The organism is Micromonospora sp. C51, assembly GCF_018070435.1.
In the GTDB taxonomy this organism is placed as follows: Bacteria; Actinomycetota; Actinomycetes; order Mycobacteriales; family Micromonosporaceae; genus Micromonospora; species Micromonospora sediminimaris.
This window is the reverse complement of sequence record NZ_JAGPXQ010000004.1, coordinates 166,653-223,191: the sequence shown is the minus strand read 5'-3', so window position 1 is coordinate 223,191 and position 56,539 is coordinate 166,653. Positions and strand designations below refer to the sequence as shown.

At 71.3% G+C, this 56,539-nt stretch carries 54 protein-coding genes and 1 pseudogene (2 of these 55 only partly in view); 31 read left to right on the top strand and 24 right to left on the bottom strand.

The genetic code is table 11. The annotated features are described in order from the left end of the window. A protein-coding gene (locus KBX50_RS07950; RefSeq protein WP_210935906.1) for an alpha/beta hydrolase crosses the window boundary here: on the bottom strand, positions 1-901 show its 5' portion. The gene continues 218 nt to the left of window position 1, outside the view; the window shows 901 of its 1,119 coding nt (coding positions 1-901); its start codon is at positions 899-901; the stop codon falls past the left edge of the window. Between the two features lie 65 nt (positions 902-966). Here KBX50_RS07950 and KBX50_RS07945 point away from each other — a divergent pair, with 65 nt between their 5' ends. From KBX50_RS07945 to KBX50_RS07935, 3 genes are all read left to right on the top strand, one after another. Further along, positions 967-1,557, top strand: a complete 591-nt coding sequence (locus KBX50_RS07945; protein ID WP_210935904.1) for a TetR/AcrR family transcriptional regulator — start codon at positions 967-969, stop codon at positions 1,555-1,557. 7 nt (positions 1,558-1,564) lie between these two features. Beyond that, entirely contained in the window at positions 1,565-2,164 is a 600-nt protein-coding gene (locus KBX50_RS07940) for a dihydrofolate reductase family protein (protein WP_247673298.1), read from the top strand. Between the two features lie 62 nt (positions 2,165-2,226). Then, a complete protein-coding gene (locus KBX50_RS07935; RefSeq protein ID WP_210935902.1) occupies positions 2,227-2,880 on the top strand; it encodes a hypothetical protein in 654 nt (217 codons plus the stop codon). Between the two features lie 236 nt (positions 2,881-3,116). On the opposite strand, the gene KBX50_RS07930 is transcribed toward KBX50_RS07935, so the two are convergent. Beyond that, positions 3,117-3,389, bottom strand: a complete 273-nt coding sequence (locus tag KBX50_RS07930; protein ID WP_093402719.1) for a DUF2795 domain-containing protein — start codon at positions 3,387-3,389, stop codon at positions 3,117-3,119. A gap of 147 nt (positions 3,390-3,536) precedes the next feature. On the opposite strand from KBX50_RS07930, the gene KBX50_RS07925 reads away from it, so the two are divergent. Beyond that, positions 3,537-3,947, top strand: coding sequence for a DUF2267 domain-containing protein (locus KBX50_RS07925; RefSeq protein ID WP_210935900.1), 411 nt, complete (start codon positions 3,537-3,539; stop codon positions 3,945-3,947). 24 nt (positions 3,948-3,971) lie between these two features. On the opposite strand, the gene KBX50_RS07920 is transcribed toward KBX50_RS07925, so the two are convergent. Then, positions 3,972-5,138, bottom strand: coding sequence for a CaiB/BaiF CoA-transferase family protein (locus KBX50_RS07920; protein WP_210935898.1), 1,167 nt, complete (start codon positions 5,136-5,138; stop codon positions 3,972-3,974). A 242-nt stretch (positions 5,139-5,380) separates the two neighbouring features. On the opposite strand from KBX50_RS07920, the gene KBX50_RS07915 reads away from it, so the two are divergent. The 5 genes from KBX50_RS07915 to KBX50_RS07895 all read left to right on the top strand — a co-directional run bounded on the left by KBX50_RS07915 (position 5,381) and on the right by KBX50_RS07895 (position 9,458). Continuing rightward, the gene (locus KBX50_RS07915; RefSeq protein WP_210935897.1) at positions 5,381-6,394 is read left to right on the top strand and encodes a TerC/Alx family metal homeostasis membrane protein; all 1,014 of its coding nucleotides are present in this window, start codon (positions 5,381-5,383) and stop codon (positions 6,392-6,394) included. A gap of 78 nt (positions 6,395-6,472) precedes the next feature. After that, complete coding sequence (locus KBX50_RS07910; RefSeq protein WP_210935896.1) at positions 6,473-7,072, top strand: sulfite oxidase-like oxidoreductase; 600 nt, start codon at positions 6,473-6,475, stop codon at positions 7,070-7,072. Between the two features lie 8 nt (positions 7,073-7,080). Then, positions 7,081-7,803, top strand: coding sequence for a ferredoxin reductase (locus KBX50_RS07905; protein ID WP_210935895.1), 723 nt, complete (start codon positions 7,081-7,083; stop codon positions 7,801-7,803). A 13-nt stretch (positions 7,804-7,816) separates the two neighbouring features. Then, positions 7,817-8,098 carry a DUF6510 family protein gene (locus KBX50_RS07900; RefSeq protein WP_210935894.1) on the top strand — a complete coding sequence of 94 codons (282 nt, stop codon included), beginning with the start codon at positions 7,817-7,819 and terminating at the stop codon, positions 8,096-8,098. A gap of 58 nt (positions 8,099-8,156) precedes the next feature. After that, on the top strand, positions 8,157-9,458 hold the full coding sequence (locus tag KBX50_RS07895; protein WP_210935893.1) for an NAD(P)/FAD-dependent oxidoreductase: 1,302 nt from the start codon (positions 8,157-8,159) through the stop codon (positions 9,456-9,458). Between the two features lie 73 nt (positions 9,459-9,531). On the opposite strand, the gene KBX50_RS07890 is transcribed toward KBX50_RS07895, so the two are convergent. Further along, the gene (locus KBX50_RS07890; protein ID WP_210935891.1) at positions 9,532-10,509 is read right to left on the bottom strand and encodes a DUF2267 domain-containing protein; all 978 of its coding nucleotides are present in this window, start codon (positions 10,507-10,509) and stop codon (positions 9,532-9,534) included. A gap of 213 nt (positions 10,510-10,722) precedes the next feature. On the opposite strand from KBX50_RS07890, the gene KBX50_RS07885 reads away from it, so the two are divergent. Further along, a complete protein-coding gene (locus KBX50_RS07885) occupies positions 10,723-11,019 on the top strand; it encodes a hypothetical protein (protein WP_210935889.1) in 297 nt (98 codons plus the stop codon). Positions 11,020-11,408: 389 nt separating this feature from the next. Here the strand turns inward: KBX50_RS07885 and KBX50_RS33535 are convergent. The 4 genes and pseudogenes from KBX50_RS33535 to KBX50_RS07865 all read right to left on the bottom strand — a co-directional run. Continuing rightward, a pseudogene (locus KBX50_RS33535) lies at positions 11,409-11,756 on the bottom strand (hypothetical protein); the annotation flags it as partial. Positions 11,757-12,181: 425 nt separating this feature from the next. Further along, positions 12,182-13,378, bottom strand: a complete 1,197-nt coding sequence (locus KBX50_RS07875) for a helix-turn-helix transcriptional regulator (RefSeq protein ID WP_210935885.1) — start codon at positions 13,376-13,378, stop codon at positions 12,182-12,184. A gap of 311 nt (positions 13,379-13,689) precedes the next feature. Further along, positions 13,690-14,034, bottom strand: coding sequence for an STAS domain-containing protein (locus KBX50_RS07870; RefSeq protein WP_210935883.1), 345 nt, complete (start codon positions 14,032-14,034; stop codon positions 13,690-13,692). A gap of 67 nt (positions 14,035-14,101) precedes the next feature. After that, positions 14,102-14,410: an STAS domain-containing protein gene (locus KBX50_RS07865; protein WP_307870882.1), complete on the bottom strand. Its 309-nt coding sequence runs from the start codon at positions 14,408-14,410 to the stop codon at positions 14,102-14,104. 286 nt (positions 14,411-14,696) lie between these two features. Between KBX50_RS07865 and KBX50_RS07860 the strand changes: the two genes are divergently transcribed. The 3 genes from KBX50_RS07860 to KBX50_RS07850 all read left to right on the top strand — a co-directional run bounded on the left by KBX50_RS07860 (position 14,697) and on the right by KBX50_RS07850 (position 18,145). Next, the gene (locus tag KBX50_RS07860; protein ID WP_210935881.1) at positions 14,697-16,448 is read left to right on the top strand and encodes a PP2C family protein-serine/threonine phosphatase; all 1,752 of its coding nucleotides are present in this window, start codon (positions 14,697-14,699) and stop codon (positions 16,446-16,448) included. Further along, entirely contained in the window at positions 16,445-17,491 is a 1,047-nt protein-coding gene (locus tag KBX50_RS07855; protein ID WP_210935880.1) for a B12-binding domain-containing protein, read from the top strand. The genes KBX50_RS07860 and KBX50_RS07855 overlap by 4 nt, the downstream gene beginning before the upstream one ends. A 207-nt stretch (positions 17,492-17,698) precedes the next feature. After that, positions 17,699-18,145 carry a response regulator gene (locus KBX50_RS07850; RefSeq protein WP_210935878.1) on the top strand — a complete coding sequence of 149 codons (447 nt, stop codon included), beginning with the start codon at positions 17,699-17,701 and terminating at the stop codon, positions 18,143-18,145. A 43-nt stretch (positions 18,146-18,188) separates the two neighbouring features. On the opposite strand, the gene KBX50_RS07845 is transcribed toward KBX50_RS07850, so the two are convergent. The 3 genes from KBX50_RS07845 to KBX50_RS07835 form a co-directional block, all read right to left on the bottom strand. Next, positions 18,189-19,058: a hypothetical protein gene (locus tag KBX50_RS07845; RefSeq protein WP_210935877.1), complete on the bottom strand. Its 870-nt coding sequence runs from the start codon at positions 19,056-19,058 to the stop codon at positions 18,189-18,191. Between the two features lie 336 nt (positions 19,059-19,394). After that, a complete protein-coding gene (locus tag KBX50_RS07840) occupies positions 19,395-19,817 on the bottom strand; it encodes an OsmC family protein (RefSeq protein WP_093402731.1) in 423 nt (140 codons plus the stop codon). Between the two features lie 59 nt (positions 19,818-19,876). Further along, complete coding sequence (locus KBX50_RS07835) at positions 19,877-20,824, bottom strand: serine/threonine-protein kinase (protein ID WP_210935876.1); 948 nt, start codon at positions 20,822-20,824, stop codon at positions 19,877-19,879. Positions 20,825-20,988: 164 nt separating this feature from the next. Here KBX50_RS07835 and KBX50_RS07830 point away from each other — a divergent pair, with 164 nt between their 5' ends. The 7 genes from KBX50_RS07830 to KBX50_RS07800 all read left to right on the top strand — a co-directional run bounded on the left by KBX50_RS07830 (position 20,989) and on the right by KBX50_RS07800 (position 29,092). Continuing rightward, positions 20,989-21,213 (top strand): hypothetical protein, encoded by a 225-nt coding sequence (locus KBX50_RS07830; protein WP_099846198.1) that lies wholly within the window; start codon positions 20,989-20,991, stop codon positions 21,211-21,213. 91 nt (positions 21,214-21,304) lie between these two features. Next, complete coding sequence (locus tag KBX50_RS07825; RefSeq protein ID WP_210935875.1) at positions 21,305-22,051, top strand: response regulator transcription factor; 747 nt, start codon at positions 21,305-21,307, stop codon at positions 22,049-22,051. Further along, entirely contained in the window at positions 22,048-23,505 is a 1,458-nt protein-coding gene (locus KBX50_RS07820) for a sensor histidine kinase (RefSeq protein ID WP_374224584.1), read from the top strand. The genes KBX50_RS07825 and KBX50_RS07820 overlap by 4 nt, the downstream gene beginning before the upstream one ends. 291 nt (positions 23,506-23,796) lie before the next feature. After that, positions 23,797-23,946, top strand: coding sequence for a hypothetical protein (locus tag KBX50_RS07815; RefSeq protein WP_155220336.1), 150 nt, complete (start codon positions 23,797-23,799; stop codon positions 23,944-23,946). Positions 23,947-23,955: 9 nt separating this feature from the next. Then, complete coding sequence (locus tag KBX50_RS07810; protein ID WP_210935874.1) at positions 23,956-25,431, top strand: class I SAM-dependent methyltransferase; 1,476 nt, start codon at positions 23,956-23,958, stop codon at positions 25,429-25,431. Then, positions 25,428-27,557 carry a sulfatase-like hydrolase/transferase gene (locus KBX50_RS07805; RefSeq protein ID WP_307870881.1) on the top strand — a complete coding sequence of 710 codons (2,130 nt, stop codon included), beginning with the start codon at positions 25,428-25,430 and terminating at the stop codon, positions 27,555-27,557. The genes KBX50_RS07810 and KBX50_RS07805 overlap by 4 nt, the downstream gene beginning before the upstream one ends. Positions 27,558-27,808: 251 nt before the next feature. After that, complete coding sequence (locus tag KBX50_RS07800) at positions 27,809-29,092, top strand: citrate synthase (RefSeq protein ID WP_093402738.1); 1,284 nt, start codon at positions 27,809-27,811, stop codon at positions 29,090-29,092. Between the two features lie 85 nt (positions 29,093-29,177). On the opposite strand, the gene KBX50_RS07795 is transcribed toward KBX50_RS07800, so the two are convergent. From KBX50_RS07795 to KBX50_RS07785, 3 genes are all read right to left on the bottom strand, one after another. Then, positions 29,178-29,822 (bottom strand): fasciclin domain-containing protein, encoded by a 645-nt coding sequence (locus KBX50_RS07795; RefSeq protein WP_210935873.1) that lies wholly within the window; start codon positions 29,820-29,822, stop codon positions 29,178-29,180. A 108-nt stretch (positions 29,823-29,930) separates the two neighbouring features. Then, positions 29,931-32,030 (bottom strand): M14 family zinc carboxypeptidase, encoded by a 2,100-nt coding sequence (locus tag KBX50_RS07790; protein ID WP_247673296.1) that lies wholly within the window; start codon positions 32,028-32,030, stop codon positions 29,931-29,933. A 120-nt stretch (positions 32,031-32,150) separates the two neighbouring features. Next, on the bottom strand, positions 32,151-32,807 hold the full coding sequence (locus KBX50_RS07785) for a response regulator transcription factor (RefSeq protein ID WP_307870880.1): 657 nt from the start codon (positions 32,805-32,807) through the stop codon (positions 32,151-32,153). A 299-nt stretch (positions 32,808-33,106) separates the two neighbouring features. Here KBX50_RS07785 and KBX50_RS07780 point away from each other — a divergent pair, with 299 nt between their 5' ends. Next, on the top strand, positions 33,107-33,592 hold the full coding sequence (locus tag KBX50_RS07780; RefSeq protein WP_210935870.1) for a DinB family protein: 486 nt from the start codon (positions 33,107-33,109) through the stop codon (positions 33,590-33,592). A gap of 114 nt (positions 33,593-33,706) precedes the next feature. Here the strand turns inward: KBX50_RS07780 and KBX50_RS07775 are convergent, their stop codons facing one another. Continuing rightward, positions 33,707-35,110 carry a glycosyltransferase family 4 protein gene (locus tag KBX50_RS07775; RefSeq protein ID WP_210935869.1) on the bottom strand — a complete coding sequence of 468 codons (1,404 nt, stop codon included), beginning with the start codon at positions 35,108-35,110 and terminating at the stop codon, positions 33,707-33,709. 360 nt (positions 35,111-35,470) lie between these two features. On the opposite strand from KBX50_RS07775, the gene glgX reads away from it, so the two are divergent. The 4 genes from glgX (at position 35,471) to KBX50_RS07755 (ending at position 41,932) form a co-directional block, all read left to right on the top strand. Beyond that, the gene (gene glgX, locus KBX50_RS07770; RefSeq protein ID WP_210935868.1) at positions 35,471-37,588 is read left to right on the top strand and encodes a glycogen debranching protein GlgX; all 2,118 of its coding nucleotides are present in this window, start codon (positions 35,471-35,473) and stop codon (positions 37,586-37,588) included. A gap of 1 nt (position 37,589) precedes the next feature. Further along, a complete protein-coding gene (gene treY / locus KBX50_RS07765) occupies positions 37,590-39,875 on the top strand; it encodes a malto-oligosyltrehalose synthase (RefSeq protein ID WP_210935867.1) in 2,286 nt (761 codons plus the stop codon). Positions 39,876-39,891: 16 nt separating this feature from the next. Continuing rightward, positions 39,892-41,616 (top strand): malto-oligosyltrehalose trehalohydrolase, encoded by a 1,725-nt coding sequence (gene treZ / locus KBX50_RS07760; RefSeq protein WP_210935866.1) that lies wholly within the window; start codon positions 39,892-39,894, stop codon positions 41,614-41,616. A gap of 148 nt (positions 41,617-41,764) precedes the next feature. Continuing rightward, positions 41,765-41,932, top strand: coding sequence for a hypothetical protein (locus tag KBX50_RS07755; RefSeq protein WP_247673295.1), 168 nt, complete (start codon positions 41,765-41,767; stop codon positions 41,930-41,932). Positions 41,933-41,953: 21 nt separating this feature from the next. On the opposite strand, the gene KBX50_RS07750 is transcribed toward KBX50_RS07755, so the two are convergent. The 3 genes from KBX50_RS07750 to KBX50_RS07740 all read right to left on the bottom strand — a co-directional run bounded on the left by KBX50_RS07750 (position 41,954) and on the right by KBX50_RS07740 (position 45,277). Beyond that, a complete protein-coding gene (locus KBX50_RS07750) occupies positions 41,954-43,066 on the bottom strand; it encodes a hypothetical protein (RefSeq protein WP_247673294.1) in 1,113 nt (370 codons plus the stop codon). Between the two features lie 116 nt (positions 43,067-43,182). After that, positions 43,183-44,019, bottom strand: a complete 837-nt coding sequence (locus KBX50_RS07745; protein WP_210935865.1) for an inositol monophosphatase family protein — start codon at positions 44,017-44,019, stop codon at positions 43,183-43,185. Between the two features lie 295 nt (positions 44,020-44,314). Beyond that, positions 44,315-45,277 carry a hypothetical protein gene (locus tag KBX50_RS07740; RefSeq protein ID WP_210935864.1) on the bottom strand — a complete coding sequence of 321 codons (963 nt, stop codon included), beginning with the start codon at positions 45,275-45,277 and terminating at the stop codon, positions 44,315-44,317. Between the two features lie 464 nt (positions 45,278-45,741). Between KBX50_RS07740 and KBX50_RS07735 the strand changes: the two genes are divergently transcribed. Next, positions 45,742-47,526 (top strand): cellulose binding domain-containing protein, encoded by a 1,785-nt coding sequence (locus tag KBX50_RS07735; RefSeq protein ID WP_210935862.1) that lies wholly within the window; start codon positions 45,742-45,744, stop codon positions 47,524-47,526. A gap of 76 nt (positions 47,527-47,602) precedes the next feature. Here the strand turns inward: KBX50_RS07735 and KBX50_RS07730 are convergent, their stop codons facing one another. Continuing rightward, positions 47,603-48,574, bottom strand: a complete 972-nt coding sequence (locus tag KBX50_RS07730; protein WP_210935860.1) for a DMT family transporter — start codon at positions 48,572-48,574, stop codon at positions 47,603-47,605. Between the two features lie 81 nt (positions 48,575-48,655). Here KBX50_RS07730 and KBX50_RS07725 point away from each other — a divergent pair, with 81 nt between their 5' ends. Then, entirely contained in the window at positions 48,656-49,567 is a 912-nt protein-coding gene (locus tag KBX50_RS07725; protein ID WP_210935859.1) for a LysR family transcriptional regulator, read from the top strand. Between the two features lie 11 nt (positions 49,568-49,578). Here the strand turns inward: KBX50_RS07725 and KBX50_RS07720 are convergent, their stop codons facing one another. Next, a complete protein-coding gene (locus tag KBX50_RS07720) occupies positions 49,579-50,115 on the bottom strand; it encodes a hypothetical protein (RefSeq protein ID WP_210935858.1) in 537 nt (178 codons plus the stop codon). 50 nt (positions 50,116-50,165) lie between these two features. Then, positions 50,166-50,516 (bottom strand): UBP-type zinc finger domain-containing protein, encoded by a 351-nt coding sequence (locus KBX50_RS07715; protein ID WP_210935857.1) that lies wholly within the window; start codon positions 50,514-50,516, stop codon positions 50,166-50,168. A 204-nt stretch (positions 50,517-50,720) separates the two neighbouring features. On the opposite strand from KBX50_RS07715, the gene KBX50_RS07710 reads away from it, so the two are divergent. Continuing rightward, entirely contained in the window at positions 50,721-51,311 is a 591-nt protein-coding gene (locus tag KBX50_RS07710) for an NADPH-dependent FMN reductase (protein WP_210935856.1), read from the top strand. A gap of 22 nt (positions 51,312-51,333) precedes the next feature. Here KBX50_RS07710 and KBX50_RS07705 read toward each other — a convergent pair whose 3' ends face one another. Together KBX50_RS07705 and KBX50_RS07700 are read right to left on the bottom strand one after the other, a co-directional pair. Then, complete coding sequence (locus tag KBX50_RS07705; RefSeq protein WP_210935855.1) at positions 51,334-51,948, bottom strand: GNAT family N-acetyltransferase; 615 nt, start codon at positions 51,946-51,948, stop codon at positions 51,334-51,336. Positions 51,949-52,077: 129 nt separating this feature from the next. Next, positions 52,078-53,073 (bottom strand): hypothetical protein, encoded by a 996-nt coding sequence (locus KBX50_RS07700; protein WP_210935853.1) that lies wholly within the window; start codon positions 53,071-53,073, stop codon positions 52,078-52,080. Between the two features lie 195 nt (positions 53,074-53,268). Here KBX50_RS07700 and argG point away from each other — a divergent pair, with 195 nt between their 5' ends. The 3 genes from argG to KBX50_RS07685 all read left to right on the top strand — a co-directional run bounded on the left by argG (position 53,269) and on the right by KBX50_RS07685 (position 56,138). Further along, on the top strand, positions 53,269-54,717 hold the full coding sequence (gene argG / locus KBX50_RS07695) for an argininosuccinate synthase (protein ID WP_210935851.1): 1,449 nt from the start codon (positions 53,269-53,271) through the stop codon (positions 54,715-54,717). 130 nt (positions 54,718-54,847) lie between these two features. Further along, complete coding sequence (locus KBX50_RS07690) at positions 54,848-55,174, top strand: hypothetical protein (protein ID WP_210935849.1); 327 nt, start codon at positions 54,848-54,850, stop codon at positions 55,172-55,174. A gap of 235 nt (positions 55,175-55,409) precedes the next feature. Next, positions 55,410-56,138 (top strand): hypothetical protein, encoded by a 729-nt coding sequence (locus KBX50_RS07685; protein WP_210935847.1) that lies wholly within the window; start codon positions 55,410-55,412, stop codon positions 56,136-56,138. Here the strand turns inward: KBX50_RS07685 and KBX50_RS07680 are convergent. Further along, a protein-coding gene (locus tag KBX50_RS07680) for an NAD(P)-dependent alcohol dehydrogenase (protein WP_210935844.1) crosses the window boundary here: on the bottom strand, positions 56,127-56,539 show its 3' end. It continues 580 nt past the right edge of the window; only the last 413 of its 993 coding nucleotides appear in the window; its start codon lies off the right edge, out of view; the stop codon is at positions 56,127-56,129. The genes KBX50_RS07685 and KBX50_RS07680 overlap by 12 nt on opposite strands.

Sequence of the window (56,539 nt, the reverse complement as noted above, 5' to 3'; positions counted from 1 at the left end):
CGTGCGCGATCAGGAAGGCCGGTGCGTCGGTTGCCGGCACGGCGAACGGGGTCGAGGTGACCACCTCGTCGCTGCTGCGGCCGTAGTAACGGCCGTAGTAGCCGTAGAGGCAGACCGCTGCGGCAGGGCGCTCGTCGGGCGTCGCGCGCAGCGCGTAGAGAGAGGTCAGATGAGCGCCTGCGGAGCTACCCGCCATCACCACAGTCGTCGCGTCCGCACCGTACTCTCCTGCGTGCGCGCGCGCCCAGGCCATCGCGGCCTCCGCGTCGGCAAGGTGCTCCTCGAAGCCCGCCCCGGGGCGGAGTCGGTACGTCGCGCTCACGCACACCCAGCCGCGCGCGGCGAGGTGATGCAGCAGGCCACGACCTTCCCAGTTCTTGCTGCCCGAGAAGTAGCCACCGCCGTGGAAGTAGACCAGCACCGGGCCACCCGTGGGCCGGTCGCGGCGTCGCAGCACGTCGAGGCGCTGGCGACGGTGGTCCCCGTAGCGCAGGTTGCGTAGTCGCTGCACGGAACGCGGTCGGATCGGTAGCGGGGTGAGGGCGGTACGCCACCGGCTCTTTCGCGGCGGTGCGCGGTCTATGCCGGCCGCTCGGAGTGCGGCATCAGCGACGGAGCTCGAACGGGCGGCCCGGCGGGTCAACGCGACAAGCATCACCGCGGTCGCGGTCGCGGCCGCCAGCAGGACGCCCGACAACACGTCGCGGCGCAGGTCTCCGCTCCAGATGGCCGCGGCGGTCGAGACCGCGAGCAGCGTCAACACCAGGTGGGGCACCTCGTTGACGACCATCCCGGCCAGGAAGGCGGCCCGCGCCAGTGGCCGTGGTCGCGTGGGTGGGCTGAACGCTGCGGTGGTGGCCAGGCCGAGTACGAGGACGTGCACTACGTAGTCGTTCGGCATGGACTCCTCCTCTACAGGTGTCGAGGAATGCTACTCTACACCTGTAGAGCTGGGAGGGAAGCCCCATGGCGACCGAACGTCGGACGGTGATCGCGGACGCGGCGATCACCACGCTGGCCAGGGCCGGTGGACGTGGACTCACGCACCGAGCCGTCGACAGGGAGGCGGGGCTTCCGCTCGGCTCGACCTCCTACTACTTCCGCACCCGGGCGGACCTGCTCCGGGCGGCCGTCGACCGGCTCGCCGAACTGGACGAGGCGGCCCTCGCTCCCGTAACGGACGGGACACTCGCCGCAGACCTCGCCCGAGTGACCGAACAGCTGCTCAGCGCCGACCGGGAACGGCTCCTCGCCCGCTACGAGCTCGCGCTCGAATCCGTACGGCGCCCCGAGCTGCGCGAGTTCCTGGCGGCCGGCACGCACCGGGTGCGTGGTGCCATCGAGCAGCGGCTGACCGAGCAGGGCGTCGCGGCACCACGCGATGTGGCCACGGCCGCGCTCGCGCTCGTCGACGGCCTGCTCTTCGCCGAACTCACCGCGACCGAGGGACAGCAACGCAGTCGCGCCGAGCTGGAAGCTACCCTGGCGAGGCTCGTGGGCGCCGAGTGGCCCCAGGCCCGGCCGGAGCCCCCCGACGACCACCGATCCGACAGTTGAGCATCCCGTGACGGAGGGCCTCGTGCGCCGACTCACCTACTACGTGGCGACCACCCTCGACGGTTTCATCGCCGGCCCGGACGGCGGTGACCCGAGCGGCCAGAGCTACTTCCCGGTCCCCGCCGACCTGATCGACTACATGGTGACCAACTTCCCGGAGACGTTGCCCGCGCCCGCCCGTGCCGCGCTGGGCGTCGAGGGGCCGGGAAAGGTCTTCGACACCGTGCTCGAGGGCCGGGCGTCCTATCAGCTCGGCCTCGCCGCCGGGCTCGACGACGCCTATCCGCACCTGCGTCACCTGGTGTTCTCCACCACCCTGCCGGCAACGCCGGGCACCGCCGTCGAGCTGGTCCGCACCGACGCCCTCGACCGAGTCCGCAGCCTCAAGCAGGACGGCAGCGAGCTGGACATCTGGCTGGTCGGCGGCGGTACGTTGGCCCACAGCCTGCTGCCCGAGATCGACCGGCTCATCATCAAGCAGCACCCGTCCGTGATCGGCTCGGGCATCCCGATGTTCGCCGGTCCCTTCCAGCCCACCTTGTTCACCCACGTGGACGCCGCCGTGCTGGACTCAGGGGTGCGCGTACTGACGTTGGATCGCAGCTGAGGTTCGTGCCCAGGCGGCCGGGAAACGGGCCTACTCGTGCGGGGCGCGGGTAACAGCCGCTCATGCCCACCACGATCGAGGACAAGAAGCGGCTGGCGCGCCGACTCGCCGGCAGCGGCCGGGGCTTCGCCGAGCAGTACGGATTCCGGGTCACCAACAACCCGTCCAGCCTGTTCCAGGTGCTCTGCCTCGCGGTGCTGCTCGCCCGTCGGGGAGATTTCCGGCGGGCCCTCGACGGCGCGCACGCGCTCTCCGGCGCGGGCTGGGACAGCGCCGCCCGGCTGTCCGGTTCGGCCCACTCCGACCGGGTCAGGGTGCTGCGCGACAGCGGCCAGCGCGGTGACGTTGACGCGCTGGCCGACCTGCTGGGCGAGCTGGCCGGCACGCTCGTCGAACGGTACCGGGGCGACCTGCGACGGCTGCGGTCGGCGGCGCACCGCGACCCGGCCCGTGAACGGGCACTGCTCACCGCGCTGCCGGGGGTCGACGAGCAGGTCGCGGACCTGTTCCTGCGCGAGGCGCAGGCGTTGTGGGGCGAGGTCGCGCCGGTGGCCGACCGGCGGGCGCTGACGGCGGCGCGGCGACTCGGCCTGGGTCGCTCAGCCGAGGATCTCGCCGGGCTGGCCGGTGGTCGCGAGTCGGAGCGGCTCGCCTGGCTGGTCGGTGCGCTCGCCCGGGTCGACCTGGAGGAGCGCTACGCCGAGCTGACAGAGTGAGGCCCTTCGTCGGCACCCACTGTCCGTTCGGCTGATGGCGTGCGCTAAGCTGACCGCAGTAAACCACAGCCACCCGGTGCGGGTGGCTGTCGGCCGCCTGGTGGCCGCGACCCGGTTCGGGCGCGCCGTCCCCAGGCAGGCGGTTACGCAGGGGCGCCCCCGGCAGCGGTTCGCTGCCGGGGCGCCTCCCTGTCCACGGGCCTGGTGTGAGCCGCCCGGTTGCTGGCGGGTTGGGCCTAGATGCCGCGCAGGTGCTGGGATACCCGCTGGTGCCGCTTGTCGCGTCCCTGCGCGCCACGCTGCGCGTCGGTGATCTCGGGGGCCGCGTCGATGCCGGCCGACCGGGCCACCTGGTTGCCGTTGGCGTAATCCACCGGAGGCAGGGCGCGCAGGGCCTGCAGCACGTCCGGCGGTGCCCCTTCCCGCTCGGCCTCGCGCACCACCTCGTCCTTCCCGGCGGGGTAGTCCAGGCTCGACAGGTACTGCAGGACGTCGGCGTAACTCGCCATGATGTCGGCTCCTCCCGGGCGTTCGGTCCGGCCACAACCGGGCGCGGATACCCGACCCGGGGCCGCTCACGCGTCGAGGCCGACGGAAATGCGATCGCCGTTTCCGCACCGGGCGGCTGGGTAAGCGCCGGCCCGAGGGGGTACGCGATGAACTACGACACGTTCGTCGACCAGGTCGCCCAGCGCACCGCCACGTCATCGTCGCGGGCGGTGGAGCTGATTCGGGCGACGCTGGAGACGCTGGCCGAGCGGCTGACCGGCGGCGAGGTGCTGGACCTGGCCGTGCAGCTGCCCGCTCCGCTGCGGCTGCCGATGCGCCCGACACCGGACATCGAGGCGGCGGAGCGCTTCGGCGCCGCCGAGTTCGTCGCCCGGGTCGCGGTCCGCGCCGGGGTGGGGGAGCCGGCCGCCCGGGACGCGGTCCGCGCGGTCTTCACCACCCTCCGGGAGGCGGTGACCGGTGGCGAGTTCGACGAACTGGTGGTCCAGTTGCCCCGCGACTACCGCGACATGGTCGAGCCCGCCCTGGCGCCCGGCGCGACGCTGCGGCGCGGCTGACTGGCTGTCGGTGCGGACACCGCACTAGCCGACGGCCCCGCTGGCGCGCAGCCGGCTGACCCGGTCCCGGTCGAAACCTGCCTCGCCGAGAATCTCGTCGGTGTGTTCGCCCGGCCACGGCGGCGGCCGGCGGATCGCGGCCGGGGTGGCGGAGAACCGGGGTGCCGGTGCCGGCTGGACGACCCCGTCGCGGAGCACGAACGTCTTCCGGGCGGCCAGGTGCGGGTGCTCCGGGGCTTCCCGCCAGTCCAGCACCGGCGCGGCGCAGGCGTCGGAGGCGGCGAGCAGCGCGGCCCACTCGTCGCGGGTACGGGTGCGGAACAGGCGCGCCCAGGCGGCCCGCAACGCCGGCCAGTTCGCCGGGTCGGTTCGGTCGATCGGCTCGTCCGGCGGCAGCGGGAAGCCGGTGAGCCGCACCAACTCGTCGTAGAAGCGCGGCTCCAGCGCGCCGACGGCGAGATACCGCCCGTCGGCGCACTCGTACGTGTCGTAGAAGGGCGCGCCGCCGTCGAGCAGGTTGACCCCGCGCGGGTTTCGCCACATGCCGAGCTGGTGCAGGGCGTGGATCTGGGTGCTGAGCACCGCGACCCCGTCCACGATGGCCGCGTCGACCACCTGGCCGGTGGCGCCCCCGCGCACCGCGTACAGCGCGGATACGACACCCAGGGCGAGCATCATTCCGCCGCCACCGAAGTCGCCGAGCAGGTTCATCGGCGGCACCGGAGGCTCGCCGGCCCGTCCGATGCCGTGTAACGCACCGGTCAGCGCCAGGTAGTCGATGTCGTGCCCGGCGTACGGGGCGTTCGGGCCGTCCTGTCCCCAGCCGGTCATCCGGCCGTAGACCAGCCCCGGGTTGACCGCGTGGCAGTCGGCCGGGCCGATGCCGAGCCGCTCGGTGACACCGGGCCGGAACCCCTCGACGAGGGCGTCCGCCTCGCGAACCAGTGCCAGCACCACCTCGCGTCCGTCGGTGGACTTCACGTCGACAGCGATCGAGCGCCGCCCCCGGTTGAGCAGATCGGGGTGCGGGGTGCCGAAGGCCGTGCTGTCCACCTCGGTGACCCGGTCGATCCGGATCACGTCGGCCCCCAGGTCGGCCAGCATCATGGCGGCGAACGGCCCGGGGCCGATCCCGGCCAGCTCCACCACGCGTACGCCGGCCAGCGGGCCGGTCGCCAGGTCTGCGGTCACCGGGTCACGATAGGCGCTCACCTCGGCCGCGGTCGGCTGCCCGCCGTGAGCGAAGCCACCGGGCCCGACAACGCCCCGCCTGGCGGGCGGAATTCGGCTGTCCTAACCTTGTCAGCACGAGGGGAGTACTTCCCAAAAACCATGCCGGTCAGTACGGCGCGCCCGGAGCGCGCCTCGGGTGGTTGCCCACGAAACGTGGGTGAAGGAGACCTCGAACATGACACGGTGTTCGAGGAGGCCCCATGTCCGATTTGTCTGTCGCGGCTGGTCTGCAGTCCGTAGGCACGCCCTCGCTGTGGGCGATCACCATCCTTGGCGTGCTCGCCCTGCTGACACTGGACTTCCTGGTGACCCGACGCCCGCACGAGGTGTCGCTCAAGGAGGCGCTCGGCTGGACCGCCTTCTACATAGCCCTGCCCCTGGCCTTCGGCGCCTGGGTCTGGCACCGCTACGGCTCCGAACGCGGTTTCGAGTACCTCACCGGATACCTGGTCGAGAAGTCGCTCTCGGTCGACAACCTCTTCGTCTTCATGCTGCTGCTGGCCGCCTTCGCGGTGCCGACCGAGCTCGCCCAGCGGGTGCTGCTGTTCGGCATCACCGGAGCGCTGGTCCTGCGCGGCATCTTCATCGCCCTCGGCGCCGCGGCCCTGCAGACCCTGGACTTCGCCTTTCTGATCTTCGCGTTGATCCTGCTGTTCACCGCCGCCAAGCTGCTCCGCGACGCGTTCACCGGGCACGAGCAGACGGTGGACATCGGCAACATGCGCTCGGTGCGACTGCTGCGCCGGTTCATGCCGGTGGTGCACGAGTACCACGGCACGAAGATGACCGTCCGGGTCGACGGGCGTCGGGCGCTCACCCCGCTCGCGCTGGTGGTGGTGGCGGTGTTCGCCACCGACGTGGTCTTCGCCGTCGACTCGGTGCCGGCGGTGTACGGAATCACCGAGGATCCGTACCTCGTCTTCGCCACCAACGCCTTCGCCCTGCTGGGCCTGCGGGCGCTGTACTTCGTGCTGCACGCGGCGCTGAGCCGGCTGGTCCACCTCACCTACGGCCTGGCGATCATCCTGGCCTTCATCGGCATCAAGCTCGGCCTGCACTGGGCGCACGGTGTCTGGGAGGGCGTCCCGGAGATCCCCACCGTGGCCTCGCTGCTGGTCATCGTCGGCGTGCTGACCGTGGTCACCTTCACCAGCCTGCGGGCGACCCGCAACGTGGTGCCGGGATCCAAGGAAGTCGTCACCGAGCGGAAGTGAGCGTCTCCCGGCCTGAGCGGCGGACCACGGGCCGGTCGAACCCGCCCGCAGCGGTCCTCACCGTGGTAGGACTGAACGGTGGGTATCGTCACACCGGGCTTTCAGGGTCGGCCGCGCGCCGAGGCCCCGGATCTGCCTCCCGGCCAGTACCTGACGCCTGACTTCCCCGTGCTCTCCGCGGGGCCGACCCCACGGGTGCCACGTGACCAGTGGGAGTTCGTGATCAGCACCGAGACCGGCATGGAGTACCGGTGGAGCTGGGACGAGATGATGGCGTTGCCCCAGGAGACGCCGACCGTCGACATCCACTGCGTCACCAGGTGGTCCAAGCTCGGCACCACCTGGCGGGGTGTCTCGCTGGACACCCTGCTTGACGGCGTGGATTCGGCCGCCGACTACGCCCTCGCGCACTCCTACGGCGGCTACACCACCAACCTCCCGCTGGAGGACCTGCGCGACGGGCAGGCCTGGCTGGTGCACACCTACGACGGCGACGACCTGCCGGCCGAGCACGGCGGGCCGGCGCGGCTGCTCGTTCCGCACCTCTACTTCTGGAAGTCCGCCAAGTGGGTGCGGGGCATCCACCTCACCGTCGAGGACACCCCCGGCTTCTGGGAGACCGCCGGCTACCACGACTACGGCGACCCGTGGCGTGAGCAGCGGTACCAGGGCGATTGAGCGGCCGGATGAGCTGGCGGGCGGCCCGGTTGGTGGAGCACCGGGTCGAGACACCCACGGCGCGGACCCTGGTGCTGGAGGTGCCGGGCTGGCCGGCCCACCTGCCCGGCCAGCACGTCGACATCCGGCTGACCGCGCCGGACGGGTACCAGGCCGCCCGGTCGTACTCGCTCGCCGCCCCCGCCGACGGTGACCGGATCGAGGTGTCCGTCCAGCGGGTGTCCGACGGCGAGGTGTCGCCGTTCCTGGTGGACGCCTACCGCGAGGGTGACCCGGTCGAGGTGCGCGGCCCGATCGGCGGCTGGTTCGTCTGGCGGCCGCAGCAGACCGAACCGGTGCTGCTGGTCGCCGGGGGGTCAGGGGTGGTGCCGCTGATGGCCATGATCCGCGGCCGGCGGGCGGCCGGAAACCGGGCACCGTTTCGCCTGATCTACTCCGTCCGCACCCCCGAGGACGCCTTCTACACCGACGAGCTGCGGCGACGGGTACGCGACGACGCCGGCCTGGACGTGGCGTACGTGTACACCCGGCAGGCGCCCGAGGGCTGGCGCGGCGAGCCGCACCGGCTCGGCCTCGCCGATGTCAACACCCATGGCTGGCCGCCGGAGCTGGAGCCGTTGGTGTACGTGTGCGGGCCCACCGCTTTCGTGGAGACCGTCTCCGACCTGCTCGTCGGGCTGGGCCACCCGGCACAGCGGGTACGCACCGAACGTTTCGGCCCGACCGGTTGAGAGGAGACCGCGGATGACCGCGTTGCCCTACGTGGACGGCAACATGCTCGACGGTCCGTTGGGGGAGGTGTTCGCGGTCGACCTGAGCAGCGCCACCGCCCGGTGCGCGAACTGTGGCACCCCCGGTCCGGTGGCCGGGCTGCGGGTCTACTCGCACGCGCCCGGCCTGGTGGGTCGCTGCCCCACCTGCGTCGAGGTGATGCTGCGACTGGTCCGCGCGCCCGACCGCGCCTGGCTAGACCTGCGCGGCGCCACCTTCCTGCAGTTCCCGATGCCACCCGACCAACCACGCTGAGGTCCTCGCAACCGTCGTGGGGACGTTTGCCGGCGCGCACGACGGGAACCGGGCCGAAATGACGAAGCCTCGTGTGGTGATCGTGGGGGCCGGGTTCGCCGGGTACCACGCGGCGAAGACGTTGAGCCGGTTGGCCCGCGACCGAGCCGAGATCGTCCTGCTGAATTCGACAGATTACTTCCTGTACCTGCCGCTGCTGCCGGAGGTGGCGGCGGGGGTGGTGGAGCCGGGCCGGATCGCGGTGCCGCTGGCCGGCACCCTGGACGGCGTACGGGTGGTGATCGGCGAGGCCGACAGCGTCGACCTGCAGAACCGGTGGGTCGGCTTCACCCAGCCGGAGGGCGACCGCAATCGGCTGGCGTACGACCGGTTGGTCCTCTCCGTCGGCAGCGTGAACAAGCTGCTACCCATCCCCGGCGTGACCGAGTACGCCCACGGCTTCCGCGGTCTGCCTGAGGCGCTCTACCTGCACGATCACGTGGTCCGGCAGATCGAGCTGGCCGAGCAGGCGGAAGACCCGGCGGAGCAGCAGGCACGCGCCACGTTCGTGGTGGTGGGTGCCGGATACACAGGTACCGAGGTGGCCGCGCACGGCATCCTGTTCACCGACGAACTGGCCGCCCAGCACCCCCGGCTCAAGATCCGGCCGAGGTGGATGCTGCTGGACGTCGCCCCACGCGTGCTGCCGGAGTTGGACCGGCGGATGTCGGTCACCGCCGACAAGGTGCTGCGCCGGCGCGGGGTCGACGTACGGATGGGTACCTCGGTGGCGGTCGCCACCTCCGACGGGGTCAAGCTCACCGACGGCGAGTACGTGCCCACCTGCTCGCTGGTCTGGTGCGTCGGCGTGCGCCCCGACCCGTTCGTGGCGGAACTGGGCCTGCGGACCGAGAAGGGGCGGTTGGTCGTCGACGAGTATCTCAACGTCCCCGGGTTCCCCGAGGTGTACGCCTGCGGCGACGCCGCCGCGGTGCCCGATCTGACCCGCCCCGGTGAGATCTGCACGATGACCGCCCAGCACGCGCAGCGGCAGGGCAAACTGGCCGCGCACAACATCGCCGCCTCGTACGGGCAGGGACGCCGCCGGCCGTACAAGCACCACGATCTCGGTTGGGTGGTCGACCTGGGCGGCAAGCAGGCCGCGGCGAATCCGTTGAAGGTGCCGCTGTCCGGTCTGCCCGCCAAGGCGGTCACCCGGGGCTACCACCTGCTCGCGATGCCCGGCAACCGGGCCAGGGTGAGCGCGGACTGGTTCCTCGACGCCGCACTCCAGCGGTCGGCGGCACAGCTCGGACTGATCTCCGCCACCGCCGTACCGCTGGAGAGTGCGTCGCCCGAGATGCCGGCGCGGGCCCGCTGACCACGGGCCCGTCGGCACGGAGGGGCGTGCGGTCGTGGGCGTGGATCCCGCGACCGCACAGCTGATCTCCGGCTCAGCCGGCGGCCATTCCGGCCCCCGCCTCGTCGATGGCGTCATCGACCGTGTGTGCCAGGTCGATGTCCATCGCGGTCACCGTTCCGGCGTTACTTGAGGTCACGGTCAGTACGGCGGTCGTCGGGTCGGCACGGCCGATCCGTGGCCCGCGGCCGGTCTGCTGGCGCAGCAGATCGAGCCGGTCCAACACCCGGTCCAGGTTGCCCGGCGGCAATTCCAGGGTCCGGGACAGCGCGGTGCCGTCACCGGACCAGTAGGGCAGGTCGGCCAGGGCCGTACGCAGCTCGGCCGCCGACAACGGCGGCAGCGCGCTGACCGGACCGACCACGCCGCCGCCGGCCGACGGCTGGTCCAGCAACTGCCGCAGCTCATCCGGTACGTGCAGCGACTCGATCAGGTCACCGTCGTGCTCGGCGAGTGCGGCGAGGGTCGCCTCAGCCTGATAGCGCGCCTGCTCCGGGCTTCGACCGCTGATCCGACCCACCTCGGTGAGGAAGCCGCTCAGGTCCTGGTGCCGCTCGATGCCGTCCACCGGGACCACGTCGTGCAGTGAGGCGGGCACCGCCTCCAGCAACCGGCGGCGTTCGCCGGCCTCCAGGGCCCAGGCCAGCACGAGCACCGTCGACTCGACCCCGACCTTGGCGGTGCGGAAGTCGACCCCGGCGCGACGGACGACGTCCTCGACCAGGTCGCGGTAGCCCATGGTGGTGATCCCCGGTGCCTGGACACCTGGCTCCGGCCGGGGCCGAGGGGTCTCCGGGAAACCGGCTGGCGGGGGAGCGGGGCCGCCCCGCGTGGTGTCCGGTTTGCGGCCGCCCGCCGGTGCCGGGCCGGCCCGCTTGTTCTGGTCCAGGTGGGTGAGTTGCTTGGACGCGCTCAGGCTGGCGCCGGTGTCGGCGGCTCGCATGCCGCGTTCCCGGGCCTGGCGGGCCAGTGCCCGACGGCGCTGGTTGTCGCCCTCCATCTGCTTACGCATGGTGCACACCTCGCTTCGGCTGGTGTTCCTGGCTTCGTCGATGGCCTTCCCGGCCGCCGCCGGTGCGAAACGATCGGGCCGGCGTGGGCCGGGTGCCGGTCGCCGACATCGGTGAGGCTTCATCCGGCCGGGGTGAGGGCCGGTCACCCGGGCGGGGCTGACGATCGCGGTGGACCGGAGATCTTCCGAGGCACGGCGGAAGGGAAGGTCGTGATGAAGCGGATAGTCGAGATCGTCCCCGCTCGACCCGGTTGGTACGCCCGGTGGCGGCTGGCACCTGAGCGCACCTGCTGTTACCCGGTGAGCCTGTGGGCGCTGTTGGAAGAGGCCGACGGCGGCGGCCGCGAGGTGATCGGCGTCGACTGCGCCGGCCAGTGGCCCGGGGCGCAGGACGACGGGACAGGTGCGGAGTTCGTCCGCTATCTGTTCAAGACTCCGGATTCGGGTCCGCCGGAGGACGCGGAGCCGACCACCCACCGTACGGGCCGGTATCCGGTCCCGGCCTCCTGAGCCATCCTCCGGCCCCCGACCCCTGGTCCCAGGGTCGGGGGCCACCCCTCCTGTGTGAACCCCGGACAAGCCGGTCGGATCGGGTGTCGTGCGAGGTCATCCGGCCGGGTGGCGCCCGTTCCGGCCTGGTTCGGCCGGCACGTTTGTTGTACTTCGTTGCTGTACTTCCGCCGGCTGCCGGGTCCAGCCGATGAAACGGCGGTGTAGCGCGCCGGCCGGTGCCCAGGGCAGGTCCTCGGCGGCCTGGACGAGATAGCCACCGAGGTAGAGGGCCAGCGATACCGGCGCATCCGCGTACTCCGCGCGTAGCTCCCGCCTGCGCGTGGGGCAGGGCCACGGCAGGTCACAGCCACCGCAGCTCCAGATCGGCAACACCGGCCCATGGGTGCTCACCGCACACCGCCCAGGAACCGGGCGACGCTCGCGTGGGCCTGCCGGCTGGTCGCCCAGTCCACCTGCCAGCAGGGGTACGGGGCCAGCCGCGACCACCACGCGCGGCAGCCGACGCACATACCGTCGAGCCCTCGGACATGCACGGCGAGGATCGTCTGCTCCGGGCCGCCGGTCACTGCTCGCCCTCCTGCGGCCAGTGGCCCCGGTTGATCGGGATACGGTGCCGAGCCCGACACGGCAGGTCGGCTCCGCACCGGCAGACACGCCGCCACAGTTGCCACGACCACGCGGGCCGATGCCGTCGGGCGAACGTCAACGCGGTGGCCGACAGGTACTCGTCGTACGAGACGCGCCGGCCGTCCAGGGCAGAACGACCGGACAAGCCCGCCAAGCGTCGGGTCACCGGAGGCCCTCCGGTCGCCGTGCGCTGCACCGGTCTGCCGATTCGTGGTTGCCCTGGGACCGCCGCAATTGCCTCGCATGGTCGAGTAGACGCTGCTGCGCGGCCGCCTGGTCAACGTCCTGGTAGCGCTGCCCGGTCCCTGGCGGTGGCGGAGGCTGAGGTCGCCGAGACAGCCACCGCGTCAGTGCGCACAGCTCTGGCCAGATCGCCACAGATTCGCCCCCTTCATCAAGCAACAGGAGGCGGCGACGAAGATCTGTCCAGCTCTATCGGGTGTGCAGCAGGCACAGACCCGCCGCCGCCAGTGACGGGAACGCTACGAATGGTCAGCGGCTGTGGCAGGGAGAGTCTGTACCTGAGGGACGGTTACCCGGTTATGCCGATGGCGAGGGCAAGCTCTCGGGCGTCCTCACCAACCGTGCCCGGCCGGTTCGACAGTTCCAGCGCGACGGTGCGGGCGTACGGGTTGTGTCGGACCGTGTCGACGCTCTCCCGCAGTGCCCGGCCGAGCAGATGAACCGCCGCAACCTCCCCTCGGGACAGCAGATGCGCACGAGCGGCCTCGATCAGCGCGGCCGCCCGGCGGGTATGCGAGGGCAACGCCCGATAATCGGTGGTATCGGCCCGCCGCACCGCCTCACCCGGTCGGCACAGGTCCGTCTCGATGGTCACCGCATACGCCGCACACGCCGCCGGCCCGAACATCAGCCACGGATGGGCGTACCCACCACCGAGCCGGCTCGCAGCCGAGTCGGCGGCATCCCACGCCCGCCACGCCCGACCCGCCCGGCCGGCCTTGCTGTGCCCTAGCGCGATACCGAGCTGCACCTGACCCCATTGCGCCAACTGCTCACCACCCGCCGCCGGGTCAACCAGCCCCGCAGCCTCGACCAGCACCTGCTCGGCGGCATCCACCTGGTTCGCGCCCCGATAGACGTGCGCGTAGTACCAGGCCGCCACCGCCATCGCCGCCGGGTCGTCAGCATCCTGCGCAGCCGACATCGCCCGGTCGGCAGCCAGCCACACCAACTCCGGCAACGGCTGATGCGCCAAATACAACTGCACCAGGTGATACACCCGCGCCAACTCCACCAACGCCAGCCGACGGTCCCCGCCATCGAGCATCCGGACGCTCCGCTGCACCTCCGTCAGCAACCCCGGAAGCACCGCCGCCACCGCCGTACGCTCAGCCGTCGACCGATGCCACAACGCCCACACCTGATCAACCAGATCACGCACCACCGCAACCGGCGTCACCACACCCGCCGGCACGGCAGCCCGCTGCATCACCGCAGCCACCTTCCCGACCTCGGCATGCCCAGCCCTGGTCACCGACGCCACCGGCAACGACTGATCACCAGTCAGATCCGCAAGATCGGAAATGTCGAGCACCTCAGCCAGCCGCAGCAACATGGGCAGCCGAGGCGGCAGCAGCCGGCCACTCTCCAGAGCCTTGACCCACTCCGCGCTACGTCCGACCAACCCACCAAGAACGGGCCGGGTCTTCCCCGCACGCTCCCGATACATCCGAAGGCGCGCACCAAAGGTTGTGGGATCGCTCATCATCGTCTCCCAGGTAGCGGTCTGGGCAGCGAACCACCGGCCACTACGCCGGCACATCACCACAGTCGACGGTACCCGCGTCCACCGCCTCAACGCGCTCCACCACGGCGGCAAATGCCGTATCCGTCAGGTGGGAGATTTCAAGCCTTGCCAACCCTGACCGAGAGTCTCCCGACCCTCCGCTTGTAAGTTCTAAGCACTTCATCCGGCAAAGCCCATTCGCGTCCACGACATCCTCTGGCAGGCACCCCGACCTCTCGTGAGTGAAATCCGGGCGCTGGTCCGGAGGCGTCTTCGGCGGCCTGGACGGGTCAGCCGGCCGCCTGCACGTCGTCCTCGGCGGCCAGGGGAAGCTCCAGCAGCTCGGCGAGGCCGGTGCGGTCCAGCAGTTGGCGCAGCGTGGGGTTGACGCCGGTGAGTCGCAGTGGCGCGGAGCCACCCCGATAGGCCACCACGAGTGCGCTCAACCCGGACGAGTCGCACAGCCCGACCCCGCTGAGGTCGATGACGAACTGCTGGTAGCCGTCGCGCCGCAGGGCGGCCACGACGTCGATGAGTTCCGGCGAACTGTCGAAGTCGAGGTCGCCGGTCAGCCGCAACTCGGCCCGCCCCGCGTCGTGCCGGTCGACCTCGATGACCAACAGCTGTGCCGACATGACTCCATGCTCCCAGTACGCCGGCCAGGCGCAAGTCGCGGGGGTGTAGAAGTTTGCCTGACAGCCGCTACGCGGTGACCGGGGATTGATCGTCCGGCTCGGTGCCGGCCGGTTCTCGGGCCAGCAGGCTGGTCACCCCCGTCATGCCGAGGATGGTCTCGAGGAACCGGGGGACCGCCCGCAGCCGCAGTCGGATGGCCCGCTGCTGCCCCTCGCGCCAGGCGTGCACGATGACGCTGAGCCCGGTGCTGTCGATGAATTGCAGGCCGCCGAAGTCGAGCACCAGCGTTCTGGGGTCGGTGCTCATCCACCTGTCGATCTCGGCCCGGAGCGGCGCGGCGGTGGTGTAGGCGAGATCACCGACGACCTTGATCACGGGCGCGTCAGGATCGGACCGGTCGACGGACATGCTGAGCGGCGGCGTCTCGGGTCTGCGACCGTGGGACAGCAACGATCACGCCTTCCGCGGATGGCGGGCGGGTAGGGGCGGTTGGGATCGTAACAACCACTGAGCTGGCCCGCCTGTCGGGCGGCCGTCGGCGAGCGGCGGACCGTCGCACGGGTGGCGGCACCGCCAGACCCGCGTAGGCTGGGTGTCGGGACGTGACCATGCATGCCGCTCGAAGCGGCTGCGGATTCGACAAGGAGCGAGGCTCAAGCTGGTGACAGGTGCCGACGTCAGGGACCTCGACCCCGGCGACGGACGGTCTTCCACGCCGAGCGCCGCCCGGGTCCCCGCCTGGCGTCAGACCACCTCTCGGTCGGTCGCCGGGCTGCCCGCCCTGGAGCCGTCGAGGCAGCTCGCCCTCGACTGGCCGGAGGTCGCCGAGCATCTGCGTGAAGGCGTGGTGGTGTGCGGTCCGGACGGGACCGTACGGCACGTCAGCCCGGTCGCACAGCGTCTGCTGCCCGAGGTGGTCGTCGGCGGGACGCTCGCGGCCGTCGAGCAGTTGGCCTCGCTCGATCCACACCTGCGTCATCACGGCAGGTGGCTGCGGGTACGCCGAGTCCCGCTCTCCGCCGGGCGTAGCTGCTGGTACGTCGAGGATGTCAGCGACCGCGAGAGGCGCTCCGAGGAACTGGCCGCCGAGCGGTCCAGGTCGGCGTTCCTGACGACGGTCGGCGACAAGCTGGGCAACCCGCTACACCCGGACCGGGCCGCCGCGGCGGTGGTCCGCCTGGCCGTGCCCACCCTCGCCGAGGTGGCGGTGCTGGTGCTGGCGCCACGGTCCGGACGGGCCCGCTGGTGGCGGGCCAGCCAGGCCGGAGACGACACACCCACCGTCGATCGCGGGGTGATCGCCGCGACGGAGCTGCCCCCGGCGATCGCCGAGAGCCTGCGGGGCAACCAGCCGCACGCCGTCGACTGGCTGGTCGAGCAGGCCGTCGAGGCGGGCTGGCTGCCCGGTGTCTCCGCCACCGAGGTGGCTGCCCGGCTGGTGTCGTTGCCGGGCCGGGACGCGCCCGCGGGCGTGCTGCTCGTCGCGCGTGGGACGGGCGGCTGGTACGGGGAGGACGACATCGACCTGGTCCGGGCCTTCGCCGCCCGGGCCGGCGCGGCGTTGACCACCGCGCTGCTCTACCGCGAACAGGCGGAGGTGGCCGACATGTTGCAGGCCAGCCTGCTGCCGGTCGAGCCTGCTGCGGCACCGGGAGTGGAGTGGGGTACGGCGTACCGTCCCGCCCAGGCCGGCCTGCGCATCGGCGGCGACTTCTACGGTTCGCACCGGCTGCCCGACGGCGGCTCGGTGTTCTTCCTCGGCGACGTCTCCGGCAAGGGGGTCGAGGCGGCGGTCTTCACCGGGCAGCTGCGACAGTGCCTGCACGCGTTGCACCGGGTCGAGCAGCAACCGGCCAGGCTGCTGCATTTGCTCAACGACGCACTGCTGGAGACGACCCTGGCGCACGGTCAGGGCCGGTTCGCCACCATGGTGCTGGGTGTGGTCCGTCCGCACCGCGACGGTGGCCTGGGGTTGACGCTGGCCGGCGGTGGGCACCTGCCGCCATTGGTGCTGCGTTCCTCCGGCGAGGTGGAGCAGTTGCCGTTGAACGGCATGCTCATCGGCGTGGTGCCGGATCCGCGGATCGGTCAGGTCTCCACGCGGCTCGCCCCCGGCGAAACCTGCCTGCTCTACAGCGACGGAGTCACCGAGGCGCGCGGCGGCCGGCGGGGCGAGGAGCTGCTCGGCACCGATCGTCTGGTGCAGGCGCTCACCGGGTGCCACCGGATGCCGGCACCGGCGCTGGCGGAGCGGATCGAACAGGTGACCTGCGACTGGTTGGCGCAGCGTGACCACGACGACATCGCGGTTCTCGCGCTGCGCGCCACCGGCGTCGCTAACCGCCCCCAACGGCATCTGCACGCGGTGCCGACCGTGACCGGGCCGGACCAGGAGGGGGCGACGACCCGGTGACCGCCGCGACGAGAGACACCTCGCTCGAAGCCGTCTACCCGGACTACCTGCACTGTCTCGCCGAAGCCGACGAGCACGCCGCCGTCGAGGTGGCGCGCGGGGTGCTCGACGTCGGCGTGGCGGCCGAACGCGTGCTGCTGGATCTGGTCGCTCCGGCGCAGGCCGAGGTGGGGGAGCGTTGGGCGCGCAACGAGTGGAGTGTGGCTCAGGAGCACGCGGCGACGCACATCAGCGAGCGGGTGGTGGCGGCCGTCGCCGCGTACGCCGACGTGCGTCCGACCCGCGCCCGGATCGTGGTGGCCTGCATGGACGGCGAGTGGCACGCCCTGCCGGCGCGACTGGTCGCCGAGGTGCTGCGGCTGCGCGGCTGGCAGGTCACCTTCCTGGGCGCCAGCGTCCCCGCCGCGCACCTGGTGTCGTACCTGCACCGGCACGACGCGTACGCGGTGGCGTTGGCCTCCGCGTTGCCGATGCGGCTACCGCACGCGCACCGGATGATCGAGGCGTGCCGGCGCTCGGACGTGCCGGTGTTGGTCGGTGGTCGGGGCTTCGGTGTGGACGGCCGGTGGGCTCGGCGGCTCGGCGTGCCCTGGGCGGCCAACGCGCCCGCCGCCGCCGACCTGCTCGGCGACGAACGGGCCCTGCGTGCGGCGGCGTCGGCCGACCTGGCGCACCTGGCCGACGACGAGTACGCCAGCCTGGTGAACCGGCGCGGTGAGCTGATCGACAGCGCGCTGGCCGACCTGGCACAGCGGTTCCCGGCCATTCGCGACCACAGCCCGGCCCAGCTGGATTCGACGGTCAGCGACCTCGGATACATCCTGGATTTCCTGGCCGCCGCCCTCTATGTCGACGACGGCTCGCTGTTCACCGAATTCGTCGAGTGGCTGGTGACCATCCTGGACAGTCGGAGCGTGCCGGCCGCGACGGTGGACGCGTCGCTGGCCCACTACGGCGGGTTGCTGCACGATTTTCCCCGGGCGGTGGACTGTCTCCGGCGGGGACGCGCGGCACTGCCGGTTGTCGACCGGCAAGCCGCCTGACCGCGAGCTGGTATGCCGCCCGCCAGGGCCCCCTATACTTGTCTCGCAGCAAACATCTGTGCTGACCGTAGCCGGCCAGGCCGGGGGTGCTGGAGGTACGGCCGCGACTTCGCGGACCCGGCGGTCGCCGACCGTCCGGCGATGGGCTAGATTTCCGCCAGCGCGGGGCCGGCAGGTCCCGTCCTGGCCGACCTGAGGCAGGTAGAGATGGGCGCACGCACCCTCGCTCCGGTTCGCATCCTCGTGGTGGACGACGACCCGGGCGACGTGCTCATGATCGAGGAGGCCCTGGCCACCTCGGACGTCGAGAAGGTGATCGACGTGGTCGCCGACGGTCAGGAGGCGATGGAGTTCCTCCGCCGCGAGGGCCGGCACGGCGACGCCCAACGCCCGGACGTGATCCTGCTCGACCTCAACATGCCCCGGATGGACGGGCGTCAGGTGCTGGGCGAGGTGAAGGGCGACGAGGACCTGCGGACGATCCCGATCGTCGTGCTGACCACCTCGAACGCGGACACCGACATCATCAGCAGTTACACGCTCCAAGCCAACGCCTACGTCACCAAGCCGATCGACCTGGACGACTTCAACGACGTGGTGCACCGGATCGACGAGTTCTTCGGTCGGGTGGTCGTGCTGCCCAAGCGGGCCTGACCCGCCGTTACCGGCGGGCCTGGCCCGACGACCTGCGTCCGGCTCAGGTCAGTGCCGCCACCACGGTGGCGGCCCGGTCCTCGTGTTGGGCGTAGGCGTAGGGGAAAGCGGAGATCTGCACGGCCTGGGCGGCCAGGGTCAGGCTCATCTGCTGCCAGCCGGGCACCTGGAGCAGCGCCTCGTAGAACGCGCGGGCCGCGTACGCCGGCCGCATCAGGTCTCGTACGCTGCCCCAACCGCTGCTGGGGCGTTGCTGGAACAGCCCGACGGAGTCGTGGTCCCAGCCGATGGCCTGGTGCGGGTAGTTCTGCGACTCGGGCAGCACGCCGCTGGCGTAGTTGAGCAGAGTGCTCTCCTGCATCGCGGTGGCCACCGCGATCACCAGCCCCTGGCGGGGGATCTTCATGTCGACGCCGACGTCCACGATCGCCTTGGCGTTGTCCATCTGTGCCTGGGTGAGCCCGGCGACGGGTCGGGGGCGCGGTGGCTTGGTGGGGGCCTTCTTCTTCGGCTTCGGCTTGGGGGTGGGCGACGGCTTGGCGCTGGGCGATGCGGTGGGGCTGGCCGGGGTGGGCGTCGGGCTGCGGTCGAAGGACCGGGAGGCGGCCTTCTCCTGAGCGGCGAGCGCGCGGTCGGTGAGCGCGCGGTCGGTGAGCGCCTCGGTCACCGGGGGCGGGGGTACCTCGTCATCGTGCCGGGTGGCCACGACGGCGGTGGCGCCGAGGCAGCAGGTCACGCCGGTGGCCAGGGCCACCCGGACCGGGGTGGAGGCGAGCACCGCACGAACACCGCGGCGCGGTGTCGGCACGGCACGATGCCGCCCCATCATCCTTTCAGATGATGTGTCGTCGGCCGAAAGGCTCGGCGGCTGCCCGGGGGTCAGCTTCTGGTCGAAGTCGTCGTCGGGATGCACCCGCCGAGGCTAGAAAGCCAATCGCCGCCTGCCATCGGCCCGGTTGGTGGCATGCGTCACAATTCGCGGCTATCCGCCGGGTCATTCTCCGTTTACACGTACATAGCTGTCGAGCCGGGCCTATCCGCCGTGGGGTAAATGTCAGACATGAACCTATAAAACAGGGCGCAAACGGGATCTTGTAGACGTCTATCGAGCCCGTCGGTTGCCTCCCCCGAATGGATGAGGCTGGGCTCGACCCAATCGAGCCGTCGCGTGGGGCGGTCGGACCAGGCGGTGCCCTCCGGCGTCGGTACGCGCCGGCAGGAGCCCGGTCCGCTCATCTCACCAGCGGGGTCAGTGTCGGCCGTTCTCCGCCGGACTGACGGTGAGCCGGTGCCGGCCGCCGTCCTCGCTGGAGAACGGCCACAGCCGATCGGCGTGCTCGACCAGTTCGGCGAGCTGCTGTCGACTCAGCCCGACCGACGAGATGGAGGCGTGCACGTCGGCCCGGTACCGGCCGTCGTCGTCCCGTCCCAGCTTCGCCTCCGCGCGTACCTGCACGGTGTGCGCCTCGTCGGTGATACCGCCGGCCGCCTCCACCGCCGCGTGGTGCAGGCAGGACGCGAACGCGGCGGCCAGCAGCTGCGACGGGGTCAGCCCGGTGCAGTGCGGCGCCAGCGGCGAGGCGAGGGCGGTCGACAGCGCCTCGTCGTCAGTGTGGATGTGACCGCCCTCGGCGGTCGCGGCGGCAACCTCGTTCAGCCAGGAACTCGGCATCGCGTTCCTCCCGTCACTCCCCGCCCGGCTACCCGGGGTCGGACGCGTGAAACCGGGGATCAACCGCCGTGCCGACTCCACTGGGCGCCGGCGGCGGCCTCGGTGACCTCGGCCGCCGCCCGCTCCGTCCACGGACTCACCGCCGGTGGCCGTTGCCGGGGCATCAGTGGCTCATGCATCGGCACGTACACCCGGGCGTCGACCGCCTCGGCCAGCAGCAGCGCGGCCACCAGGCTGCTCGGCCGCCGGGTCGGGTCGTCGGCGAGGCAGCGCCGGCACAGATCAGCCACCTCGGCGGGCAGCCCGGGCAACTCGGGCAGCGGTCGTGGTGCCCGGCGTGGCTCCCGCCCGAGCAACTGACTGACGCTGTCCGCCGGGTACGGCAGGCGTCCCGTGAGGCTGTAGTAGAGAAGGACGCCGAGGGCGTAGATGTCGGCCGCCGGCGTCGCCGGGGCCCGGTGCAGCTGCTCCGGCGCCAGGTACGCGGGCGTACCGACCACGACGCCGTCGGGCGCGGTGTCGGCGGCCCCGGCCGGGGTGGCGATGCCGAAGTCCAGCACCTTCACCCCCGAGGGGGTGAGCATCACGTTGGCCGGCTTGATGTCGCGGTGCACGATGCCGTGGGCGTGCGCGGCGGCCAGCGCGGCGCTGACCTCCGCGCAGACCCGCACCGCGATCCGCCAGTCCAGCGGACCGGTGCGCAGGTGGGCGGCGAGGGTCTGGCCCTCGGCCAGCTCCATCACGATGTACGGCAGCTCGTGCCCCAGCCCGGTGTCGCAGGTGCCGAAGTCGTGCACGCTGGCCACGTTCGGGTGGACCAGGCGGGCCGCGGAGCGTGCCTCGGAGCGGATCCGCTCCACCGAAGCCGTCCCGTCGGGCTGACCGGGCGAGACCAGTTTCACCGCGACCGACCGATCCAGCACGGTGTCGTACGCCCGCCACACCTCCGACATCCCGCCGATGCCGATGCGCTGTTCGAGCCGGTAGCGCCCGTCCAGCGTACGCATCGACCGCCCCCTACCCTCGTGGTACTCCGCCGCGCCGTGTGAGGCGGTGGCCCCGGCACGGTACCCCGGCCCCGATCAGGGCAAACCCGCATCCCGCGGCGGCTGGTGCGTTAGCGTGCGAGCCGGGACGCCCGACGCGCCGGGCGGGCTGGAGGCGGAACGTGATGAGTGAGGTGACCGTACGTTTCGTCGGCGGTCCGGCCCACGACCTGGTCCGGTCGCTGCCGGCCGGGCCGGACGGCACCCCGCCGCGGCTGTGGGTGCTGCGCCGGCCGCAGGAGGCGCCCACACCGGCTGCGGACCATCTCTACGTGCGGCAACGCCCCGACGGGTCGGGCACCTGGTCCATGCGCTTCGTCCGGACCGACCCGGTCGGTGTGACCGAGTGACCCCGTGCCGACCCCCTCCGGTGGTGGCCGCACAGCTGGCACACAGCAACCGCACAAGCGGCCCCAAGTGCGCGGCCCCACCATGGCAGCCATGAGGATCGAGGGCGAGGCCACGCCGGGCCGGGTGGAACTGCGTCGACCGGACGGCGAACCGGTCCGGGTGCTGGTCGTCGACGACGAGCCGACGCTGACGGACCTGCTGTCGATGGCGCTGCGGTACGAGGGCTGGCAGGTGCGCACGGCAGCCGACGGCATGGCGGCGGTACGCGCCGCCCGGCAGTTCCAACCCGACGCGGTGGTGCTCGACGTGATGCTGCCCGACCTGGACGGTTTCCAGGTGCTGCGCAAGTTGCGGGCGGACAACGACAGCGTGCCGGTGCTGTTCCTGACCGCCCGGGACGCGGTCGAGGAGCGGGTTGCCGGGCTGACCGTCGGCGGCGACGACTACGTGACCAAGCCGTTCAGCCTGGAAGAGGTCATCGCCCGGCTGCGCGCGCTGCTGCGCCGCTCCGGCTTCGCGGTGGCCGCCCGCCCGGACGCGGTGCTCACCGTGGGCGACCTCACCCTCGACGAGGACAGCCACGAGGTACGCCGGGACGGTCGGCTGATCACCCTCACCGCGACCGAGTTCGAACTGCTGCGGTACCTGATGCGTAACCCCCGCCGGGTGCTGAGCAAGGCGCAGATCCTCGACCGGGTGTGGAACTACGACTTCGGCGGCCAGGCCAACGTGGTCGAGCTGTACATCTCGTACCTGCGGAAGAAGATCGACGCCGGCCGCCAGCCGATGATCCACACGCTGCGCGGGGCCGGGTACCTGCTCAAGCCGGCGGAGTGAGCGGGGTGCGCCGGTGGCTGGCGGGCTGGTCGCTGCGGACCCGCCTGGTGATCACCCTGGTCGCACTGCTCGCCGTGGTCAGCCTGGCCATCGGCGGCCTCACCACCGTGGCACTGCGGCAGTTCCTGATCTCTCGGGTGGACGAGCAGCTGCGCTTCGCCCCCGGCGGGCGGCCCAGCGTCCCGTGGGAACCCGGCCCGGGCGCGGGCCCGTGGGGCGACGTGCGGGTGCCGCGCGGCTTCCCGCCCGGCACGATCAGCGCCCAGCTCGTAGACGGCCGGGTCACCGAGGCGTGGACCCTGGCCGGCCGGCAGGAACAGCCGGTACCGGTCGGCGAGGTGGGCGAGCTGGCCGACGTGCCCACGGACGGCCGGGCGCACAGCCTGAGCCTGGGGGAGCGGGGCGGCTACCGGGTGGTGGCCCGGCAGTCGGCCACCGGGACCGTGCGGGTGCTGGGGGTGCCGCTGGCCGGCGTGCAGGAGACCGTCTGGGCGATGGTGGCGGCGCAGGCCGGGGTCACCGCCATCGGCCTGCTCATCGCCGGCACCGCCGGTGCGCTGATCGTCCGGGCCACGCTGCGCCCGCTGCGCCGGGTCGCCGCCACCGCCGCCCGGGTCAGTGAACTACCGCTGGACCGGGGCGAGGTGGCGCTCTCCGAACGGGTCCCGGCCGCCGACACCGACCCGCGTACCGAGGTCGGGCAGGTCGGCTCCGCGCTCAACCGGATGCTCGGCCACGTCGCCGCCGCGCTCGCCGCCCGGCAGGCCAGCGAGACCCGGGTACGCCAGTTCGTCGCCGACGCCAGCCACGAACTTCGTACGCCCCTCGCGGCGATCCGTGGTTACGCCGAGGTGGCGCGCCGGGGCCGCGACGAGGTGCCGCCCGACGTGGCCCACGCGTTGCGCCGGGTCGAATCGGCGAGCACCCGGATGACCAGCCTCGTCGACGACCTGCTGCTGCTGGCCCGGCTGGACTCCGGCCGACCCCTGGCGGTCGAACCGGTCGACCTCACCGCGCTGGTGGTGGACGCCGTCAGCGACGCGCACGTGGCCGGCCCCGAGCATCGCTGGCAGCTCGACCTGCCCGAGGCGGTCATCCGGGTGCCCGGCGACCCGGCGCGACTGCACCAGGTGCTGGCGAACCTGCTGGCCAACGCCCGGGTGCACACACCGCCAGGCAGCACTGTCACCACCAGCCTGCGCCAGGCCGGCGACGCCGCCGAACTCAGCGTCACCGACGACGGCCCCGGCGTACCTCCCGAGCTGCGGCCCGAGGTGTTCGAACGCTTCGCCCGCGGCGACAGCTCCCGGTCCCGCGCCCACGGCAGCACCGGCCTCGGCCTGGCCATCGTCGCCGCGGTGGTGGAGGCGCACCACGGCACCGTCGCCCTGGACTCCCGGCCGGGCCGCACCGTCTTCACCGTCCGGCTACCCAACTCCACGGCCGACGCATAGGCCACTCCACCCGCCCCTCACCCCACCCCGTTCACCCCGTTGATCATGAGGTTGACGGCAATGTTGAAGATCAAACTCGCCGCTAACCTCATGATCAACAGTCTGGATGGGGGTGGGTGAGGGGGTGGGTGAGGGGGGGGGGTGGGACATGGGGTGGGGAAGTGGGCGGTTGTGCCCGGACGGGGGCGATAAGCGGCGTACGGTGGCATAGGTCCGGCCAGGCCGTCTGAATCCTCAATGTGAGCTTACGGCTGTGGTGTCGGTTGTGACGGCAGAGGGAAGGAGCGCTCGGTGAACCACCTGGCCTACCTGGACGCGGGATCCGGCAGCCTGATCGTGCAGGCGGTGGTCGGCGGGATCGCCGGGGTCGCGGTGGCGGCCAAGCTCTACTGGCGCCGGCTCGTCAGCCGGTTCCGCCGCCAGCCCACCGACCAGAGCTGACCCGACCCGATGGTGATTCCGGACCTTGGCCGGTCGCCGCGACCGGCCCCGCTACACGTCGACCCTCGGCCAGAGCCCGGCTCGTTCCGCGATCCGGCCAACCGGGTGTTCCACGCCGGCGACGACGTGCTGCGCGCGCTCGACCGGACCGCCGCCGCCGACTGGCGTGCCCTCGCCGCCAGCAGCTTCTTTCCGCCGTTGCTCGCCGCCGGCAAGGTCTGCGGCACCGAGGAACTGCCGGCGGAGTCGCCGTTGCGGGAACTGCCGTCGGGTCCGGCGTCGTCGGGCTGGGCGACGGTGCTTCGACACGAGCGCGTTCCGTTCGTCTCGCACCCGTACGAGTGGTCCTTCGCGATGCTGCGCGACGCCGCGCTGCTGCACCTGGAGATCCTCCGGGCCGCCCTGCCGGCGGGCTTCACCACCAAGGACGGCTCGGCGTACAACCTTCAGTGGCGCGGCACCGAGCCGGTCTTCATCGACATCGGGTCCTTCGCTCCGCTGCGCGACGGTGAACCCTGGGCCGGCTACCGACAGTTCTGCCAGACGCTGCTCTACCCGCTGATGCTCAACGCTCACCTGGGGCTGGCCTTCCAGCCGTGGCTGCGGGCCCAGGTCGACGGCATCGAGCCGGAGCAGATGGGACCACTGTTCCGGGGCACCCGTCGGCTGTTGCCCGGGGTGCTCACCCACGTCCACCTGCACGGCTCCGTGCAGCGCCGCAACGCCGCCACCAGCACCGCCGACGTACGCGCCCAGTTGCGGGACGCCGGCTACACCCGTGAGCTGGCCGTGGCCACCGTGCGGGGGCTGGAGAAGCTCGTCCGCCGCCTTGATCATCAGCCGGCTGTCACCCACTGGGTCGATTACCAGCAGACCTGCGGCTACTCCGGCGACGACCGGGCGGGCAAGGAGCGCTTCGTGGTCGCCGCGTTGAGCGCCGCCGGTCGGCGCCGGCTCGTGCTCGACCTGGGCGCCAACGACGGACGGTACGCCCGCCTCGCCGCCCGGCACGCCGACTACGTGGTCGCCGTGGAGCAGGACCCGGCGGTGGTCGACCGGCTGTACCGCACCCTGCGCGGAGAGGGCGAACGGCACGTCCTGCCGCTGGTGATGGACCTGGCCGACCCGTCGCCCGGCGGTGGCTGGCGCGGCACCGAGCGGGCCTCGTTCGCCGCCCGGGCCAAGGCCGACACCGTGCTCGCCCTGGCCCTGGTGCACCACCTGGCGATCGGCCGCAACGTGCCGCTGCCGGAGGTGCTGGCCTGCCTCGCCGATTTCGCCGCGCCCGGCGGCCGGCTGGTGGTCGAGTTCGTCCACCCGGACGACCCGATGGCCGCCCGGCTGCTGGCCAACAAGCCCGACGGCATCTTTCCCGACTACCGGCGGGATGCCTTCGAGGCCCTGCTCGCCGGCCACGGCACCGTCGAGGACCGGCTGGAGCTGCCCTCGGGTACCCGCACGTTGTACCGGGTGGCGCTTCCGTGACCGACCGCCCCACCACCGATGCCGGCGTGAGCGGTCCCGGCAGCGATCCGGTGCCGGGCCCGTCCGCACCGACCGATTCGACCGAGACGGTACGCCGTAGGTGGTGGCGCCCAGCCGCACCGACGGCGAGCACGGCCACGGGTTGGGGCGGCTGGCGGGCCGAGGGCCGGCGGCTGCTGGAGGTCATTGCGCTGGTCGGGCTGGTGATCACCCAGCCGTTGCTGGACATCCTCGGCCGCAGCCCGGACTTCTTCCTGTTCCACCGGGCCGACCGGGGCGAGATCCTGCTGCTGGTGGCCCTGGTCGCGGTGGTGCCGACGGTGGCGCTCGGGCTGCTGGGCCTGCTCGCCGGCCTGGCCGGAGCCGCGGTGCGGACGGTCACCCACAGCCTGCTGCTCGGGCTGCTGGTCGCCGCGCTGGCGGTGCAGGTGGGCCGGCACACCACACCGCTGCGGGGCGTACCGCTGCTGCTGGTGGCGCTGGCGGTCGGCACCGCTGGAGCCGTAGCCCACCGGCGCTGGACGGCCCTCGGTCGGGTGCTGCGCCTGGCGGCCGTCGGACCGCTGATCTTCGTCGGGCTGTTCCTGTTCGCCTCGCCCACCGGGCCGGTGGTGCTGCCGCTCGGCGACGGCGGCGTGGCGGGCACGGCCACCGGCAACCGGCACCCCCCGGTGGTCATGCTGATCCTCGACGAGCTTCCGCTGGTCTCCCTGCTCGACGCCGCCGGTGGCGTCGACGCGGCCCGGTTCCCGCACTTCGCCGAGTTGGCCGCCGCCTCGACCTGGTACCGCAACGCGACCGGGGTCAGCGGCTGGACCCCGTACGCGCTGCCGGCGATGCTTACCGGCCGCTACCCGGCGGAGCCGCACGCCCCGCACTACTCGCACTATCCGGACAACCTCTTCACCGCCTTCGGCGGGTTGTACGACATCCGCGCCGAGGAGAGCATCACCCGGCTCTGCCCGCCGAGCCGCTGCGAGCAGCCGGTCACCCCGGAACAGGGGATCGGCGTGCTGGTGCGCGAGACGGCGGAACTGCTGCATCAGGTGACCGGGCCGCACGACACTCGGATCGATCCGGAGGACTCCTACCGCGAACGCACCGCCGAGGAGGCCGGCATCGACGCCGCCGAGCCGGTGCCGACCGACCCGAAGTTCCGCTGGGACAGCCTCAACGTCAACCAGCCGGCCCGCTTCACCAGTTTCCTCAACGGCCTGACCCCGTCGGCGCGACCGACACTGCACTTCCTGCACCTGCTGATGCCCCACTCGCCGTGGGCGTTCCTGCCCTCCGGGGCGCGGTACGAGGCCCCGGAGGACTTCCCCAACGAGGGTGACGGCTGGGTGGACCTGGCCCGCGCCCGGCACCTCGCCCAACTCGGCTACACCGACCGGCTGATCGGCGAGACGATGCGTACGCTGCGCGCCACCGGCCTGTGGGACGAGGCGCTCGTGGTGGTCACCGCCGACCACGGAGTCAGCTTCACCAAGGGTGTGCAGGGGCGCGGCGAGGACGCGATCCGGGCCGCTGCCGACGAGGTGGCCTGGGTGCCGCTGTTCGTCAAGACCCCCGGCCAGCGCAGCGGGCGGGTCGACGACCGCAACTGGCAACACGTCGACCTGCTGCCGACGGTCGCCGACGAGGCCGCCATCCGCTTGCCCTGGCGGGTCGACGGTCGTTCCGCCCGGCAGGCGCCCCGCGCTGACGCGGGCAAGGTCTTCTACGACCGGCCGTCCCAGCCGATGCCGATCAGTGGCGGGGTGCCGGTCGCGCCGCCACCGGTGGTGCCGCACCGGCTGGTCGGCACCGCCGTGGGGGCGGTGCCGACCGCCGGCAGCGCCCGGGTCGGCGGGCTGGACGCCTTCCGTGCCGTCGATCCCGACGAGGGTGTGCTGCCCGGCATGATCTGGGGCACCGTCGACGACGACGTCACCGACGGCGCCGAGCTGGCGGTGGCCGTCAACGGCACCGTCGCGGCGGTGGTCCCGGTGGTCGCCTCGGACCCCGGCGGCCGACGCTTCGCGGCGCTGCTCGCCGACGACCGGCTGTTCCGGGCCGGCGCCAATCGCCTCGACCTCTACCTGGTCGGCCAGGACGGCCAACTTCGTCAGCTGTCGATCTCCTGACCGGTCCGTCGGGCTCGCCGGGTCGGCCCGCGCGCGCCGGTCTTCGATCCTTTCTCACCTCGCCTGTTTGCACGCTACGTGCGCCTTTCCTGCCTGTCCGTCCCGGTCGTCGGGGTTTCCCGGCGCTTCGGTCGGGAATCGGGTGACGCATGCCTCACCGCCGAACCACGAGCGGCGGTGTTGCCGCAACCGCAATTACGGTAGAAGCGAAGGCAATTCAACGTAGATCTGCCGGCGAAGCGAGGAACCACATGACGGAAGTCAAGCTCGATCACCCCGGCGGGCAGCTGTCGATGCCGGTACATTCCGCGGTCGAGGGCCCCGCCGGGATCGGTGTGGGCAAGCTGCTGAAGGAAACCGGGCTGACGACGTACGACCCGGGGTTCGTCAACACCGCCGCCTGTTCGTCCGCGATCACCTACATCGACGGTGACGCGGGCATCCTGCGTTACCGTGGCTACCCGATCGATCAGCTGGCCGAGAAGAGCTCCTTCCTGGAGGTCTCCTACCTGCTGATCTACGGTGAGCTGCCGACCACCCAGGAGCTGACCGAGTTCACCGAGCGGATCCGCCGGCACTCGTTGCTGCACGAGGAGATGCGGCGTTTCTTCGACGGCTTCCCCCGGGAGGCCCACCCGATGGCGGTGCTCTCCTCGGCCGTCAGCGCCATCTCCACCTTCTACCAGGACAGCCTCGACCCGTTCGACGCCGAGCACGTGGAGATGTCCACGGTCCGGCTGATGGCGAAGGTGCCGACCATCGCCTCGTACGCGTACAAGAAGGCGATCGGGCAGCCGCTGCTGTATCCGGAGAACTCCCTGGGTTACGTGGAGAACTTCCTGCGGATGACGTTCGGTGTGCCGGCGGAGCCGTACGAGGTCGACCCGGTGATCGCCCGGGTGCTGGACATGCTCTTCGTGTTGCACGCAGACCACGAGCAGAACTGCTCCACCTCGACGGTGCGCCTGGTGGGCTCCAGCAACGCCAACCTGTTCGCCTCGGTCTCGGCCGGCGTCAACGCGCTGTTCGGCCCGCTGCACGGCGGCGCGAACCAGGCGGTGCTGGAGATGCTGGAGCGCATCCAGGCCGACGGCGGTGACGTGCAGTCGTTCGTCCGCAAGGTGAAGGACCGCGAGGACGGCGTCAAGCTGATGGGGTTCGGCCACCGGGTCTACAAGAACTACGACCCGCGTGCCGCGATCGTGAAGCAGGCGGCGCAGGACGTGCTCGGCCGGATGGCCAAGCCGGATCCGCTGCTGGACATCGCGATGCAGCTGGAGGAGATCGCCCTCGCCGACGACTTCTTCGTCTCCCGCAAGCTCTACCCGAACGTCGACTTCTACACCGGCCTGATCTACAAGGCCATGGGCTTCCCGACGAAGATGTTCACCGTGCTGTTCGCCCTGGGGCGGCTGCCGGGCTGGATCGCCCAGTGGCGCGAGATGATCAACGACCCGGAGACCAAGATCGGCCGTCCGCGGCAGGTCTACACCGGTGCCGCCGAGCGGAACTACCTCCCCGTCGAGCAGCGCTGACCGCGAGCAACCTGACGCAGCCCGCCCGACGACGGCCGTCGCACCCGGATCACGGGTACGGCGGCCGTCGTCGTGCGGGCTGCGTTCAGTGCGCCGGATGGCCGTCGTCGTCCTGGCCCGCCGTGGTGGGCAGGTCGCCGAGCACCTCGTTGATGACGTGGATGCGGGCGGCGCCGGCCCGGTAGTCGGCGCACACCGTCTCGGCCTGGTCGTCGAGACGGGCGCCCTGCCCGACACCGGTGACGGTGAGGCTGGTGCCGGCGACGGTGGTAACCGTGCCGGTGGCGACCAGCTCGGCCACCGGCAGTGCCCCGGTGACCAGATGATCGCGCAGCAACCCACGAAGCTCGTCGGTGTCGCGCAGCAGCAGGTCGTCGAGGTTGGTCCGGGAGAACTTGCCGGCGAACGCCTCGTCGGTGGGCGCCAGGATCGTCACCTCCCGGGTCAGCTCCTCGGCGAGGCCGGTGGCGCGTACCGCCGCCTCGAAGGTGGTCAGCACGGGAATCCACTGGAGAGCCTGGTCGGCGGGCTGGTCGGCGAGCGAAGCGGGATTGCCCGGCTCGCTGCCGGCCGGCAGCAGGTCGCACAGCGGCCCGGTCACGGTGGTCCCGGCCGGCCCGGCGTCGGCCGCGCCGTCGCCGCCCCTGGCCGTGCTGCCGACCACGACGAGCAGCACAGCGGCCAGGGCCGCACCGGCGATCGGCAAAATCCGGCGCGGTGTGGGCCTCACGGTCGCAGAGTCGGTGTCGGTCACGGTTTCTCCACTCCGGCGTCGGGGTGTACCGGCGGGCCGGGCGCGGGTCCGGCCCGCCGGTACGAAGGGGTCAGACTCGGTGGATCACAGGCGCGAGCACTGGTTGAACCGTGGGCCGCTGACCGCGTTGGCGACCTCGATGTTGACCGGGGCGGCGGCGTTGCCGGTGCAGCCCAGCGGGCCGTTGACGGTGTTGCCGGCCACCAGCGGGGCCACGCCCGCGCTGTTGACCACGTTGACCGGGCCGCTGATCCGGTTGCCGACCAGCAGGACTGGGCCGGTCGTGCCGGTGACGTTCACCGGGCCGTTGACGGTGCTGTCGGTCAGCACGAATCCGGCCGCGCCACTGGCGTCCACCGGGCCGTTGATCGAGCCACCGTTGACGATCAGCGTGGCGCCGGGCCGGACCCGGACCGGGCCCCGGACGGTGGCGTCGGCGAGGCACGCCACGCCGGTGACCGTCAGCGGGCCGTTGCGGGTGCCGGTGAGCGTGGGCGCGATCCGCTCCCCGGCCACCAGGCCCTCGGCGGCCTGCTCGTCGAGGAGCAGCGGCACCAGGCCACGCTCGGGCTGGGACAGCGGTACGAGGTAACCGCCGGTCACCTTGACCACCTTCCAGCCGTGGGCGGCGAGCCGCTGGGCCACGGTGGTCTGCCGCCCGGTCGGACCGTCGGTGCGCGCACCGTGGTACTGCTCCTCGGTGAGCCGGTACGCGCACGGCGGCTGCTCCAGGATCTGGTCCGCATCGGGAGCGTCCAGCGGAGGCGGCGTGTCGCCCGGATGCGGTGCCGGGTACGCCTCGATCGGGCGGGAGCCCCGGAAGACGATCCGGCCGGTGTTGGCCGACTGGAACCTGATCGCCTCGGCGCGGGCGGCGGTGATGTCACCGACGCTCGCCCCGTGGTACGCGAGGAACTGGTGGAACGTCCACAGCGCCGAGTACGTCTTGCGGCGGCGGTTGTTGGCGGTGTTGCCCTCGTCCGGCCGGGTCGGCCCACCCGAGCTGCGCAGCTCCAGCAGGGAGTTGACCACGTTCTTCAGCCCGAGGGTGTTGCGCAGGATGGTCTCCTCGCCCAGGCCGACGTTGGCCCCGGTGCATCCGTACGGGCAGGCCCACCAGCCGTCCCGGGCGCCCTGGGTGTACATGTGGCCCTCGATCATGTGCTGCGACTGGTCGAAGATCCCCGGTGCCACGTTCTGGTGCCGTGGCGGCAGCATCGGCAGGTCACCGGTGTTGGAGTTGCCGTACTCGTGGCCGTCGTAGCTGGCGATCGGCCGGTAGTCGCGGACCATCTCCACGAACGCCTGGGTCTCCGGCTGGCGGATCAGCGAGTAGTCCCGGTTGAGATCCTGGCCTGTGGAGTTTCCCCGGGTGTTGGCGGCCCTACCGTCACCGTTGATCGTCGGCACGATCAGCATGGTGGTCCTCGACAGCAGGCCGAGCGTGGTCGGGTCGTCGGTGAACGCCAACTGCCGGGCCATGATCAGGCATGCCTCCCGGTCGCCGGGCTCGTTGCCGTGCACGTTGCAGTTGACCACCAGGGGGTTCGTCGCGGCCACCGCCTCCGGGGTGGCCAGTGGCGTGGGGTGACCGATGACGAACATGTTGATCGGCCGGTCCTGCACCGTACGGCCGATCTCGACCACCCGTACCCGGTCGCTCAGCTCGTCGATCGCCGTGGTGTAGGCGTACTCGTTGACGTCGCTCGTGTACTGCGCGCCCAGCGTGGTCTCCCACTGCGTACGCAGGCTCTGACCGGGCGTCTCCGGGTCGCCCCAGTGGCCCCGGGTGACATCGCTGACCGGCGCGGAGTAGGGCTGCGCGGTGCCGCCGAGGCGGGCGCGCACCCGCCACTGGAACCGGTTGCCGGGGGCGAAGCCGGCGTCGGCGAAGGTCGGCGCCGAGTTGTTGATCTGACGGTTGGGCCGCCAGACGCCGACGATCGTCGCGGCGCCGGTGACGCTGCCGTCCTCGGCGACCGGGGTGCGCTCGATCTGGTAGTCGGTGGCCCCGTCGACCGGGGTCCAGGCCAGGGTCGCGTACCCGTCGCCCTGCACGACCGTGAGGCTCTGTACCTGGTTCGGCTCAGCCGCCGTGGTCGCCTGGGCGGGTTGTGCGGTCGCCGCGAGGGTGACGGCGAGCAGAGCGGAGAAGACACCGGCCGTTGTCCGTCTGTATCTCAAGGGGATCTCCAAACAGGAGGGATGGCTGGGTACGCACAGCACACCCGCACCCACTCGGCCACGGGGGTACGAGCTGGGATTCTTGAGGATGCTCTGAGGTTTCGGGGACTGATCGGCCAGTCAGATGACGCGCAGCCGGTAGCCGACTCCGCGTACCGTCTCCACCAGACCCGGGTCGTCGAGCTTGCCGCGCAGCGCGGCGACGTGGACGTCGAGGTTGTGCCGGGTGGCCCAGGTGGTCTGCCAGACCTCGAGCTGCAACCGGTCCCGGGGCACCACCGTGCCCGCCTGCCGCGCCAACGCCACCAGCAGGTCGAACTCCTTGCGGGACAGGCCGACCTCGCGGTCGCCCATCCGCACCCGGCGGGCGTCGACATCGATGCGCAGCGCACCGGCCTGCAACGTGGTCGCCGGCCGGACGGTACGGGCGGTGCGCCGCATCACCGCCTCGATCCGGGCCTGCAACTCCACCATCGAGAACGGCTTGACCACGTAGTCGTCGGCGCCGGCCCGCAGCCCGGCCACCCGGTCGTGCTCCTCGGCCCGGGCGGTCACCGCGATGATCGCGACCCCCTCGTCGTGCTGCCGGATCCGGCGACACACCTCCAGGCCGTCACGGTCGGGCAGGTTCATGTCGAGCAGCACCAGATCGACCGGATCGGCCTCGACCGCCTCGGCGGCCGTCACCGCCTGGACCACGTCGTGCCCCCGCCGCCGTAGCGCCGAGGCGAGGCCCGCCGAGACGCGCAGGTCGTCTTCCACCAGGAGCACCCGCACCCGCGCCCTCCTCGGACCGCACCGTCGCCGGATGCCTGCGAGTGTGTCGGATGTGCAGCAGCGCTGACCAGTGTGGATACAAGATCGTAACGGCAGATTGAACTGCCCGAACGGTTCTGGTGGCACCCGGGCGGGCGCGGTCCTGGGAGGCATCGCCCCCTGGACGGCTAGGGGCTGGGGCCGGCGCTCATCAGCGAATGCTGTCGGTCGGGATTGCTATCGTCCGACATTCGCTGGAGCCGATCTCGGCGACGCGTCCCGACCGGGACCACCGGCTGACAGGGGAGGGGATGCACGGCATGGGCGACGAGGAGAAGAGTGCACTGTCGATGTTCCTGGCGGCGCAGCGGGTCAGCGTCCTCGCGATCATCGACGGGCTCGACGTGCCAGCCCTCACCACCGCCGTGCTGCCCTCCGGGTGGACGCCGCTGGGCCTGGTGGAGCACCTCGGCTACGCCGAGCGGCACTGGTTCCAGGAGATCATGTCCGGCTCGGCCGTCCCGCTGGCCTGGCCCGACGACGACCACGCGCCGCTGACCACGCCCCGACCGCCGTCGGTGGTGCTGGACTTCTACCGTGCGCAGTGCGAGCGGTCCGACGCCGTCCTCGCCGCCACGCCGCTGTCCGCGCCGGTACGCGAGCGGCACCCCGGTCCGCTCGGAGAAGAGGTCACCGACCTGCGGCGGGTCGTCCTGCACATGATCGAGGAGACCGCACGTCACGCGGGCCACCTCGACGCGGCTCGCGAGCTGCTCGACGGAAAGACGGGCCTCGGGCCCCGATAGCCGCCACCCCGGTCAGCGCCGCTCGACCTTCGGCCGGATCAGTGCCCCGACCCGGCCGGGGACCGGGTCGGGGCGACTGCGGGCGCGACGGAAGCCCGTCACCGCAGGCAGCGGTCAGCGCAGGCCGGCGGCGGCGAGCAGGTTGCCCTCCGGGATCGCCGGGAGCGCCCGCCCGTGCGCCATCTGCTGCGCCGCGCGCTCGGCGGTGAACGTCGGCGCCTGGGCGATCGCCGAGGCGTACGTCGAGGCGGTGCGGCTGGCGATGGCGGCCCAGCCGTACTGCTCGTGCACCATCACGCGGGCCCGACGGGCCAGCGTCCGGGCGCGTTCGGTGTCAGCGAGCAGGGTGTGCACCGCGTCGGTAAGCGCGTCCGGATCGTGCGGCCGGAAGGTCACGCCGGTGACGCCCGGCTCGACGATCTCGGCCAGCCCACCGGTCTGGGCGACCGCGAGCGGCGCACCGGCGGCGGCGCCCTCCAGGGCGACCATGCCGAACGGCTCGTAGATGCTGGGCACGGCGAAGCAGTCCGAGGCGGCCATCACCGCGGGCAGGTCGGTGCCGCCGAGGAAACCGGGCAGGCTGACCGTGTCGGCGAGGCCGAGCCGGTGCACGTCGGCCTCCAGCTCACCCCGGTACGGCCCGTCGCCGACGATCACCGCGCGCAGCCCCGGGTGCCGCTCACGCAGTCGGGGCAACCCGGCGATCAGGTGCTGCACACCCTTCTCGTAGACCAGTCGGCCGGCGAAGGTGACCAGCGGGCCGTTGCCGGCGAACCGGGCCCGCGCCTTCGCGACGGCGGCGGCGGAGACCCGCCAGCGGTGCGGCTCGACCCCGTTGGGCACCACGTCGACCCGGCCGTTCGGCACGCCGAACAGGCCGGTCACCTCGTCGCGCATGTAGCCGGAGCAGACGATCACCCGGTTCGACTCGCCGCCCAGCCAGTGCTCCACACCGTGGATGGTGCGGTTCATCTCCTCGGGTAGCCAACCCTGGTGCCGGCCGGCTTCGGTGGCGTGGATGGTGGTGACGAGGGGGAGGTCGAGGTGGTCGCGCAGGGTCATCGCGGTGTGCGCGACGAGCCAGTCGTGGGCGTGGATGACGTCGTAGCCGTCGGTGGCGGCGGCGCGTAGGGCGGCGCGGGTGAGGGTGTGGTTGAACGCCATGGTCCAGGCCAGCAGTGATCCGGTGGCCAGCGGGAAGGTGACCGGGTCCTCGGCGGCGCGGACGACGCGTACGCCGTCGACGTATTCCTCCAGGGGAGCGCCGTCGGTGTGGCGGGTGACGACGGTGACCTGGTGACCGGCGGCGGCCAGCGCCACCGACAGCGCGTGCACGTGCCGACCCAGGCCGCCCACGAGTACCGGCGGGTACTCCCACGACAGCATCAGGATGCGGCGGGTCTGTGCTCCGGCGGTAGGGCCGGACGGCGGCGGAACCTGGGGTCGCGAGGTGAGCGTGGGGCGGTGGACGCGGTCCGGAGCGGTGGCGGTACGTCCGCCGACCCGCAGGGTGGTCACATCAGTCTCCGTCCGTGCAGGGAGGAACGCGCCGACGTCGGTGGCGGCGAACGGGCAGGGTTGGGTTTCGGACACGCGTGGACGCGCCCGCGGTGCAAGGATCTGATAGGCGCGCGCACTACGCGCCCGCGAACAAGGAAACGTCATGGCGGCCGATCCCGCATCTCGAAGAGGGCCTCAGTGACCGACGACACCGCAGGGTTCATCTCGGCTCAGTCGGGCGGATACCGGGCATTCATCCGATCGGATGGATTGGCGGTGGACCGTGCGGGGCATTACCGCCGCGCGCATCACCGGGTTGCCCCGGCGGGTGCGCTCATGGTGCGGGCGCGCTCATGACGTGTGGGCCGAAGGAGCGAAATGCAGGTCTGGCCGGGCGAGCGGTACCCCCTCGGGGCCACCTACGACGGGATGGGCACCAACTTCGCGATCTTCTCCGAGGTGGCGGAGAAGATCGAACTCTGCCTCTTCGACGAGTGGGACGTGGGCCACGAGCGCCGGGTCGAGCTGCGGGAGGTCGACGCGTACGTCTGGCACGCGTACATCCCGGGGATCGGGCCGGGGCAGCGGTACGGCTACCGCGTGCACGGCCCGTACGACCCGGCGAACGGGCTGCGCTGCAACCCGGCCAAGCTGCTCATCGACCCGTACGCCAAGGCCATCGACGGTGACGTGCGGTGGGATCCGGCGGTCTACGACTACACCCACGGCGACCCCGATCGGATCAACACCGACGACTCGGCGCCGTACATGCCGAAGTCGGTGGTGGTGAACCCCTACTTCGACTGGGGCAACGACGCGCCGCCGCGCATCCCGTACCACCACTCGGTCATCTACGAGGCCCACGTACGCGGGCTGACCATGCGGCTGCCCGGCATCCCCGAGGAGCTTCGCGGCACGTACGCCGGCATCGCCTCACCGCCGATGATCGAGCACCTGACCCGGCTCGGGATCACCGCCATCGAACTGATGCCGGTGCACCAGTTCGTCAACGACCACCGCCTGACCGACCTGGGGCTGCGCAACTACTGGGGTTACAACACCATCGGCTTCTTCGCCCCGCACCACGCGTACTCGGCGCTGGGCCACCTGGGCCAGCAGGTGCAGGAGTTCCGGGGCATGGTCAAGGCGCTGCACGCCGCCGGTATCGAGGTGATCCTCGACGTGGTCTACAACCACACCGCCGAGGGCAACCACCTGGGCCCCACGCTGAGCTTCAAGGGGGTCGACAACCCCAGCTACTACCGGCTCTCCGAGGAGGATCGGCGTTACTACGTCGACTACACCGGTACCGGCAACAGCCTGAACGTCCGCAGCCCCCACTCGCTGCAACTGATCATGGATTCGTTGCGGTACTGGGTGACCGAGATGCACGTCGACGGCTTCCGCTTCGACCTGGCCGCCACCCTGGCCCGCGAGTTCTACGAGGTGGACCGGCTCTCCACCTTCTTCGAGGTGGTGCAGCAGGACCCGGTGGTCAGCCGGGTGAAGCTGATCGCCGAGCCGTGGGATGTCGGCCCCGGCGGCTACCAGGTCGGCAACTTCCCGCCACAGTGGACCGAGTGGAACGGCAAGTACCGTGACACGGTCCGCGACTTCTGGCGCGGCGAACCGGCCGCCCTCGCCGAGTTCGCCTCCCGCATCTCCGGCTCCGCCGACCTCTACCAGGACGACGGCCGCCGGCCCTTCCACAGCATCAACTTCGTCACCTGCCACGACGGGTTCACCCTGAACGACCTGGTGTCGTACAACGACAAGCACAACGAGGCCAACGGCGAGGACAACCGCGACGGGGAGAGCCACAACCGCTCCTGGAACTGCGGCGTCGAGGGTGACACCGACGACCCGGGCGTGCTCGGCCTGCGCGCCCGCCAGCGCCGCAACTTCATCGCCACCCTGCTGCTGTCGCAGGGCGTACCGATGATCGGCCACGGCGACGAGCTGGGTCGCACCCAGCGGGGCAACAACAACGCCTACTGCCAGGACAGTGAGCTGGCCTGGATCGACTGGGACAACGCCGACACCGAACTGCTCGACTTCACCCGCCGGCTGGTGGAGTTCCGCCGCCAGCACCAGGTGTTCCAGCGTCGCCGGTTCTTCAGCGGCCTGCCGGTGCACGGCCGCGAGGTCGACGAGCCGCTGCCCGACCTGGCCTGGTACACCCCCGACGGTCGGGAGATGACCGGCGAGGACTGGGGTAACGACTTCGGCCGCTCGGTGGCGCTGTTCGTCAACGGTGAGGGCATCCGCGAACGCGGCCAGTACGGCCAACGCCACCACGACGACTCGTTCTGGCTCTGCTTCAACGCCCACGACGCACCGCTGGACTTCGCCCTCCCACCGGCCGAGTTCGGCCACCGCTGGGAGCTGGTGATCAGCACCGCCGAACCGGACCAGGACAAGGGCACCACCGTGGAGGCCGGCGACACGCTCTGCGTACCGGACCGAGCCCTGGTGGTGCTGGAGAGGGTGGCCTGACATGCCTGCGAAGCCCGTCGCCGCCACCTACCGGGTGCAGGTGCGCCCCGGCTTCGACCTGGACACCACCGCCGGCCTCGCCGGCTACCTCGCCGACCTCGGCGTCACCCACCTCTACAGCGCGCCGCTGCTGGCCGCCGCGCCGGGCAGCGCGCACGGCTACGACGTCGTCGACCACCGGCAGGTCAACCCGGAAATCGGCGGCGAGGCCGGCCGGCAGCGGCTGCTGCGGGCGCTGCGGGACGCCGGCCTCGGACTGGTAGTGGACATCGTCCCCAACCACGCCGGTGTGGCCGTGCCCGCGGCCAACCCGGCCTGGTGGGACGTGCTGCGCCGGGGCCGCGAGTCGGCGTACGCCGCCTGGTTCGACATCGACTGGCAGCGGGGCCGGCTGCTGCTGCCGGTGCTCGCCGACACCGCCGACGCCCTCGACGACCTCAAGCTCGCCGACGGGGAGCTGCGCTACCACGAACACCGCTTCCCGATCGCCGACGGCACCGGCGACGGCACCGCCCGCGAGGTGCACGACCGGCAGCACTACGAGCTGGTCTCCTGGCGACGCGGCGACGCCGAGCTGACGTACCGCCGGTTCTTCGCCGTCTCCAGCCTGGCCGGGCTGCGGGTGGAGGATCCGGACGTGTTCGCCGCCACCCACGAGCTGATCCTGGCCTGGGCGGCGGCCGGTGAGGTCGACGGCATCCGGGTCGACCACCCCGACGGGTTGCGCGACCCCGCCGGCTACCTGGCCCGGCTGCGGGAAGCCGCCCCCGACGCCTGGCTGATCGTGGAGAAGATCCTGGAGTACGGCGAGGAACTGCCGGCATGGCCGGTCGACGGCACCACCGGCTACGACGCGCTGGGCGCCGTCGGCGGGCTCTTCGTCGACGGCGACGCCGAAGCCGACTTCACCGCCCTGGACACCCGCCTCGCCGGCCGGGCCACCTCCTGGGCCGACCTGACCCACGACACGAAACTCGGTGCCGCCACCCGACTGCTGGGCGCCGAGTTGACCCGGCTGGCCGCGCTCGCCCCGGACGTCGATCCCGACGCGGCCCGCGCCGCCCTGGCCGAGCTCGCCGCCGCCTTCGCGGTCTACCGAGGCTACCCGCCCGACGGGGCCCGGCATTTGGCCAACGCCCGCGCCGAGGCCGGTCGCCGCCGCACCGACCTGACCGGCGTGCTGGACGAGATCACCCGCCGGCTCCGCGACCCCGACGACGAGCTGGCCCGCCGCTTTCCGCAGTTCACCGGCGCGGTGATGGCCAAGGGCGTCGAGGACACCGCCTACTACCGGTGGAGCCGGTTCATCGCGCTCAACGAGGTCGGCGGCAGCCCCACCCACTTCGGCACCCGGCCCGGCCGGTTCCACCGCTTCGCCGCCGCCCGCCACGAGCGCTGGCCGGCGAGCATGACCACCCTGTCGACCCACGACACGAAGCGTGGTGAGGACGTCCGCGCCCGCCTCGCCGTCCTCGCCGAGCTGCCGCAGCGCTGGGCCGAGGCGGTCACCCGCTGGATGGCGGCGGTGCCGTTGCCCGACGCCGCCCTGGCCCACCTGCTGTGGCAGACCGTCGTCGGTGCCTGGCCCATCGAGCGCGAGCGCCTGCACGCGTACGCGGAGAAGGCCGCCCGGGAGGCGGCGGCCTCGACCAGCTGGACGGACCCCGACCCGGACTTCGAACGGGCCATGCACGCCCTGGTCGACGCCATGTACGACGACCCGGCCGTCAGCTCGGAGCTGGCCGCCTTCGCCGCCGAGATCACTCCACCCGGCTGGTCGAACTCGCTGGGGCAGAAGCTCGTGCAACTGGCCATGCCCGGGGTGCCCGACACCTACCAGGGCACCGAGCTGTGGGACAACTCCCTGGTCGATCCGGACAACCGCCGCCCGGTCGACTTCGGCGTACGCCGGGAACTGCTGGCCCGGCTCGATGCCGGCTGGCAGCCGCCGGTGGACGAGACCGGCGCGGCGAAGCTGCTGGTGGTGTCGCGGACCCTGCGGGCGCGTCGCGACCACCCGGAGCTGTTCGGCGAGTACCAGCCGCTCATCGTGCACGGGCCGGCGGCCCGGCACGCCGTGGCCTTCGACCGGGGCGGCGCGGTCGCCGTGGCCACCCGGCTGCCGCTGCGACTCGCGGCGGCCGGCGGCTGGCGGGAGACCACCCTGTCATTACCCGTTAAAGAGATGTCGTGCCTGTTCACCGGTCGGGTCTACAGTGGCTCTCAGGTCCGCCTCGCGGACCTGTTGACCACCTATCCCGTCGCGCTGCTGGTGCCCACCACCTGACCCGGGAGGCTGCGTCATGACCGAGTTCACCGTCTGGGCGCCCGAGGCGACACGGGTACGGCTGCACCTGCCGGGTGCGGCGGACCACGAGATGCGGGCCGGCCGGAACGGCTGGTGGCGGGTCGAGGTGCCCGACGCCGGCACCGACTACGCGTTCCTGCTCGACGACGACGACCAGCCGCTGCCCGACCCCCGGTCGGCGTGGCAGCCCTCCGGGGTGCACGGGCCCAGCCGGGTCTACGACCACGCGGCCTTCCGCTGGACCGACGGCCCATGGACCGGCCGGCAACTGCCCGGCAGCATCCTGTACGAGCTGCACGTCGGCACCTTCACCCCGGAGGGCACCTTCGACGCGGCGATCGGCAAGCTCGACCACCTGGTCGACCTGGGTGTCGACATGATCGAACTGCTGCCGGTCAACGCGTTCAACGGCGAACACAACTGGGGCTACGACGGCGTCTGCTGGTACGCCCCGCACGAACCCTACGGCGGGCCGGACGGCCTGAAACGTTTCGTGGACGCCGCCCACGCCAAGGGGTTGGGGGTGATCCTCGACGTCGTCTACAACCATTTCGGGCCCTCCGGGGCCTACGCGCCGAAGTTCGCGCCCTATGTGGGGGAGCGGCACACCCCCTGGGGCCAGGCCATCAACCTGGACGGCCCGCACTCCGACGGGGTGCGCCGGTTCATCATCGACAGCGTGCTGATGTGGCTGCGCGACTACCACGTCGACGGGCTGCGCCTGGACGCCGTCCACGCCATGCCCGACACCCGCGCCGTGCACCTGCTCGAAGAGATCACCGTCGAGGTCGAATCGCTGTCGACGCATCTGGGCCGCCCGCTGTCCCTGATCGCCGAGTCCGACCTCAACGACCCCCGGCTGATCACTCCCCGGGAGGCCGGCGGCCACGGCCTGCACGCCCAGTGGAACGACGACGCCCACCACGCCCTGCACACCCTGCTCACCGGCGAACGACAGGGCTACTACGGCGACTTCGGCACCATGGAATGCCTGGTGGAGGTGCTCACCGGGGGCTTCTTCCACACCGGCACCTGGTCCAGCTTCCGCAGCCGCCAGCACGGCCGCCCGGTCGACCAGCGCACCCCCGGCCACCGCTTCGTCGCCTACCTCCAGAACCACGACCAGATCGGCAACCGCGCCGTCGGTGACCGCCTGTCGGCCTCGCTCTCCCCGGCGTTGCTCCGGGTGGGCGCGACCCTGCTGATGACCGCGCCGTTCACCCCGATGCTGTTCATGGGGGAGGAGTGGGCCGCCTCGACGCCCTGGCAGTACTTCACCTCCCATCCGGAGCCGGAACTGGCCACCGCCGTCGTCACCGGCCGCCGTGCGGAGTTCGCCGCCCACGGCTGGCCTCCCGGCGACGTGCCGGACCCGCAGGACCCGCAGACCTTCCTCCGGTCCCGGCTCGACTGGGCCGAGCTGGACAAACCCGAACACCGCGAGATGTACGACTTCCACCGCCGCCTCATCGCGCTCCGGAAGTCCCGCCCGGAGCTGTCGGATCCACACCTGTTCGCGATGGAGGTACGCCACGGTGACCAGTTCCTGGTGATGCGGCGGGGTGGCTGCCTGGTCGCGGCGAACCTGGCCGGCAAACCGCAGCGGATCACCCTGCCCGGGGTGGCCCGCCGCGTCCTGCTGGCCACCGGCAGCGGAGTCACAGTGCAGCGCGACCGCATCGAGCTACCAGCCGAAACAGCAGCCATCGTGGCGCTCTGACGCTCGGGGAAAGGCTGGAATCTTGGACAGTTGTCGTTAGCGCCGAACAGGAACTGTCCAAGATTTTGGGGGAACGCGCGCGGATGTACTCCGGTAGCGGCCGTCACCTATCGCGCGCCTGGTTAGCGAAGCTGGTACCGCGGGATGAGTGACCTGCGGGCTGCGGCCCGTGCGCTGGTCGACGGCCGACGCCATCGCGCCGGCCGAGATCCGCTGCCGGCCGTTGACGCGTACCGTCATCGCCGATCTTGCCCACCGTCACCCGGCCCCGGCCGGCGTCGCTCGTCTGGCCACCCTTGTCGGCCTCACCCGCTGACCGGCCCGGCATCGCGGCGGATCAGCGGCCGGCGCGTTTCCAGGCGCGGTAGAACTCCTTGTAGAGGAAGCGCTGCACCGGCGTGCCGGTGGCGGAGACCTGTTTGCCGAGTGCCCGTGCGCCGATCCACATGCCGGCGACCTTGGGTACACCGGGCACCGACTCGGTCACCGATGCCACCCCGTTGACGAGTTCCTGTTCGACCGGCGAGAGCGCCACCCGGCGCAGACCGAGCCGTTCCAGGAGCTGTCGCTTCGCCCCGTTGATGTCGCGGGCGAGACGGAGGTGGTCCTCGTCGGTTACGCAGCGGGCGACGGCGGCCCGCAGCTCGGCTGCCTTGTCCCGGTAATCGGCGATCCGGGCGACGATCAGTTCTATCCATTCGCGTTCACCGAGCCGCCCGGTCTCGTCCGCCTGCCAGAGACGGCCGCCCAACAGCGGAAGTTCGAGTTCGAGAAGCTGTACGCGGTGCGTGTCGTTGTCGTCCGCCGCCGTCACGAGGGACTCGTGGATCCCCCGGATGGCCTTGATGACGTCGAGCACCACCGTTTCCGTCGCACCCTCGGTGGAGAGGTCGAAGGTCAGCAGGAAGTCGCGCCGGACGGGATGGGCCTGGTAGGACAGGCGAGTGGCGTCCGCCCGAGCCTGATACTTCAGCCCGCGCGCCAATGTCGCCGCGACGTAGACCTCCTCGCCAGGCGGTGCCATCAGTCGCAGCGGGCCACGTAGCACGATCGAGGCCGCTCGTGCCCAGGTGCCGAAAGGGTCGTCCTCGACCCCGTCGGCGGTGGTGATCCGATCCGTGTGATGACCGGCTACCCGTACATTGGCAGCCTGGAAGGCGCACCAGCCGTGGATGCGCTTCGACAGCGAGTTCCGTGAGTCGGGCAGGGCATCGTCGCAGGTGACAGCCTGCCCTATGAACTGCCCGAGGACCTGGTTGCCGCGCCAGCTCTGCAACTCGTGCAGCGCCGTCTCCTCGGCGTCCCGCATCCGGTTGGTCTCGTCGTCGTCGAGTTGCAGCGGGTGCAACAGTCCCACGTCGGCCAACGCCCGGAGGAGATACGGTCTGGCGCCGAAGTCGGCGGCCGAAGGTCGGGCGAGTACCGGATGCGCCACCCACACCCGGTCCATGAAGATCAGAGATTGGATCAGTTCGACAAACGCTTGGCGGGCGAACGGGTCGTCGGGCCGAGTCCCGCGGTTCTGCGCAACGACGAAATCTTCCGCGCTGATGATCGAGGTGACGTCTACGAGGACTTCGGTGTTCCGATGGGGGAGTCCCGGGCTAGCTCCACGAACCACTTGACGGCCTCCGGGCGACCCATCACGGTGCTGGCGAAAGTCGGCTCAGGTTGGGCGAGCGTTTCCATGGGCACCGGCAAATGCCGTTTCCCATTCACGTCTGTGGACATTAGACCGACGATCTCACCGAGACACAAGCCTGCGAGGCCGTCCCAGACCTTCTGCCGAGGGCGGTAGAAAAGGTCGAAGCGCGGCGCACCCGCCGCGAGATCAGTGAGGTCCAGGGCGGTACGCAGCATGTCCAGCGTCTGTGACGTGGTCCGCGTTTTCAGGGCGTAACCTGCCTCGGCCATGCCGATCTCGTGCGGCGGGGCTTCCGATCGGGCGCTGCGGGTCAGGGATGCGACACGAATCGGCTCGCGGTTGTACGTCGCCGGTCTGCCGTTGACTCTGATCGTCTCGTCGGCCCGAGAGGCGACCACCACGATCGGTTTACCGCCGTCTCCCAGTTCCGGCGCGACGATTAGCGCGGCAGCCGGCTCCCGTCGCTCCAGCAGGCAGACCACGGAGCAGAATTCTGTGCTGTGCGGATTGACGAACTCGGCCGTGCCGTCGATCGGATCGATCACCCAGATCCGCTCGGGTTCCTCGTCGTGGCCGGGCCGCCACGAGCCGCTGCCCGACTCCTCCGCGAGGACACGAGCGTCCGGGTCCACCGCCCGGATCTTGCTGATGACCATGTCTTCGACCGCGAGGTCGGCTTCGGTGAGCAGGGTGCGGTCGGCCTTCTCCCGCACGTTCAACTCGGCTACCCGGGATCGGTACGAGGCGAGGATGTCCAACAGCTCAGTCGTCAGGTCGGTCCACAACGGGTCAAGGTTCATCGACTCGACACTCCTCGCGACCGGCTCTCGGCACCGCTCGATCGATGGTCCCATCATCCCACTCCGGCGATAGTTCGCCGTGCTGGCCCAGCGTCGCCCGGCAGCGTTCGGCGTCGCCCGCCTAAGAGCTCTAAGACGACCCTGCTGCGGAGTCGGTGGACCGATTTGTGGCAGTGCCGGCATCCGACACGCCGGGTCGCGACCTCCTGCACTGCCACAAATCCCTATGGCCACCGAACGGTTGCCGGTCGACTCATCGCGCTCGCCAGTCGGCGGGATCCTCGACGCCGTCGGCCAGCCGGATCGAGGCCGCCAGCCGTAGCGCCATGTCTCGGCCCCCCAGCGCCTCGTTGCCCCGCCGGCTCATGATTCTTGTCTCCGCGACGCACTCAGCGCACCCACCGGGAAGCTGTTCCACCCGGTAGACCCCTTCGCCGGTCCTGACCCAGTCGACCGCGGTGGCGGCACGGCCCGACACCGTGACGTCATCGGTGCCGTTGTGTCTGCCGCTGGCCAGGCTCTCGGTGCTGATGCCGACCTGAATGTCGGGCCTCAGAAAGCCGCGGTAACCCTTGATCGGCTGCAGCATGTACTGGGCGTGGGCGTAGCTCGTCAGTGGTTCGTCGTCGGCCCACTGCAGGTCCGCACCGCCGAGCACGGCACCGTCGGGCAGCTCCATCGCCTGGACCGGCAGGGCCAGTGGCGTCGTCTCCCAGCGAATGCCCTCGGCCACCTGACGCGTCATCTCATGTGGGTCATCACCGGACGCCGAGATTCGCATCCAAGCGTTCGGCGCGTACTCCCAGGACAGAACGCCGCCCTCGTTCTGAAAGGCGGGACGACCACGTACCGGCGCGACGGATTCACCTGGGACGCGCCATCCGGCCTCCTGGTCGTACTCCCGATCATAACGATGGACGTCGACGTCCCGTGCCGCCATCAGGACCTCGACGCGCCAGGTCGAGCCGGTCGAGATCTCGTCGCTCTGCCGAGGGCCGTCGGGTCGTCCGGCCATGTCCATGATGTGCATGTCCGGCTCGGTCTGGTAGCGGACCCGGTGTACAGGGCCAGGTAGAAAGCTGAGGCGGAACAGTTGCTGGCCGGGGTCGAACCGGGTGGGCGCCGAACGGGGTGGGCCACCTTGCGTAGCCGTCTCCGGTCCCCGTCCGGCGACCCACACGGTCAGGCCCGCTGCCACCGCCACCACCGTCGTCACGATCCCCAGGACCAGGATCCATCGGCTGCGCCGGTACCCGCCGGCAGGTGGCACCTCGACGGGGGGCGCAGGTGGGACCGTGCCCCTTCCGTTCGCGTCACTCGCCACGGGCTTCCTCCCGACCCGGTGCATCGACCGACAGCGTGATCTGGGGAGTCTACGGCCGATCCGGCCTCACCCAGAGTCCCGCTCGGTGTGATGGGTCCGCCCTGCCGGTTCGGCAAACGATTGCAGTGCGCTGGGCAGGGCTGGCAAGATGACCGTCGATGCGGTGCCGGGGAGTGGCAGCGATGGTCACCCGAGCCGAGGGCAACGGCGCGGGAGCGGATCGTTCCTGATCGACTTGTAGCTGGGGCGACGGCAGGCGGTTGGCTCGCTGCCGTTCGGCCGCTCGGGCTGACCGGGCGTGCCCAGCTACGCGAGGTGCCGCCACTGCCTGGTAGCGGCGGTAGAGAGGAAGCCCGATGAGGCTTGCCCAACCTGACAACGTCCCACCGTCGCGTCGGCGGCACGGAGCCGGCGCGATCACCGTGCTCGCGGCGGCGACCTCGCTGGTCACCGTGGCGGGAATCCTGACCGCGCCACCCTCGCTGGCGGCGACACCCGACATCACCGTCAACACCGCGTCGAGCTATCAGACGATCGACGGGTTCGGGGCCGCGACGCCGATCTTCGGTGGTTCCGGTGACCCGTGGACGACGAGCGAAACCCAGACCCTCGTCGGTACGGGGCCGGGACAACTCGGTCTGTCGATCGTACGGACCGTGGTGTCGCCCGTGACGAGCGAGTGGGGTCTGTACGCCAGCAGCCTGCAAACGGCGAAGTCCTACGGATCCGACGTCAAGATTCTCGCCTCACCGTGGACCGCGCCGGCCCACTTCAAGACGAACAACAGCAGGATCAACGGTGGCAAGCTGAGGACCGACTACTACGACGACTATGCGGAACATCTGAACAGTTACGTGCAGTTCATGAAGGGTCGGGGCGTCACCATCGACGTGACCTCGGTCCAGAACGAGCCGGACTGGCACCCGGACTACGACTCGATGGACTGGACCGGCACCGAGATGCGGAACTTCGTCCGCGACCACGGTGCCCGGGTCAGGGACACCAGCCTCATGGTCGGCGAGTCCCTGCGGTTCGCGCGCCAGTACTCCGACCCCACCTTGCAGGACGCCACCGCGCGCAACAACATCGGTTACGTCGGCGGCCACCTGTACGACGCCGAGAACAGCGGAAACCTGTCGCCGTACCCGCTGGCCGCGCAGTACGGCAAGAACCAGTGGATGACCGAGTGGAATCTGCACGCGGCCGACGGCAGCGGTTCGAACATCTGGGGAGACCCGGGCAACACGGCCGTGTGGAACGAGACCCTCGACGACATCATGCGGACCGTGCACAGGTCGATGGAGGCGAACTGGAGCGCCTACATCTGGTGGTACGGCCGTCGCTTCTACTCCTTCATCGGTGACGGCGACGCGCAGTGGGGAACCACCAAGGGCGCGGTCCTCAGGCGCGGCCACGCCTTCTCCCAGTACGCCAAGTATGTCCGTCCCGGTGACCGTCGGGTGGGTGTGTCGAAGAGTTCGAGGACTTCCGGGCTGGAGGTCACCGCCTACCGTGGCCGGGGCAAGGTCGTGCTGGTGCTGCTCAACCGGTCGAACAACGCGGTGAACGACGCCGTCGTCCAGGTGCCGCAGAACATCTCGGCGGCCGAGTACACCGTCACCTCCCGAACCTCGGGCGCCCAGCCGCAGGCGGTGAACGTCAGCGGGGGGCAGGCGACCGTGAACGTTCCCGCCCGGAGCATCTCCACGATCGTCCTCACCGAAGGGTCCGTCTCACCGACGCCGACGGTCACCCCGACGCCCACGCCAACGGTCAGCCCGACCCCGACCCCGACGCCCACCCCGAGCCCGACGATCAACCCGCCCACGGGGGCGTGTCGGGTGACCAACGCGGTGAACGCCTGGAACAACGGCCTGGTGGACAACATCACCATCACCAACACCGGTACGAGCGCCGTCAACGGCTGGTCGCTGCGGTTCACCCTCGCCCCCGGGCAGACGATCACCTCCGGCTGGGGTGCCACGTACTCACCGACCAGCGGTCAGGTGACCGCGACGAACGTCAGCTACAACCCGTCCATACCGCCAGGAGCCTCGGTCACCATCGGCTTCCAGGCCACCCATGGCGGCAACGACGCCCCACCCACCGGCTTCACCCTCAACGGCACCGCCTGTAGCTGAGCAACTCATTCCGGAAAGCGGCGCACGCCGGCCTGGCCGGCGTGCGCCGCCCCGCCGTTGGCTGCCCACCCGCCCCTCAGCGGCGCGTCGCGAAGACCACGCCGGTCAGGCAGAGCGCGCCGCCCAGCAGGGCCAGCGGTGCCGGTACCTCGCCCAGCAGCGTCCAGGACAGCAGGACGGTGACCGGCGGGACCAGGTAGGTGGCGGCGGTGGTGCGCCCCGCCGTCCAGCGGGACAGCACGTAACCCCAGGTGAGGAAGCCGATCGCGGTCGGGAACACGCCCAGGAACAGCACGCCGACGGTGGCCGGCAGCGGGGCCGCGGCGAGTTCCGCCAGCAGCGTGGGGGTGAACGGCAGCAGGGCAGCCGTCCCGGCCAGCGCGCCGAGCCAGGTCATCGTCGGGGCGGCCATCCGCGCCAGCAGACGCTTCTGCAGCAGTACGGCGAAGGCGTACAGCAGGGCGGAGAGCACCGCCAGCGCGACGCCGACCTTGTCGACGTGCCCGGTGAAGCCACTGGCCGCGATCAGGGCCACCCCCACGAAGGCGACCGCCACCCCGACACCGAGCCGGCGGGTGAGCCGCTCGCCCAGGACGAGGACCGCGGCCACCGCGACCAGGATGGGCGCGACCGCCACCAGCAGGGCCGCCGTGCCGGCGTCGACCAGCCGCTCGGCGGCGTTGAGCGCCAGGTTGTACCCGCCGAACCAGGCCACGCCCCAGAGCGCGACGAGTCCCAGCGTTCCACCACCGGGCAGTGCGCTCTGGGGCGTCCCGACGTGCGGCGTCCGGGCCCGCCGGCGGCCGGCGGTGACCGCGACGAACACGCTAAGCGCGGCGGACGCCGCCACCATGCGGCCCAGCGCCATGGCACCGGGGGAGTAGTCGTGTCCGGCGAAGCGGATGCCCACGAACGCCGAGGCCCACAGCAGCACCGTGGTCCCGGCCGCGGCGACGATCGGCCAGGACCGGGGCCGCTCCTCCGGCCAGGTGTACGCGGGGACGGCCCGGAGTGGGGTGGCGGGCTCGGTCATCGACGGGCTGCTCATGAGGTGATTCTCGGCCGCCTGACGATTCAGTACCAGCGACTGTTTCTTCACAACACTTAAGTCGCACTTTATCGTGGGGTGGTGCTCGACGTTCACCGCCTCCGGGTCTTCCGTTCCGTCGTGGCGTCCGGATCCGTCCAGGCCGCCGCCTCCAACCTCGGCTACACCCCCTCCGCCGTCAGTCAGCACCTCACCGCACTGCAACGCGAGACGGGACTCACCCTCCTCGCCAAGGCAGGGCGAGGGCTGCGGCCCACGGCTGCCGGGCACGCCCTCGCCGCGGAGGCCGACCGGGTGCTCGCCCGGGTCGGCGCGGCCGAGTCGCTCATCGCGGATCTGCGCACCGGTCGCACCGGCACACTGTCCATCGCGTACTTCGCGTCGGTGGGCGCGGCATGGATGCCGCACGTGGTGCGGTGCATCCTCGCCGATTTCCCCGGCGTGCGGCTCGACCTGCAACTGCGCGAACACATCCCGGACAGCCGGGAGGAGCGCGCCGACGTGCAGGTGATCGTGGCGGGCGCCACCGGCTTCGACCCCGGTTCGGGCTTCACCGCGCACCACCTGCTCGACGACCCGTACGTCGCCGTGGTGCCGGCCGGGCACCGCCTCGCCGGCCGGCCGGAGACGGATCTGGCCGACCTCGCCGACGAGCGCTGGGTCGACAACGACTTCGCCCGGGGCTGGTGCCGCGCCAACCTCCTCGAAGCCTGTACCGCCGCCGGTTTCCGCCCGGCCTTCCGGGTGGAGGCGCACGACTACCGGACCGCGCTGGCCTTTGTCGCCGCCGGCATCGGCCTCACGGTGCTGCCCGCGCTCGGCGCGGCACACCTGCCCGCCGGGGTGACCTGCGTCCGGCTGCTCCGCCCGACACCGACCCGGTCGATCCACGTGGTCGTCCACGACGCCGTCGAGCACACCCCGGCGGCCCGAATGGCGGTGACCGCGCTACGAGCCGCCGCCCAGTCCGCCCCCACCCCGATCACCCCGTGACGGGCCGCAGGTCAGATCGGAGCCAGGGCTCCGCGCGCGACAGCGACGAACTCATCGCGGCGTTCGGTCCGGTAGCGCAGCACGGCGAGGTGTTCGGCACGGTGCCGCACACCCAGCGGGGTGGCTTCCGTGGCCTGCTCCCGGGACAGCCGACGCTGCTGGGCGTACTCCTCGTTGACGCTGCGCACGGTCTGCCCGGCGGCGTCCGCGACCGGGTCCGGGCCGGCCAACAACACCAGGTTGTACGCCTCGTCGAGCGCACGCAGCGCCCGGTACGGGGCGTCCTCACCGGGTGCGGTGTCCGGCCCGACCCAGCCGGTGTCCAGTGCCCGGTACGCCCGGTCGCAGGCGGCCAGGAAGCCGACGTACGTGTCCCGCCGTGCCTGGTCTCGGCGGAGCGTACGCTGCGCGTCGCGTTCCTCCCGGGCAGCGGTGAGTTGGCCGGTGACCTGCCGACGCCCGGTGAGCGCGGTGACCAGTCCGGTGAGGCCGGCGGCGGTCAGCGTGGACAGCGACGTGATCAGCGCGATGGCGACGGTCTCCCGCATGCCGACCATCATGGTCGGCCGGCCCACCCGGGCCTCGCCCGACCGCGGCCCTAGCGGTGCAGCTGTCGCTTCCAGTCGGCGGGCACCCGCTCGGCCGGAGCCGGTGCGCCCTGCTCCGGCGGACGGCTGACGGGTGCCACGAGCGAGGGCCCCTGTTCGTACAGGACCTGCTCGTCGTAGTCCCAGAACCACTCCTCGCCCGGTTCGAAGCTGCGGACGAAGCGGTGCCCGGTCGCGGCGTGGTGGGCGCTGGCGTGCTGGTTCGGCGAGGAGTCGCAACATCCGACGTGACCGCACCTGCCGCACCGCCGGAGATGGAACCACCAGCCCGGCGGGTCTGCCGTCATACAGTCGACGCAGCCCGGGCCGCTGGGCGGCACCTCGGGGTCGATGCCCTCCATCGCGCGTCCTCTCGACTGAACGGGTCTGCCACGGCTCGGCCGGGGCGGGCCACAGCGGCCCTGCAACCCTAACCCGGTCCGTACGGCAGAGCGTGCGCCGACCGATATTTCATGATCAACCCGTGGTCGCGGAGTCGGCTCCGTTCCAGATGCGGCAGAGCGGGTAATCGCCCGCCCTTGCCAGCCCAGGACAGGAGGACCGCAATGACCAGGATCGGCATCATCATCGGCAGCACTCGGCCGGGGAGGCACGGCGAGACGGTGGCACGCTGGGTGTACGACATCGCCGCGCAGCGGGTAGACGCCGAGTACGAACTCGTGGATCTCCTGGATTTCAACCTGCCGCACCTCGATGAGATGACGCCCCCGTCGCTCGGGCAGTACACGCAGCCGCACACGCTGCGCTGGGCCGAGAAGATCGCATCGTTCGACGGGTACGTCTTCGTGACACCGGAGTACAACCACTCCACGTCCGGGGCGTTGAAGAACGCCATCGACTTCCTCTACGCCGAGTGGAACAACAAGGCGGCCGGGTTCGTCAGCTACGGCAGCGTCGGTGGTGCCCGCGCCGTGGAGCACTTGCGGCTGGTGGTGGCCGAGTTGCAGATGGCGGACGTACGGGCGCAGGTGGCGCTGTCCCTGTTCACCGATTTCGAGAACTTCACCGCCTTTCAGCCCGGACCGCACCAGGAAGGCTCGGTGAACATGATGCTCGACCAACTGGTGGCCTGGAGCGGCGCGCTGGCGAGTCTGCGGGCCGGTACGACCATGTCGACACCCCAGTCCTCGGCATAGTGCCGCCGCGGATGGGTCCGCTTCACGATTGTCGGGCGGCCCGCCACTCTTCGTGGGTGATCGCGTACTCGACCTCACCCTGTTCCGTTCCGGGCAGCGGATCGTCCCAGGACGGGAAGTAGGTGCGGACATAGCGCAGGCCGACGGACTCCATCACCCGACGGGACCCGGTGTTCACGGTCATGGTCTGCGCGATGACTCGGCGCTGGCCGACCGTGTCGAAGGCGTGCCGCAGCAGTTCCCGGGAAGCCTCGCTGGCCAGGCCCTTGCGCCAGTGCCGGCGTAACAGGCGGTAACCCAGCTCCGCGACGGCCGGGTCGTCCGGCTGGTCGGGACCGTGCGCCGGCGGGAGCATCATCAGCCCGACGAACTCGCCGTCCTCCTCGGCCTGCGGCGGCGTCGAACCGCGCGCCCCGCCGTCGGTGCCGAACGCTATCCAGTAGCCCAGTCCGTCCACCTTGTCGGTCAGCGCCATCCGGTTCGCGTGCGAGGTGATCACCTCGTCCCTGGTCCGGGCCCGCCCGTAGAGGTAGCGCAGCACCTCCGGGTCGGAGTCCAGCTCGACCTCCAGGTCGAGGTGCCGGTCAGCGAGCGGGACCAGCAGCAGACGATCGGTACGCAGAACCGGTTGAGGCATCCGGCCACGATCGCACGCGCCCGCCCGCGCGGCGCGTAGTTTTTCGTGGCCCGTGCCCAGTGTGAGGGCGGCGTGACGCTCGCCCGGCCAGCACCGACGTCAGGAAGTCGGCCGGGCCATGGTTCACGGTCACGCCCAGGGGGCGGTCGGATACCAGGGGATGATCTCGCGGCGGGCGAGCAGGCGGATGTCCCAGTAGAGGAAGGTGAAGGCGCCCGCGATGAGGAACGCCACCGCGATGGTCGCCGCCAGCCGGCTCGGGCGGGCCGCGAACCAGCGCTGGAGCCGGCTGCCGGCGAACCACGTGAGCAGGAGGAACAGCACGGCCATGATGACGATGTTGCCGATCGACTGGAGGGTGAACGCGGCGGCGCCGTAGAGCGGGTTGCCGCTCTCCGCGGCGTCGCGGAACATCTGCCGGAACAGCGAGAACGGGCGTCCGATCAGGAAGCCGGCGATGAGCGCGCCCATGAAGACCAGCGGCGCGTTGGGATACCGGCGGGCGATCCGGGCGAACGGGTCCGGCGCCACCCGCAGAGCGGCCAGCCCCAGGTAGATCATGATCAGCCCGATGGCACCGAAGACCACCATGGACTGGACGCTGCGCGGCGAGAGCGAGCCGGCCGTGTTCGAGGCGGTGGAGAACTGGGGCATCGCGGTCCCGACCAGGCCGACGACCACACCGTACGAGGCGGAGACCGCGATCATGCCGACCGCCATCCAGCCCAGCGGTCGCAGCGGTGCCAGGAAGCGGCTCAGTCGACCGCCGGAGGTGCCGGCCAGCGGGGCGAGGGCGCCGAAGGCGGCGACGTTGCAGGCGGTGAAGGTGCCGGCGATGCCCGAGACGAACGCGAAGAGCACGCCGGCCACGACCCCACTGATCGGAGTCTCCTTGGCGTCGTGACCGAGCAGCGTGTTGGCGACGTTGTCGCCGATGGTCCGGTCGACGAACTCCGCGGACCACACGACGGTGAGCAGGAAACCGGCAAGCACGCTGAGCGCGATGATCAGCCCGCGTCGACGTGGCGTCTCACCTGGGACGAAGATCGAGGCGCCGCCTGTCTTGGCCGGAACGCGGAGCTCGACGGCGGGTGGACGGTTGGTGCGCCTGTCGGTCTTGGTCACGGAGAGGCTCCTCATCATCACGGAGGGTCAGCAATGATGATGGTGGATGGAGCCGCGGTCGGTTTCTCGCAGTTTGCTCGACCCCTCGTCGATCCGGTCGCCGGTGCCGTCGCCCCCGCCTCGGAGTCCGGTGGCCGGCGGCCCTTCGTACCATCCTGCTTGCATGACCATACGTCCTGGTGCATACTTTTCCTTGTGTCCAAGGTCCTGACCTCCCTGCCCACCGGTGAACGTGTCGGCATCGCCTTCTCCGGCGGCCTCGACACCTCCGTCGCGGTCGCGTGGATGCGCGACAAGGGCGCCATCCCGTGCGCCTACACCGCTGACATCGGCCAGTACGACGAGCCCGACATCGCCTCGGTGCCCGATCGGGCGCTCAGCTACGGCGCCGAGGTCGCCCGGCTGGTCGACTGCCGCGCGGCCCTGGTGGAAGAGGGCCTGGCCGCGCTGACCTGCGGCGCCTTCCACATCCGCTCGGGCGGGCGGGCCTACTTCAACACCACGCCGCTGGGACGCGCGGTCACCGGCACGCTGCTGGTGCGGGCGATGATCTCCGACGACGTGCAGATCTGGGGCGACGGCTCGACCTTCAAGGGCAACGACATCGAGCGGTTCTACCGCTACGGCCTGCTGGCCAACCCGCAGCTGCGGATCTACAAGCCGTGGCTCGACACCGACTTCGTCAGCGACCTCGGTGGCCGCAAGGAGATGTCGGAGTGGCTGCTGGCCCGGGACCTGCCGTACCGGGACAGCACCGAGAAGGCGTACTCGACCGACGCGAACATCTGGGGCGCCACCCACGAGGCGAAGACCCTCGAACATCTCGACACCGGCATCGAGACGGTCAACCCGATCATGGGCGTCCGGTTCTGGGATCCGGCGGTGGAGATCCCCACCGAGGACGTGACTATCGGATTCGACCAGGGTCGGCCGGTGACGATCAACGGCAAGGAGTTCGGCAGCGCGGTCGACCTGGTGCTGGAGGCCAACGCCATCGGCGGCCGGCACGGCCTCGGCATGTCCGACCAGATCGAGAACCGGATCATCGAGGCCAAGAGCCGGGGCATCTACGAGGCGCCCGGGATGGCGTTGCTGCATGCCGCGTACGAGCGGTTGGTCAACGCCATCCACAACGAGGACACCCTGGCCAACTACCACAACGAGGGCCGTCGGCTGGGCCGGCTGATGTACGAGGGCCGGTGGCTGGACCCGCAGGCGTTGATGCTGCGTGAGTCGCTGCAACGCTGGGTCGGCACGGCCGTCACCGGTGAGGTGACGCTGCGGCTGCGCCGGGGTGAGGACTACTCGATCCTGGACACCGCCGGCCCGGCCTTCAGCTACCACCCGGACAAGCTGTCGATGGAGCGTACGACGGACTCCGCCTTCGGCCCGGCCGACCGCATCGGTCAGCTCACCATGCGCAACCTCGACATCGCCGACTCGCGGGCCAAGCTGGAGCAGTACGCGCACCTGGGCATGGTCGGCGGCGCTCCGCAGCGGGTGGTCGGTGCGGCCCAGGCGGCCTCGACCGGGCTGATCGGCGCGATGCCGGAGGGCGGTGCGGAGGCGATCGCCTCCCGGGGCGTCCCGTCGGCGGAGGACGAGGCGCTCGACCGCGCCGCGATGGAGTTCGGCGTCGACTGACCGGCTCGGGTCAGGCCCACCCGCCCGCCGCCTACGGTCACCCCCCGTCGGCGGCGGGCGGTGTCGTCTCCGGCCTGCCGATCCGTGGCCGGTACGCTTGCCGCCTTCGAAGGTGCTGAAGGAGGCGGCGGTGCTGGCAGGTGTCCGACCCTGGCAGGTGGTCGCGGTGGCGACCGCCGTCGCGGTCCTGGCCTGGTCCGGCTTCTGGTACCTGGCCGTGCCCCGCTTCGACGTCTGCCCTGCCGTGCATCCGGCGCCGGCCGGTTGTCGGGTCGACGCGCGGATCTCGGCCGCGTGGCTCTGGACGACGATCGTGGCGGTGCTCTACGTGGCTGTCGTCGTCGCCGTCCGGGTCCGTCCGGGCGGACAGTACCGCCGGTCGGTCGCGTTGGGCACGGTGGCGCTGGGCGTCGCGACCCTGTACGGCCTGTGGACGGTGTGGCAGGCGGGCGGCTGACCGTCGTGACCTCCTCGACCGGCGCGTCGCCGCGTGGTGTCCGTGGGCGCACGGGGGCCGGCGGGCCCTGAGGTTCACGTGAGCGGTCGCGGGCAGCGCACGGCCATCGATCCGTGGCCGATCGACCGAGGTGACCTTCCCGGAAGTCGGCTCTACTTTGCGTAGCCGACCGATCGCGCCCCGTTTCAGGATGGTGGGGTGGCGTCGGTCTTCGTCGCTTCCCGAGGAGGACCCGTTGAGGTATCCCACCGGCCTGTCCGCCGCCGCGTCCGTGACCGTGCTCGTCGCGTCCGCGATGACCGTCCTGCCCGCGGTCGCCGCCTCCGCCGCCCCGGCCGCGCTCGCCTACCACGCCGTCGACCTGGGCACCCTCGGCGGCGACTACAGCGAGGCGGTCGCCATCAACGACCAAGGGCAGGTGCTCGGCCTGAGCAACCCGGCCACCGACATCCCACACCGTGTCGTATGGCAGAACGGTGCGATCACCGACCTGGGCCGGCAAGACTTCTACGAGTTGACCACCGGGTTCAACAACCGGGGCGACGTGGTGGGCACCTTCAACATCCCGCCGTACGACTACCCGTGCACCTGCGTAGGTGGCCGGTTGCGGGACGGTGTCGTCACCCCTGTCGGCGACCAGGCGACGGCGATCAACAACCTCGGCCACGTGGTTGGTGTGGCCGATGGCCGGGCGTTCCGCTGGCGCGCCGGGGTGCTGACCGCCCTGGGCACGCTGGGCGGCGCGACGAGTCGGGCGACCGCCGTGAACGACCTGGGAGCGGTCCTCGGCAGCGCCGACACTGCCGCCGGTGTCCGACGACCCGTCCTGTGGTGGGCCGGGCGCACCGTCGACCTGACCGCCCACGGGCTGGGTGCCACGGACGCGGTCAACGACCTGGACATCCGGAATCGCCTGGTGGGCAGTCGGGCCGGGCGCGCCACGCTGTTCCGGCTAACCGTCTGAGTGCGTGACGGTGACCACCACCTTGCCGGCCGGGTGCCGGTCGGTGAAGTGGCGCAGCGCGTCCGCCGTCTCGGCGAGCGGGAAGCTGCGGTCGACCGGCGGGCTGAGCGCGCCGGATTCGACCAGGTCACGCAACTCGTCGAGGTCCTCGATGCGCTCGCGGGCGCCGACGGCGCGCAGCCGGTGACCGACGACCGTCGACAACAACGGCGCCCCGAACATCTGCCGGCCGTAGCCGCCGAGCAGCGCGCCCCGGGTCCAGTCGCCGCCGACCAGGGCCAGCGTCCCGCGTGGGGTGAGCGCGCGTCGCAACAACGACAGCGTCCGGTTGCCGCCGGTGTCGAGGACCACGTCGTACACCGGGCCGTCCCGGTCGATCTCCTCGTGGGTGTAGTCGAGGA

Coding starts and splice junctions, on each gene's coding strand:
- KBX50_RS07945 (WP_210935904.1), top strand. CDS start 967: ATGGCGACCGAACGTCGGACGGTGATCGCGGACGCGGCGATCACCACG.
- KBX50_RS07935 (WP_210935902.1), top strand. CDS start 2,227: ATGCCCACCACGATCGAGGACAAGAAGCGGCTGGCGCGCCGACTCGCC.
- KBX50_RS07930 (WP_093402719.1), bottom strand. CDS start 3,389: ATGGCGAGTTACGCCGACGTCCTGCAGTACCTGTCGAGCCTGGACTAC.
- KBX50_RS07925 (WP_210935900.1), top strand. CDS start 3,537: ATGAACTACGACACGTTCGTCGACCAGGTCGCCCAGCGCACCGCCACG.
- KBX50_RS07915 (WP_210935897.1), top strand. CDS start 5,381: ATGTCCGATTTGTCTGTCGCGGCTGGTCTGCAGTCCGTAGGCACGCCC.
- KBX50_RS07905 (WP_210935895.1), top strand. CDS start 7,081: ATGAGCTGGCGGGCGGCCCGGTTGGTGGAGCACCGGGTCGAGACACCC.
- KBX50_RS07900 (WP_210935894.1), top strand. CDS start 7,817: ATGACCGCGTTGCCCTACGTGGACGGCAACATGCTCGACGGTCCGTTG.
- KBX50_RS07895 (WP_210935893.1), top strand. CDS start 8,157: ATGACGAAGCCTCGTGTGGTGATCGTGGGGGCCGGGTTCGCCGGGTAC.
- KBX50_RS07890 (WP_210935891.1), bottom strand. CDS start 10,509: ATGCGTAAGCAGATGGAGGGCGACAACCAGCGCCGTCGGGCACTGGCC.
- KBX50_RS07885 (WP_210935889.1), top strand. CDS start 10,723: ATGAAGCGGATAGTCGAGATCGTCCCCGCTCGACCCGGTTGGTACGCC.
- KBX50_RS07875 (WP_210935885.1), bottom strand. CDS start 13,378: ATGAGCGATCCCACAACCTTTGGTGCGCGCCTTCGGATGTATCGGGAG.
- KBX50_RS07870 (WP_210935883.1), bottom strand. CDS start 14,034: ATGTCGGCACAGCTGTTGGTCATCGAGGTCGACCGGCACGACGCGGGG.
- KBX50_RS07850 (WP_210935878.1), top strand. CDS start 17,699: ATGGGCGCACGCACCCTCGCTCCGGTTCGCATCCTCGTGGTGGACGAC.
- KBX50_RS07840 (WP_093402731.1), bottom strand. CDS start 19,817: ATGCCGAGTTCCTGGCTGAACGAGGTTGCCGCCGCGACCGCCGAGGGC.
- KBX50_RS07835 (WP_210935876.1), bottom strand. CDS start 20,824: ATGCGTACGCTGGACGGGCGCTACCGGCTCGAACAGCGCATCGGCATC.
- KBX50_RS07830 (WP_099846198.1), top strand. CDS start 20,989: ATGAGTGAGGTGACCGTACGTTTCGTCGGCGGTCCGGCCCACGACCTG.
- KBX50_RS07825 (WP_210935875.1), top strand. CDS start 21,305: ATGAGGATCGAGGGCGAGGCCACGCCGGGCCGGGTGGAACTGCGTCGA.
- KBX50_RS07810 (WP_210935874.1), top strand. CDS start 23,956: ATGGTGATTCCGGACCTTGGCCGGTCGCCGCGACCGGCCCCGCTACAC.
- KBX50_RS07800 (WP_093402738.1), top strand. CDS start 27,809: ATGACGGAAGTCAAGCTCGATCACCCCGGCGGGCAGCTGTCGATGCCG.
- KBX50_RS07780 (WP_210935870.1), top strand. CDS start 33,107: ATGGGCGACGAGGAGAAGAGTGCACTGTCGATGTTCCTGGCGGCGCAG.
- glgX (WP_210935868.1), top strand. CDS start 35,471: ATGCAGGTCTGGCCGGGCGAGCGGTACCCCCTCGGGGCCACCTACGAC.
- treY (WP_210935867.1), top strand. CDS start 37,590: ATGCCTGCGAAGCCCGTCGCCGCCACCTACCGGGTGCAGGTGCGCCCC.
- treZ (WP_210935866.1), top strand. CDS start 39,892: ATGACCGAGTTCACCGTCTGGGCGCCCGAGGCGACACGGGTACGGCTG.
- KBX50_RS07750 (WP_247673294.1), bottom strand. CDS start 43,066: ATGGACCGGGTGTGGGTGGCGCATCCGGTACTCGCCCGACCTTCGGCC.
- KBX50_RS07735 (WP_210935862.1), top strand. CDS start 45,742: ATGAGGCTTGCCCAACCTGACAACGTCCCACCGTCGCGTCGGCGGCAC.
- KBX50_RS07730 (WP_210935860.1), bottom strand. CDS start 48,574: ATGAGCAGCCCGTCGATGACCGAGCCCGCCACCCCACTCCGGGCCGTC.
- KBX50_RS07720 (WP_210935858.1), bottom strand. CDS start 50,115: ATGCGGGAGACCGTCGCCATCGCGCTGATCACGTCGCTGTCCACGCTG.
- KBX50_RS07715 (WP_210935857.1), bottom strand. CDS start 50,516: ATGGAGGGCATCGACCCCGAGGTGCCGCCCAGCGGCCCGGGCTGCGTC.
- KBX50_RS07710 (WP_210935856.1), top strand. CDS start 50,721: ATGACCAGGATCGGCATCATCATCGGCAGCACTCGGCCGGGGAGGCAC.
- KBX50_RS07705 (WP_210935855.1), bottom strand. CDS start 51,948: ATGCCTCAACCGGTTCTGCGTACCGATCGTCTGCTGCTGGTCCCGCTC.